53 protein-coding genes, 1 pseudogene and 3 riboswitches (2 of these 57 cut by a window edge) are annotated in these 57671 nt (G+C 35.5%); of the genes and pseudogenes, 43 read left to right on the top strand and 11 right to left on the bottom strand.

What is annotated here, in order from left to right; translation table 11 throughout:
• Window positions 1–413, top strand: partial view of an ABC transporter ATP-binding protein gene (locus tag M2098_RS03575; RefSeq protein ID WP_067422202.1) — the 3' portion only. It extends 316 nt beyond the left edge of the window; only the last 413 of its 729 coding nucleotides appear in the window; its start codon lies beyond the left edge, outside the window; the stop codon is at window positions 411–413.
• Window positions 414–454: 41 nt separating this feature from the next.
• Here M2098_RS03575 and M2098_RS03570 read toward each other — a convergent pair whose 3' ends face one another.
• Window positions 455–1666: a chloride channel protein gene (locus tag M2098_RS03570; protein ID WP_280681788.1), complete on the bottom strand. Its 1212-nt coding sequence runs from the start codon at window positions 1664–1666 to the stop codon at window positions 455–457.
• Window positions 1667–1781: 115 nt separating this feature from the next.
• Window positions 1782–2954, bottom strand: coding sequence for a cation:proton antiporter (locus tag M2098_RS03565; protein WP_280681786.1), 1173 nt, complete (start codon window positions 2952–2954; stop codon window positions 1782–1784).
• Between the two features lie 35 nt (window positions 2955–2989).
• A riboswitch (Fluoride riboswitch) is annotated at window positions 2990–3061 on the bottom strand.
• 123 nt (window positions 3062–3184) lie between these two features.
• On the opposite strand from M2098_RS03565, the gene M2098_RS03560 reads away from it, so the two are divergent.
• The 7 genes and pseudogenes from M2098_RS03560 (at window position 3185) to M2098_RS03530 (ending at window position 10391) form a co-directional block, all read left to right on the top strand.
• A complete protein-coding gene (locus M2098_RS03560) occupies window positions 3185–4855 on the top strand; it encodes a formate--tetrahydrofolate ligase (protein WP_280681784.1) in 1671 nt (556 codons plus the stop codon).
• Between the two features lie 294 nt (window positions 4856–5149).
• The gene (gene ald, locus M2098_RS03555; RefSeq protein ID WP_280681782.1) at window positions 5150–6256 is read left to right on the top strand and encodes an alanine dehydrogenase; all 1107 of its coding nucleotides are present in this window, start codon (window positions 5150–5152) and stop codon (window positions 6254–6256) included.
• Between the two features lie 129 nt (window positions 6257–6385).
• Entirely contained in the window at window positions 6386–7252 is an 867-nt protein-coding gene (fba, locus tag M2098_RS03550; protein ID WP_280681780.1) for a class II fructose-1,6-bisphosphate aldolase, read from the top strand.
• A gap of 129 nt (window positions 7253–7381) precedes the next feature.
• Window positions 7382–8050 (top strand): annotated as a pseudogene (locus tag M2098_RS03545) (DapH/DapD/GlmU-related protein); the annotation flags it as partial.
• A 16-nt stretch (window positions 8051–8066) separates the two neighbouring features.
• A complete protein-coding gene (locus tag M2098_RS03540; protein WP_280681772.1) occupies window positions 8067–9041 on the top strand; it encodes a ribose-phosphate pyrophosphokinase in 975 nt (324 codons plus the stop codon).
• A 105-nt stretch (window positions 9042–9146) separates the two neighbouring features.
• A complete protein-coding gene (locus M2098_RS03535; protein WP_280681770.1) occupies window positions 9147–9767 on the top strand; it encodes a flavodoxin family protein in 621 nt (206 codons plus the stop codon).
• Between the two features lie 9 nt (window positions 9768–9776).
• Window positions 9777–10391, top strand: a complete 615-nt coding sequence (locus M2098_RS03530; protein WP_280681768.1) for a cytidylate kinase-like family protein — start codon at window positions 9777–9779, stop codon at window positions 10389–10391.
• A 140-nt stretch (window positions 10392–10531) separates the two neighbouring features.
• Here the strand turns inward: M2098_RS03530 and M2098_RS03525 are convergent, their stop codons facing one another.
• Both M2098_RS03525 and M2098_RS03520 read right to left on the bottom strand, forming a co-directional pair.
• Window positions 10532–12466: a PTS sugar transporter subunit IIA gene (locus M2098_RS03525; RefSeq protein WP_280681766.1), complete on the bottom strand. Its 1935-nt coding sequence runs from the start codon at window positions 12464–12466 to the stop codon at window positions 10532–10534.
• A 47-nt stretch (window positions 12467–12513) separates the two neighbouring features.
• Window positions 12514–13917, bottom strand: coding sequence for a glycoside hydrolase family 1 protein (locus tag M2098_RS03520; protein WP_280681764.1), 1404 nt, complete (start codon window positions 13915–13917; stop codon window positions 12514–12516).
• A 169-nt stretch (window positions 13918–14086) separates the two neighbouring features.
• Here M2098_RS03520 and M2098_RS03515 point away from each other — a divergent pair, with 169 nt between their 5' ends.
• The 3 genes from M2098_RS03515 to M2098_RS03505 are packed head-to-tail and all read left to right on the top strand — an operon-like array spanning window position 14087 to window position 16009.
• Window positions 14087–14413 carry a PTS sugar transporter subunit IIB gene (locus M2098_RS03515; RefSeq protein WP_280681762.1) on the top strand — a complete coding sequence of 109 codons (327 nt, stop codon included), beginning with the start codon at window positions 14087–14089 and terminating at the stop codon, window positions 14411–14413.
• 6 nt (window positions 14414–14419) lie between these two features.
• A complete protein-coding gene (locus M2098_RS03510; RefSeq protein ID WP_280681760.1) occupies window positions 14420–15649 on the top strand; it encodes a PTS transporter subunit EIIC in 1230 nt (409 codons plus the stop codon).
• Between the two features lie 30 nt (window positions 15650–15679).
• Window positions 15680–16009: a PTS lactose/cellobiose transporter subunit IIA gene (locus tag M2098_RS03505; RefSeq protein ID WP_280681758.1), complete on the top strand. Its 330-nt coding sequence runs from the start codon at window positions 15680–15682 to the stop codon at window positions 16007–16009.
• A gap of 37 nt (window positions 16010–16046) precedes the next feature.
• On the opposite strand, the gene M2098_RS03500 is transcribed toward M2098_RS03505, so the two are convergent.
• Together M2098_RS03500 and M2098_RS03495 are read right to left on the bottom strand one after the other, a co-directional pair.
• Window positions 16047–16634 carry an ECF transporter S component gene (locus M2098_RS03500; protein ID WP_280681756.1) on the bottom strand — a complete coding sequence of 196 codons (588 nt, stop codon included), beginning with the start codon at window positions 16632–16634 and terminating at the stop codon, window positions 16047–16049.
• Between the two features lie 64 nt (window positions 16635–16698).
• A riboswitch (FMN riboswitch) is annotated at window positions 16699–16826 on the bottom strand.
• Window positions 16827–16879: 53 nt separating this feature from the next.
• Window positions 16880–17101, bottom strand: a complete 222-nt coding sequence (locus M2098_RS03495) for a hypothetical protein (RefSeq protein ID WP_280681754.1) — start codon at window positions 17099–17101, stop codon at window positions 16880–16882.
• A gap of 133 nt (window positions 17102–17234) precedes the next feature.
• Between M2098_RS03495 and M2098_RS03490 the strand changes: the two genes are divergently transcribed.
• The 9 genes from M2098_RS03490 (at window position 17235) to purH (ending at window position 29136) form a co-directional block, all read left to right on the top strand.
• Entirely contained in the window at window positions 17235–18539 is a 1305-nt protein-coding gene (locus tag M2098_RS03490) for a DUF308 domain-containing protein (protein ID WP_280681752.1), read from the top strand.
• Window positions 18529–19353: an HAD family hydrolase gene (locus M2098_RS03485; RefSeq protein WP_280681750.1), complete on the top strand. Its 825-nt coding sequence runs from the start codon at window positions 18529–18531 to the stop codon at window positions 19351–19353. The genes M2098_RS03490 and M2098_RS03485 overlap by 11 nt, the downstream gene beginning before the upstream one ends.
• A gap of 63 nt (window positions 19354–19416) precedes the next feature.
• Window positions 19417–19517: riboswitch (purine riboswitch) on the top strand.
• Between the two features lie 144 nt (window positions 19518–19661).
• On the top strand, window positions 19662–20174 hold the full coding sequence (gene purE / locus M2098_RS03480) for a 5-(carboxyamino)imidazole ribonucleotide mutase (RefSeq protein WP_348521558.1): 513 nt from the start codon (window positions 19662–19664) through the stop codon (window positions 20172–20174).
• A complete protein-coding gene (locus tag M2098_RS03475) occupies window positions 20175–23867 on the top strand; it encodes a phosphoribosylformylglycinamidine synthase (RefSeq protein ID WP_280681746.1) in 3693 nt (1230 codons plus the stop codon).
• 14 nt (window positions 23868–23881) lie between these two features.
• Complete coding sequence (gene purC / locus M2098_RS03470; protein ID WP_280681744.1) at window positions 23882–24598, top strand: phosphoribosylaminoimidazolesuccinocarboxamide synthase; 717 nt, start codon at window positions 23882–23884, stop codon at window positions 24596–24598.
• 1 nt (window position 24599) lies between these two features.
• Window positions 24600–26030: an amidophosphoribosyltransferase gene (gene purF / locus M2098_RS03465; protein ID WP_280681743.1), complete on the top strand. Its 1431-nt coding sequence runs from the start codon at window positions 24600–24602 to the stop codon at window positions 26028–26030.
• The gene (gene purM, locus M2098_RS03460) at window positions 26023–27051 is read left to right on the top strand and encodes a phosphoribosylformylglycinamidine cyclo-ligase (protein ID WP_280681742.1); all 1029 of its coding nucleotides are present in this window, start codon (window positions 26023–26025) and stop codon (window positions 27049–27051) included. The genes purF and purM overlap by 8 nt, the downstream gene beginning before the upstream one ends.
• A complete protein-coding gene (gene purN / locus M2098_RS03455) occupies window positions 27045–27626 on the top strand; it encodes a phosphoribosylglycinamide formyltransferase (protein WP_280681741.1) in 582 nt (193 codons plus the stop codon). The genes purM and purN overlap by 7 nt, the downstream gene beginning before the upstream one ends.
• Entirely contained in the window at window positions 27607–29136 is a 1530-nt protein-coding gene (gene purH / locus M2098_RS03450) for a bifunctional phosphoribosylaminoimidazolecarboxamide formyltransferase/IMP cyclohydrolase (RefSeq protein WP_280681740.1), read from the top strand. Before purN ends, purH begins: the two co-directional genes overlap by 20 nt.
• Before the next feature lie 44 nt (window positions 29137–29180).
• Here the strand turns inward: purH and M2098_RS03445 are convergent, their stop codons facing one another.
• Genes M2098_RS03445 through M2098_RS03435 form a run of 3 tightly spaced genes read right to left on the bottom strand, consistent with a single transcriptional unit; the run spans window position 29181 to window position 33215 of the window.
• Complete coding sequence (locus M2098_RS03445) at window positions 29181–30764, bottom strand: response regulator (protein ID WP_280681738.1); 1584 nt, start codon at window positions 30762–30764, stop codon at window positions 29181–29183.
• Entirely contained in the window at window positions 30757–32217 is a 1461-nt protein-coding gene (locus tag M2098_RS03440; protein WP_280681736.1) for a sensor histidine kinase, read from the bottom strand. The genes M2098_RS03445 and M2098_RS03440 overlap by 8 nt, the downstream gene beginning before the upstream one ends.
• Before the next feature lie 2 nt (window positions 32218–32219).
• Window positions 32220–33215 (bottom strand): ABC transporter substrate-binding protein, encoded by a 996-nt coding sequence (locus M2098_RS03435; protein ID WP_280681734.1) that lies wholly within the window; start codon window positions 33213–33215, stop codon window positions 32220–32222.
• 231 nt (window positions 33216–33446) lie between these two features.
• Here M2098_RS03435 and chvE (M2098_RS03430) point away from each other — a divergent pair, with 231 nt between their 5' ends.
• The 23 genes from chvE (M2098_RS03430) (at window position 33447) to M2098_RS03320 (ending at window position 55816) form a co-directional block, all read left to right on the top strand.
• On the top strand, window positions 33447–34541 hold the full coding sequence (gene chvE, locus M2098_RS03430) for a multiple monosaccharide ABC transporter substrate-binding protein (protein WP_134169061.1): 1095 nt from the start codon (window positions 33447–33449) through the stop codon (window positions 34539–34541).
• Window positions 34542–34581: 40 nt separating this feature from the next.
• Complete coding sequence (gene mmsA / locus M2098_RS03425) at window positions 34582–36108, top strand: multiple monosaccharide ABC transporter ATP-binding protein (protein ID WP_280681730.1); 1527 nt, start codon at window positions 34582–34584, stop codon at window positions 36106–36108.
• 1 nt (window position 36109) lies between these two features.
• On the top strand, window positions 36110–37282 hold the full coding sequence (gene mmsB / locus M2098_RS03420; RefSeq protein ID WP_280681728.1) for a multiple monosaccharide ABC transporter permease: 1173 nt from the start codon (window positions 36110–36112) through the stop codon (window positions 37280–37282).
• A gap of 11 nt (window positions 37283–37293) precedes the next feature.
• Window positions 37294–37629, top strand: a complete 336-nt coding sequence (locus tag M2098_RS03415) for a hypothetical protein (protein ID WP_280681726.1) — start codon at window positions 37294–37296, stop codon at window positions 37627–37629.
• Between the two features lie 15 nt (window positions 37630–37644).
• The gene (gene chvE, locus M2098_RS03410; protein ID WP_280681725.1) at window positions 37645–38739 is read left to right on the top strand and encodes a multiple monosaccharide ABC transporter substrate-binding protein; all 1095 of its coding nucleotides are present in this window, start codon (window positions 37645–37647) and stop codon (window positions 38737–38739) included.
• Window positions 38740–38911: 172 nt separating this feature from the next.
• A complete protein-coding gene (locus tag M2098_RS03405; RefSeq protein ID WP_280681723.1) occupies window positions 38912–40366 on the top strand; it encodes a hypothetical protein in 1455 nt (484 codons plus the stop codon).
• Between the two features lie 144 nt (window positions 40367–40510).
• Window positions 40511–41218 (top strand): LytTR family DNA-binding domain-containing protein, encoded by a 708-nt coding sequence (locus M2098_RS03400; protein ID WP_280681721.1) that lies wholly within the window; start codon window positions 40511–40513, stop codon window positions 41216–41218.
• The gene (locus M2098_RS03395) at window positions 41218–42495 is read left to right on the top strand and encodes a GHKL domain-containing protein (RefSeq protein WP_280681719.1); all 1278 of its coding nucleotides are present in this window, start codon (window positions 41218–41220) and stop codon (window positions 42493–42495) included. Before M2098_RS03400 ends, M2098_RS03395 begins: the two co-directional genes overlap by 1 nt.
• Before the next feature lie 774 nt (window positions 42496–43269).
• On the top strand, window positions 43270–44490 hold the full coding sequence (locus M2098_RS03390) for a cation:proton antiporter (protein ID WP_280681717.1): 1221 nt from the start codon (window positions 43270–43272) through the stop codon (window positions 44488–44490).
• A gap of 91 nt (window positions 44491–44581) precedes the next feature.
• Window positions 44582–45202 (top strand): uracil phosphoribosyltransferase, encoded by a 621-nt coding sequence (gene upp, locus M2098_RS03385; RefSeq protein WP_280681715.1) that lies wholly within the window; start codon window positions 44582–44584, stop codon window positions 45200–45202.
• A complete protein-coding gene (locus M2098_RS03380) occupies window positions 45202–45393 on the top strand; it encodes an AtpZ/AtpI family protein (RefSeq protein WP_280681714.1) in 192 nt (63 codons plus the stop codon). The genes upp and M2098_RS03380 overlap by 1 nt, the downstream gene beginning before the upstream one ends.
• Window positions 45383–45748, top strand: a complete 366-nt coding sequence (locus M2098_RS03375) for an ATP synthase subunit I (protein ID WP_280681712.1) — start codon at window positions 45383–45385, stop codon at window positions 45746–45748. The genes M2098_RS03380 and M2098_RS03375 overlap by 11 nt, the downstream gene beginning before the upstream one ends.
• Before the next feature lie 2 nt (window positions 45749–45750).
• The gene (gene atpB / locus M2098_RS03370) at window positions 45751–46452 is read left to right on the top strand and encodes a F0F1 ATP synthase subunit A (protein WP_280681710.1); all 702 of its coding nucleotides are present in this window, start codon (window positions 45751–45753) and stop codon (window positions 46450–46452) included.
• A gap of 31 nt (window positions 46453–46483) precedes the next feature.
• Window positions 46484–46726, top strand: coding sequence for an ATP synthase F0 subunit C (gene atpE / locus M2098_RS03365; protein WP_134169084.1), 243 nt, complete (start codon window positions 46484–46486; stop codon window positions 46724–46726).
• Between the two features lie 28 nt (window positions 46727–46754).
• Window positions 46755–47276 carry a F0F1 ATP synthase subunit B gene (gene atpF / locus M2098_RS03360; protein WP_134169086.1) on the top strand — a complete coding sequence of 174 codons (522 nt, stop codon included), beginning with the start codon at window positions 46755–46757 and terminating at the stop codon, window positions 47274–47276.
• Window positions 47264–47797, top strand: coding sequence for an ATP synthase F1 subunit delta (atpH, locus tag M2098_RS03355; protein WP_134169088.1), 534 nt, complete (start codon window positions 47264–47266; stop codon window positions 47795–47797). The genes atpF and atpH overlap by 13 nt, the downstream gene beginning before the upstream one ends.
• A gap of 18 nt (window positions 47798–47815) precedes the next feature.
• Complete coding sequence (gene atpA / locus M2098_RS03350) at window positions 47816–49342, top strand: F0F1 ATP synthase subunit alpha (protein ID WP_280681704.1); 1527 nt, start codon at window positions 47816–47818, stop codon at window positions 49340–49342.
• Window positions 49332–50174, top strand: a complete 843-nt coding sequence (gene atpG, locus M2098_RS03345) for an ATP synthase F1 subunit gamma (RefSeq protein ID WP_280681702.1) — start codon at window positions 49332–49334, stop codon at window positions 50172–50174. Before atpA ends, atpG begins: the two co-directional genes overlap by 11 nt.
• A 9-nt stretch (window positions 50175–50183) precedes the next feature.
• Window positions 50184–51587 carry a F0F1 ATP synthase subunit beta gene (gene atpD / locus M2098_RS03340; protein ID WP_280681701.1) on the top strand — a complete coding sequence of 468 codons (1404 nt, stop codon included), beginning with the start codon at window positions 50184–50186 and terminating at the stop codon, window positions 51585–51587.
• Window positions 51588–51589: 2 nt separating this feature from the next.
• On the top strand, window positions 51590–51982 hold the full coding sequence (locus M2098_RS03335; RefSeq protein ID WP_280681700.1) for a F0F1 ATP synthase subunit epsilon: 393 nt from the start codon (window positions 51590–51592) through the stop codon (window positions 51980–51982).
• Window positions 51983–52694: 712 nt separating this feature from the next.
• Window positions 52695–53495: a phosphate ABC transporter substrate-binding protein gene (locus M2098_RS03330; RefSeq protein ID WP_280681699.1), complete on the top strand. Its 801-nt coding sequence runs from the start codon at window positions 52695–52697 to the stop codon at window positions 53493–53495.
• 172 nt (window positions 53496–53667) lie between these two features.
• Window positions 53668–54858, top strand: a complete 1191-nt coding sequence (locus M2098_RS03325; RefSeq protein ID WP_280681698.1) for an FAD-dependent oxidoreductase — start codon at window positions 53668–53670, stop codon at window positions 54856–54858.
• A gap of 64 nt (window positions 54859–54922) precedes the next feature.
• Window positions 54923–55816 carry a fumarylacetoacetate hydrolase family protein gene (locus M2098_RS03320; RefSeq protein WP_280681697.1) on the top strand — a complete coding sequence of 298 codons (894 nt, stop codon included), beginning with the start codon at window positions 54923–54925 and terminating at the stop codon, window positions 55814–55816.
• Window positions 55817–55838: 22 nt separating this feature from the next.
• Here M2098_RS03320 and M2098_RS03315 read toward each other — a convergent pair whose 3' ends face one another.
• Together M2098_RS03315 and M2098_RS03310 are read right to left on the bottom strand one after the other, a co-directional pair.
• Window positions 55839–56780: a Gfo/Idh/MocA family oxidoreductase gene (locus tag M2098_RS03315; protein WP_280681695.1), complete on the bottom strand. Its 942-nt coding sequence runs from the start codon at window positions 56778–56780 to the stop codon at window positions 55839–55841.
• A gap of 32 nt (window positions 56781–56812) precedes the next feature.
• Window positions 56813–57671: the 3' portion of a hypothetical protein gene (locus M2098_RS03310; protein ID WP_280681693.1), read on the bottom strand. Its footprint extends 98 nt past the window's final position; only the last 859 of its 957 coding nucleotides appear in the window; its start codon lies beyond the right edge, outside the window; it ends in the stop codon at window positions 56813–56815.

The following is a 57671-nucleotide window of genomic DNA, read 5'->3' as shown; positions in this document are numbered from 1 at the left end:
TAAATAAGAAAGATAAGCAACGTACAAGAAAGGCCGTTGAGAAATGGATTCAAGTAGTTGGATTAGAAAGAGATTTACTAGATCGCTATCCTGATGAGTTATCTGGTGGACAGCAACAACGTGTAGGAATTGCTCGTGCACTAGCTGCCAGTCCAGAAATTTTACTGATGGATGAACCTTTTGGAGCAGTAGATGATATTACCCGTCATATGTTGCAAGATGAAATCAAAAGAATTCATGAACAAACAGGTGTGACAATTGTTTTTGTTACGCATGACATTCGTGAAGCATTGAAATTAGGAACTAAGGTCATTGTTTTGGAACATGGAGAAATCGCGCAATATGATACACCAGAAGCCATTCAACAAGCACCAGCAAATGATTATGTAAAACAACTCATATCAGACAAATAAAAAACAAGCATGTCCATAAAAATGGATATGCGTGTTTTTTATTATGAAGCATGATACTTTTGTGCGCTATAGATCGTATACTTTTGATTCACTAGATAGGCAACAGCACATACAAGTAAGAAATAGGGTAGATAACTAAATCCAAAGACTTCTGCACCAATAAAGGATGGAGCAAGAAATGTACGCGTTGCACTCCCAAAGACACTTGCATAACCTAAAGCTGCTACAAATGTAAACGGCAATTGGAAAATAGAAGATAGCACAATACCAAAACTTGCGCCAATAGCAAATAAAGGAGTCACTTCACCACCAAGAAAACCAACCCCAATGGTAATAACGGTAAGTCCGATTTTGATTATCCAATCATAGTCATAAATCGCATGTCCCTGAAAACTATCGTTAATAAGGTTTGTCCCTAACCCTGAATAACGTCCACTATATAAAAGGATAGAGGCAATAGAGATAAAGATTCCGCCAATGATGATACGGATGATTGGGTTAGGAAAATATTTGGCAAAAAAGGTTTTTGATAGTTGCAGCAGTTTTGCAAAGACTATTCCAACTAGACCAAATAAGATACCAATTGCAATGAGTTTCACAATAAGCATAGGTGAGAATGGAACTTGATCTTGTAGTGCAAAACTAAACTTCTCTAAACCTAGATATGATGACATTGCGCTTGCACTAAAAGCTGCAACCAAGGCAAAGGGAATTGCTTTGTAGTATAACTTACCGACAATAAGAACTTCTGTGGCGAAAAAGGTAGCAGCAATTGGAGTTTCAAATAATCCGGCAAACCCAGCAGCAATCCCAATAACGATAAATGTTTTACGATCATTATCTAAGTGGAAAATGTTTCCTAGACGATTGGACAAGGTTGCACCAAGTTGAACGGCAACACCTTCACGTCCAGCACTCCCACCAAATAAGTGAGTAAGCCAAGTACCTAAAATTGAAAAGGGAATCATACGTAAAGGAATGTATGTTTCATTTGTCTTTTCATCAGCGGTCTCAAAGACAAGCGTCATTCCTTTTGTTGCAGATGAACCATATCGTTGATAGATGTAAGTAAAGATTGCCCCAACAAATGCTAAAAAAGGCATTAAATAGATAAAGTGTTCCACTCGAAAGTCACTAATACGTAATAATACCCTACCAAAAATGGTATCGATTATGCTGACACTAATACCAATGATCATGCTAAGTAGAAGCAACAGTAGTGTGTGTTTTATACGGGTGTGTGATGAATTCATAGCTAGTCTCCTTTAAAAAACACCTACACACAAGCAGTGGTAGATGTTTGGTGTGATATGTTTGACTACTTGTAGTATGTAGCATCAATGACATGCTGTCAATTGAAGTGAAAGCTTAATGCTGTAGAAGTTTTTTATATAGTGAATCAATCGCAAATGCACCAAGTGGTGCAGTAAGTAAAATGGCAAGAATGGAAACAGCAAGTACTAGATTTCCGCAAGCAAGTCCCATACTTAATGGGATGGGACCTAGGGCAGCTTGCACGGTTGCTTTGGGTGTATAAGCAATCATCGTAAAGATGCGCTCTTTGCGATTGAGGTTGCTTTTTACTAAACAGATAAGAACACCCACCATCCGGAAAAGTAATCCAAATAGCAAAAGCAGAATTGCGAATACACCGATCGTTTGAATATACGAGATGTTGATGGAAGCACCAACTAAAATGAATAAAACAAATTCAGCGACTACCCATAAATGGTCATAGCGAAATTGCAATCGACTTGCTAGTGTACTATAAAATTGTTTAGTTGCAATTGCCATACTCATAATTGCCAACAAAGCAGAAAATGGAATATTAGGAAATTGATCTTGTATTTGAAGTAATAAAAATGCAGTACTCATCAAGATTACAATCTTGATAGTGTCGCGTAGATGTAGTATTTGAAATAGTTTAGTAAGCAGATATCCTACAAGAAAACCAACTGCAATACCTAAAAGAATGGAGATTGGCACATTGATAAAACTTGTAGCATCAACATGGTTTCCAGTTGCTAAAGTTGTACATGCAGTAAAGATTACAATGACAAATACATCATCAACAGAAGCCCCAGCTAACACCATCTGTGGAATTCCTTGTTTTGTTCCATATCCATTATTCATGATTTGAATCATTCGTGGAACAATAACAGCAGGAGATACTGCAGCTAATACACTTCCAAGAATTGCAGCATCAAGTAAAGATATTTGAAGTAGTGGAGGTGCAATTAACATTACTCCAATGATCTCAAAACAGGCGGGGACAAAACACATCAAAATTGCTGATCGCCCAACCGACTTCAACTCTTGTAAGTTTAGTGATAATCCGGCACGCGTTAAAATGATAATTAACGCAATTTGACGTAAGTCATCCGACATTTCTAAAATTTGTCCATCAATACAGTTGAGTACATATGGACCCAATAACATTCCTGTTGCCATCATTCCAATTAAACTTGGTAAATGTAATTTCTTACAAATCGCACTAAATATAATTCCTAATAAAAACATATATGCAAAACTTGTTAACATGTTATACCTCCAAAAAAAAGCTAATGAACTGCATAAAAAATGCAGAAATCATTAGCTTGCGCGGTTTCGATAATGTAATCGTGGGAGATTTCATTCCCTGCGCATAGTATACAAAAGATTTACGTGCTTGTCTATGATTACTGTGCATAATCCATCATCTTTTCGGATATAGAATTGTGTCATGTCACAAAATGTAATACAATAAAATGGATACAAAGGAGTGGCGAGAAATGTACAAAACAGATTTAGAGATTGCACAGGAAGCAAAACTGCAACCAATTAGTGAGATTGCAAAAAAAGCAGGAATTCCTGAAAGTGAATTGGAACTATATGGGAATGTAAAAGCAAAAGTTTCGCTTGATGTATTAAAAAATGCAGAAGCAAAGGAAGATGGAAAACTAATTTTAGTAACAGCGATTAACCCAACAAGAGCTGGTGAAGGAAAAAGCACAACAACAGTTGGTTTAGTTGATGCATTTAACCAAATTGGTAAAAAAGCGATGGTTGCTTTACGTGAACCAAGTCTAGGACCAGTCTTTGGAATTAAAGGTGGAGCTGCTGGTGGAGGATATGCACAAGTTGTCCCAATGGAAGATATCAATCTTCACTTTACTGGAGATATGCATGCCATCACAACATGTAATAACTTAATTAGTGCATGTTTAGATAATCACTTACACCAAGGAAATGAATTACAAATCGATAAAGATCGTGTCGTCTTTAAACGTGTTTTAGATATGAATGATCGTGTACTTCGTCAAGTAGAAGTAGGTTTAGGGCCAAAAGCTAATGGAGTAGAACGTCATGATGGATTTACAATCACAGTAGCAAGTGAAATTATGGCAGTACTTTGTTTAGCAAATTCATTAATGGATTTAAAGGAACGTATTGGGAAAATCTTAGTTGCTTATAATGTAGAAGGACAACCTGTGTATGTTGCAGATTTAGGAATTGCTGGAGCATGTGCAATGGTTATGAAAGATGCAATTAAACCAAACCTTGTTCAAACACTTGAAAACAATCCAGTATTAATTCATGGTGGACCATTTGCAAATATCGCACATGGATGTAATAGTGTACTAGCAACAAGAACCTGCTTAAAACTTGCTGATTATGTTATTACAGAAGCAGGATTTGGAGCGGACTTAGGAGCTGAAAAATTCTTAGATATCAAATGTCGTGAAGCAAACTTAAAACCAAATGCAGTTGTGATCGTTGCGACAATTCGCGCTTTAAAACAACATGGAAATGTTGCTTATGAAGATTTACAAATAGAAAATGTAGAAGCGATGCTTGAAGGATGCTGTAACCTTGCGAAACACATTGAAACCATTCAAGCTTTCGGTTTACCATATGTAGTAGCAATCAATGAATTTGCAACAGATACACAAGCAGAAGTAGAGGCACTACAAGCATGGTGTAAACAAAACAATCACCCAATGTCATTATCACAAGTATGGGCAAAAGGTGGAGAAGGTGCAGTAGATCTAGCAAATCAATTAGTTGAACTTGTTGAACAAGAAAACAACTACAAACCACTCTATGATTTAGATGCATCAATTGAAGATAAAATCTTAACTATTGCCAAAACATGTTATGGGGCAAAAGATGTACATTATACAGATGAAGCAAAAGCACAAATTGCGATGTTTACACAACATGGTTGGGATAAACTTGCGATTTGTATGGCGAAAGTTCCATCAAGTTTAACAGATGATGCAAAAATCTGTGGAGCACCAAAAGACTTTACAATTACGATTCGTGAACTTCGTCCATCATTAGGTGCAGGTTTTATTGTGGCATTAACGGGTAGTGTTATGACAATGCCTGGTTTACCAAAAATACCAGCAGCAAACCGTATGGATATTGATGAGGATGGAAACATCACAGGATTATTCTAAGAATGGCCAAGGGAAACCTTGGTTTTTTTCTATCGTGCATCTAAGTAGAAAATAAAGTTGTATTCTCTTATGATATACAAGAACACAATTTTGATGTGTTCAAAAATAATAAATTACCTCTTGGTAGTTTGTGTGAAAATGATGCAACAGGCGAATTCAAATCGATGCATCAAACAGCGAAAAGAACAATATGCAAAACAAACTAGCTTTGCGAAAATTGTTCTTTTTTTTGCATCTACATTTACCTAGAGCTCAAATTATCATATAATTTACAGTAGAAACAGAGGTGAATGTATGAAAATAGGATGTGTAAAAGAAATAAAGAAACATGAATATCGGGTTGGTTTAACCCCAGCAAGTGTGCAAGCATATGTCCAAGCAGGACACGAAGTGTACTTTGAAAAAGGTGCGGGTGTAGGTAGTGGATTTATGGACGATGCCTACCAAGAAGCAGGAGCAATCGTAGTTGATCAAGCAAGCACTGTTTGGGAAACCGTAGATATGATGATAAAAGTAAAAGAACCTTTAGCTAGTGAATATACATACTTCCGCGAAGGTTTAATCTTATATACATATTTGCACTTAGCAGCAAATGAAGAACTAACAGATGAATTAACGAAAAAGAAAGTTACAGGATTTGCTTATGAAACGTTAATGGATGCAGGAGAACTTCCATTATTAAAACCAATGAGTGAAGTTGCTGGACGTTTAGCTTTACAAGAAGGTGCCAAAAGTTTAGAAGTACATAGCGGTGGACGTGGTGTATTGCTTAGTGGTGTACCAGGCGTACAAAAAGGTAAAGTTGTCATTATCGGTGGTGGTGTCGTTGGAACACACGCTGCAAAAGTTGCAGTTGGACTAGGAGCAGATGTAATTATCTTAGATAAAAGCATTCGTCGTTTAGCACAACTTGATGATATCTTTGGAAACAGTATTCAAACACTGTATTCAACCGATCATGAAATTGAAGAACAATGTAAACAAGCAGACCTTGTTATTGGGGCAGTTTTAATCCCTGGGGCAGCCGCACCTAAATTAATCAAGAAATCCTATTTAGCAAACATGCAACCAGGAAGTGTAATTGTCGATGTAGCAGTTGACCAAGGTGGATGTGCAGAGAGCACAAAAGCAACATACCATGATGATCCAACGTATGTGGTTGATGGTGTTGTTCACTACTGTGTAGGAAATATGCCGGGAGCTGTACCAAGAACCTCAACGATTGCTTTAACCAATGCAACACTTGCATATGGATTAAAAATTGCAAGTGCATCAATGGAAGAGTTGATTCATGATCCAGTGATGGTTAGTGCAATTAATACATACAAAGGTCACATTACCTTTGAAGGTGTTGCTACAGCATTTGATAAACCATACAAAGATATTAAAGGCTTAATCTAAACAAAATACAAAACATCAGAAAAAGCCTTTAAAATACGAGTTCAATTGTGAAAACTTTCTCAATAACATGCTTCACTTTTAAATGAAAATGGAGTATTATAGAGGTACTGAAACAGGAGGAATTATAAAATGGCATTAGTATCAGCAAAAGAAATGCTTGAAAAAGCACATGCAGGACATTACGCAGTTGGTCAATTTAACATTAACAACTTAGAATGGACTAAAATGATTTTATTAGCTTGTGAAGAAGCAAAATCACCAGTAATCCTTGGAGTATCTGAAGGTGCTGGAAAATACATGACTGGTTACAAAACAGTAGTTGCAATGGTTGAAGCAATGGTTGAATCATTAGGAATTACAGTTCCAGTTGCATTACACTTAGACCACGGTTCATACGAAGGGGCAAAAGCTGCATTAGAAGCTGGATTCTCATCAATTATGTTTGATGGATCTCACTACCCATTCGAAGAAAACTTAGAAAAATCAAAAGAAATTATCGAACTTTGCCACAGCAAAGGTGTATCTGTTGAATGTGAAGTTGGAGCAATCGGTGGAGAAGAAGATGGTGTTGTAGGTTCAGGAGAAGTTGCAGACCCTCAAGAATGTAAAGTTATCGCTGACTTAGGTGTTGACATGTTAGCTGCTGGAATCGGAAACATCCACGGAAAATACCCTGAAAACTGGGCTGGATTAAACTTCGATGTACTTGGACAAATCCAAGACGTAACAAGCGGAAAACCATTAGTATTACACGGTGGTTCAGGAATTCCAACTGACCAAATTAAAAAAGCAATCTCTTTAGGAGTATCAAAAATCAACGTAAATACAGAATTACAATTAGTATTTGCTGCTGCTACTCGTAAATATGTTGAAGCTGGTAAAGACTTAGAAGGTAAAGGATACGACCCTCGTAAATTATTAGCTCCAGGTTGTGATGCAATCAAAGCTGAAGTTCTTAACAAAGTTAAAGAATTCGGTTCTGAAGGACAAGCTTAATCATAAAAAACGAAAGTACATTTAAAAAAATGTACTTTTTTAATAGGAAAGGATGAACTCTTGACTTTTTTTTGATATGATAGGATGCGTAAGCAAGAAGGAGTATTTATGGATTATACAGATCAAATGTTAGCACGTAAAGAATCTTGGGTTTTAAAAAATGAAAAATTATTAAAACAAGGTGTGTATGTAATGGACATCAACAACACGTATATCGATGAAGATTGCACGATTGGTGAAGGTAGTACGATTTATCCAAATGTTTGGATTGAAAAAGGAACTGTTATTGGTAAAAACGCAACGATTTTACCAAATTCATTTCTATCAAATGCAACCATTGAAGATAACGTAACAATCGATTCAAGTAAGATTGTGGATAGTATTGTTGGTGTAGATAGCGTGGTTGGACCAATGTCTCACTTACGAGGACATACGCATATAAAAGGAAATGCCCGCATTGGAAACTTTGTGGAAATGAAGAATACAAACTTCGGTTTAGGTAGTAAATGTGCACATTTAACGTACCTAGGAGATAGTGATGTCGGAGAAAAAGTAAACTTTGGTTGTGGTGTTGTCACTGTAAACTACGATGGAAAAAACAAATTCCGTACAGTAGTTGGTGATGGAGCATTCGTTGGAAGTAACGTAAACTTAATTGCGCCAGTAACCATTGGTAAAAATGCATTATTAGCTGCAGGAAGTACCATCAATAAAGATGTGGAAGATGGAGCTATGGGAATTGCAAGACCATTCCAAGAAAACAAACCTGAAAAAGGTAACCAATACAAAAATAAATAAAATGAAGGAGAAAATCATGGATAAGGAAAAAGCTGTAGTTTTTGCCCTAACTACAAGTGTAAACTTGGCAAAAGAAATGTGTGAAGTTATTGGATTGGAACTAGGAAAATGTGAAGTGAAGCACTTTGCAGATGGGGAAATCCTAGTACAACTTGGAGACACGGTACGTGGGAAGGACGTATTTATCGTTCAATCGACGTGTAATCCAGTATCAAGTTCAATTATGGAAGTGCTTATTTGCATTGATGCATGTAAACGTGCAAGTGCAAAAAGTATTAGTGTGATTACGCCGTATTACGGATATGCTAGACAAGACCGTAAAGCGCAACCACGTCAACCGATTACAGCGAAACTTATCGCCGATTTATTACAAGCTGCAGGAGCAACTCGTGTTATCACAACAGAGTTACACGCTGCACAAATCCAAGGGTTCTTCAACATCCCGGTAGATGATTTAAGTGTTATGTGCATTATCTCAAACTACTTTGTTGAAAAATTCGGACCAAATGCAGACGATGTTGTTGTTGTATCACCAGATCATGGAGGAACAACAAGAGCACGTAAAGTTGCAAATGCATTAAACTGTCCTCTTGCAATTATTGACAAACGTCGTCCAAAACCAAACGTTGCAGAAGCAATGAACTTAATTGGAGATGTAAAAGGTAAAAAAGCAATTGTTGTTGATGACATCGTAGATACTGCAGGTACATTGATGGCGGGTATTGATATGTTATACAACAATGGAGCAACTGAAGTATACACAGCATGTGCACATGCTGTACTTAGTGATCCAGCAATTGAACGCATCAATAATTCTAAAATTGTTGAATTTGTTTGTACAAACACAATTGATCAAACAGAAAATGCAAAACTGATGCCAAAAATGCGTGTGATCAGTTTAGCTGAACTTCTTGCCCTAACCATTCGTCAAATCGAAGAAGGTCGTCCAGTAAGCGAAATGTTACAACGCTTTAACTACGACAACAAATAGAAAATCTAAGACACTTCGGTGTCTTTTTTTCAAGCTTGTATCATTCCCATAGCCTTTGTTTGAATTTTTGGCGTATAATACGTATATAAGGGTTTAGGTGATAAGATGAAAGTATTATTGATGAATGGAAGTCCACGCCCAGCAGGATGTACGCATCGAGCATTATTAGAAGTGGAAAAACAACTACAAAGTGAAGGAATTGAAACAGAGATTGTCCATATTGGAACAACACCAATTATGGGGTGTACATCTTGTGGGATATGTGCAGAAAAAGGTGAGTGTTTTCAAGATGATCTTGTAAATACATTTGCCAAAATGGCAAAAGATGCAGATGGATTTGTCTTTGGAAGTCCAACATATTATGCAGATGCATCAGGACCACTTACTGCATTTATGAATCGCTTGTTTTATTCAGCAGGAAATGTATTTGCACAAAAACCAGGTGCAGCCGTTGCATCATGTAGACGTGCAGGTGCAATGAATACACTAGATCATATTCAAAAGTATTTCTTGATCAATCATATGCCAGTAGTTCCATCACAATATTGGAATGTGGTACATGGTTCTACTGCTGAAGATGTTGAAAAAGATTTAGAAGGTCTCCAAACAATGCGCTCATTGGCAAAAAATATGGCGTTTATGCTTAAGTGTATTGAAGCAGCAATGGAAAAAGGTTTACCATTTCCAGAATATGAAAGAAAGGTACGGACGAACTTTATCCGATAGGTGGACAAAATGGCAAAAAAAGTACTAATTACAATTTCACGTGAATATGGTAGTGGAGGAATACTACTAGCAAATGAACTAGGTAAGAAATTAGGAATTCCTGTGTATGATAAAGAACTCTTATTTCAAATGAGTAATGAGAGTGAAAAAAATAAAAGTATTCATGATCAAGTAGAAAAGAATGTCGAAAATGCAGATTACTATTTTCATCTAGGAGGGGCAAAGTTTTTAGGTGCAAGTGGAGTACTAACTGAAATTGCCTTACATGAAAGAGTCTACACCAATCAACGAGATGTGATCCTTGAAGCAGCAAAACAAAGTTGTATTATCTTAGGTCGTTGTTCAGGATATATTTTAAAACAAGATCCCGATGTTGTTAGCGTATTTGTGCGCGCAGATGTAGCTGATAAGAAAAAGCGTGCAATTGAAGTATATAAAGACGATGCAGAAAATATTGAGAAAGTATTACATGATATGGATATGCGCAGAGCGAACTACTTTAACTACTTTACGAATGAAGTATGGGGTAAAATTAGTAACTACGATTTAGTTGTGAATACAAGTAAAGTCGGTGTAGAAGGGGCAGCAGATGTAATTATTGCCTATGCCAATAGTCGTATTTAAAAAGTCACTTGCGTGACTTTCAGCTTATTGCATTTTCGAGGCAATGTAATTTTCCTATAAAATAGGAACTATAAAAATCTTGTTGTTCCTTTTGTAACATCAAAAATTAAAAGGGTAGCGCGAGCTACCCTTTTAATCATTTATGATACGACAAGCTTTTGATGTATAAATTCAATTAATTTATCTATGAATTCATCATATAATGTAAGTGCTACAAGCTGTTCTACATATTCGCTTTCCGCTATTACGTCCACTAAATAATCGAAAATATCTGCAAATTGTTTTCTTGAATCATTGCTGATGCCAAGCATGACAATTATATGCACATCATTCTCATTCCATCGAAGGGGTGGGTTGCAAATTGCAAAAGAAATAAAACCCTTTTTCGCCTTTGAAGAAAGAGCGTGGGGGACAGCAACGTTACCAAATACTGTACTACTTGTTTTTTCACGTTGTAATACATCATCGATAAAACCCTCTTCAACATAACCCAAACGATAGAGGTCAGCGCCCATGTCTTTTATCGCTTGCGTAGCAGAAGAGAAATTTGCATGAGCATAAAAAAGTTCCTCATCAACGAAGCTTTCCAAGTAACTTATTAGTGCCTTTTTCCTTTTGTTTTGAAGTTCTCGGTCAATTGCGATACGAAGTTTACTTAGCTCTTTTTCTGTAATAAACGGAGATATAATAACACTACTATAAGGAAAATCTAAATCAACAGTAGAAATAATAAGGTCTACTTCTTCCTCTAAAGGTTTGTAGCGACTGAGAGGTAATGCATATTGAATATGGATTTTATCCTCAAATATTTGCTGAACACGTTCCATTGTAATTTGGTGTGTATTGTGATATTCCATATATACAAACATACAACATAATCGTTTCTCGCTTTTTGCATTGTTTTCAAAATAGCTACCAATATGAAAAGCAAGATAGGCAATTTCATCTTCGTTAATATCTGTATTAAATGTGTGTTCAAGTTCTTGTGCAAAATAAACAGCAATGTCATATATCAAGGGGTATGTAGATTTTACTTGCTTTGTTAGGGGGTTCTTTGCAAATTTATCATTCGAGATTCTTCTATAAAGAGCCCATAGATGTAAAGCCATTTTCACTCGGAAACTTTGGTCGAAAGGATTTAAATAATAGGTCTTAGCTATATTTTCTAAAATTGTTTCAGTTATTGTCAAAAAGCGTTTATCAATATACTCTTCGAGATTCTCTTGATTAATTTTTCCTGCATCGACAGTGATGGAATTGTTGGCAACAATAAGAAATAGCTGATAGAATTCAGCATCATTAACTGCAATCTCGTATTCATTTTCGATGAAAGTAACAATATTTCTTGTAGCAAGATATATATCACTCGTTTCTAACTCTTTAATATCGATTGGTGTATCCAACATGCAATCGCTACGAATACGATCAATCATAATAATAAGATGTAAAGCAATGTCGTTTAGTGAATAATCATTAGTAAATACTTTGTTATCCGTTAGAATTTGATGGATATTATTGCGGAATTCCCATAGATGATAATGATAAGAAAGCAATTGGACTTTATCTTGTAAAACAAACGAATTGTATTCTTTCGAAGAGAGCAAATGACTCATCATAGATCGTTTGTCTTTTTCCTCACCTTCAAGTAGTAAAATGTCTCCATTTCTCAGTAATGTGAGATTATGAGAAATCAAAAAAGAACGAATAGATTTCAAATCACGTTCAATTGTTGGGACGCTAACATAGAGTTCCTCACTAATTGTGAAAATATCGTATCCTTTTGGTGAAGCAATTAACTTCTGTATAATATAGTCTTGCCTTTGTTGTGGGGAAAAGTTTTTTTGAGTAGTTAAAGCTTTACAATAATCATCATAATGTTGATCAGCTATCTTATAACCTTCTTTTCCGGAAAGTATTAAATTAAAATCATCGCTTGTATTATTAATAGTAGTTATATACTTTCGTACCTGTCTTGTCGAAACGCCTAAATGCCCAGCAATTTGTTTTGCTGGGATCCAGGTATTGTTACTTAAAATTAAGTATTCAATTAGTTTAGTTGTTCTATTTTCTCGCATAGTACCTCTTTATAGATGTATTATATCATGTAGTGAACTCGCTCATACTATTTAATGTTTGAATGATCAATTGTAGAAGCATTAGCTTTAATCATTTCTTTATACCAATAATAAGAAGCTTTTGGATATCGTTTGAGTGTGTTGAAATCAACACCAACCAAGCCATATCTTTTTTCGTGTCCATTTTTCCAAGAATAGATATCGAATGTTGACCATGCAAAATAACCGCGAACATCAGCACCTGCTTTTTGTGCTTGTATTAAAGCGGCAATGTGATCATTCATGAATTCAATTCTATAAGTATCTTCAATTTTGTTTTCATTTAGTTCTTCGTAACAACCGACTCCGTTCTCTGTAACATAAATTGGAACGTTATACTTCTTTGATTGATGAATAAGTCCAGATTTCATGCTTTGAGGAATGATTTCAAAATCCCAATCGGTGAATACACCTTTTGGATCCATGTATTGTGTAAACCATCCTTTGATTTGTACGCTTGTTGAGTTCTTTTTAGATTTCCCAGCGTTATTAACAGAAAGCATGGTCTCTCCTTCAACATAAGGTTTAACAAGTGCACGATAATAGTAATTCAGTCCAATCCAGTCCACAGTATTGTTTTTTATGATACGTAATTTTTCTGGAGTCATAAACGATATATCATATTCTTTTGATAGTGTTGTTACAAGGTCGATTGGAAACTCTCCAAACACCGCTGTATCAAGTACCCAATTGTTGTAAAAATTATCAGCATGACGCATTGCGATTTGAGTTTCAATAGAATCGTCAATACCCTCGACAGGGTTCCAACTATGAACCATTCCTATTTTTCCTTGATATCCTTTTGCACGATAGTCTCTCGTTGCCAAAGCACTAGCGTACATCACGTGAAAGGAAGATAACATAGTTTCAGGTACACTATGATGCTCAGGAGGGTAGTTCCCAATCAAGTATGGATGAATAGATATATACTTCGGTTCGTTAAAAGTCGCCCAAAAGGTTACTCTATCTCCAAAGGCTTCGAAGCAAGTGTTTGCATAATGTAAATATGCTTCACAAATATCTGGATTTAACCATCCACCAACTTCCTCCCAATACTGAGGTAAATCATAATGATAAATTGTCACAAAAGGCTCAACATCATATTTAATGCAAGTATCGATTACTTTGTTGTAATGGTCAATCCCTTTAGTGTTGATTTCTCCATTACGATTCTTAATAATGCGTGGCCAAGAAAGTGAAAATCGGTATGCGTTTTGATTTGATTCTGCTAGTAAACGAATATCTTCTTCGTAATGATGGTAGTGATCACTAGCGACATCTCCGTTCTCATAATTGTTTTCGTGTAGATATGTATCCCACATACCTTCTGCTTTTCCATCTTCATTCCAAGCACCTTCACATTGATAGGATGCAGTTGAAGATCCCCAAAAAAATTTCTCTGTGTTTTTCATATAAACTCCTTTTCTATGTTTTCATTATAAATAGCCAACACAAAGTCAAACAAATAAAAGAAGTTCCACCATCGCGGAACTCGTTTTATTTGTTAATAGAGTTAACTTCTTTTATTGTATAAGTAGGTCATGACAAAATTTTATCATTAATGGAAATGGAGGAGAGAGTATGAAAAATATATTACTAGTATGTGGAAGTGGTGCATCCAGTGGGTTTTTGGCACGTAATATCCGCGTTGCTGCAAAAAATAGGGGAATTGAAGTTAAAGTAACAGCTCGAAGCGACGCTGCAGTTGAAGATTACTTAGACACTTTGGATTTATTGCTAGTAGCACCACACCTAGATTATTTAGTTTCAGAATTAGAAAAAACAGCTTCAGCTAGGAATGTTCCTGTTCATGTAATACCAAAAGCAGCATATGGTAGTTTAAATGGTGAAGCTGTATTAGATTTTATTCTTGATGAAACAAGCGTGTTTAAAAATGAGGAGGAATAATTTATTATGAAAAAATTCGTTGATTGGATTAGCAATAAGGTAGCTCCAAAATTAAATCAGATTGCTAGAAATCCATGGTTGAGTGCAGTACAACAAGCCATTATGACTTGTATGCCTATAATATTTATTGGATCAATTGTTACGTTGGTCGATATCTTGAGAGGGTTTTGGGATTTTGTTCCGGATCTATCACAAATCTCTAATTTTTCAATGGGGTTAATGTCTTTGTTCTTGGCATTTTTAATTCCGTATAATTTAATGGAACTTAAAAAACACAATAAAGCAAAAAAAGAAGCAGGAATTGCAGGAATTGCGTTATTTTTAATGTTCTGTGGCCCTACATTTGATGGAGATTTCATTTCACTCACATTCGGTGCTTTAGGAGCAGGGGGAATGTTTGGTGCGATTGTAGCAGGTTTATTTGCCGCTTTCGTGATGAATATCTTTGCGAACTTCTCTTTTTTCAAGGAAGATTCGCAAATTCCAGACTTTATTACTATATGGTTTGATACATTAATTCCAATGTTTGTAATATTACTAGTTGGATATATCCTTGTATTTGCTCTTCAAATTGATATGATGAGTATAATTGATTGGGTTTTTAGCCCGGTTTTGCAAGTTGGGGATTCATTATTAGGGTTTATTGTCTTATATTGGGTTGGTTATTCGTTTCTTTATTCATTTGGTATTTCAACATGGGTTACATGGCCAATTGAGTCAGCGATCGTATATTCAGCACTTGCAAAGAATCAAGCTGCATTAGCAGCGGGAGCAACACCTACTCTTCTAAATGCCTATGGGGTAAACTCATATATGGCGATTGGTGGTTCAGGATGTACGTTAGCATTAGCGTTAATGATGTTCCTTTTTGCTCGTTCAAGAAAAAATAAGATTATGGGGAAAGCAGCTATCGTTCCTAGTATGTTAAATATTAATGAACCAATTATTTTCGGAGCACCAATTGCATTTAATCCAATGTTAATGATTCCAATGTGGATTTCTGGATTAGTCGTTGTATTTACAACTTATTTCTCATTATACTTAGGGTTGGTACCTGCAATCACAAAACTATGGTCTTTCTGGTATGTTCCTAAACCTATCGGTGCGTTTGTTATTGGTGGACTTCCTGGACTAATCTTATGTTTGGTTAACTTTGCGTTGTCATTTATGATATTTTATCCTTTCTTCAAGGTATACGATCGTCAATGTTTAGAGGAAGAAACACAGGAAGCGTAAGTTAAGAATGTACAATGAAGGAGTAGAAGTATGTCTGATACACGTGTAGAAAAAGCAATGGAGATAATTTTAGCAGCAGGTGATGCTAGAAGCAAATGTATGGAAGCGCTTGAAGCAATTGCAAATGAAGATATTACAAAGGCAGAGTCATTATTAAAAGAAGCTCAGTATGAAATCACAAAAGCACATCAAGTGCAAACTGAGACAATTCAAGAGGAAATGCGTGATGAGCAGAGTACAGAGTATTCATTACTGTTTGCACATGCACAGGATACGTTAATGACAATTTACAGTGAAATAAACATCACGAAACAGTTAATCAAAATCTTTAACAAAGTATATGAAAAAATGAATGCATAATAAAAACCTCCGTGAGGAGGTTTTTACATTTGTTGTGCTATTTATTATTTTTTAAAATCGGTGTAACTCTCTTGTAAAGTAGGAACACCACTAAACATGATAAGAATCCTTTGATTAAGTTGAATGGTAGTACAGCAACAAGCATAAAGGTAAATAGACTTGATACCGGAATACTTGCTTGACTTAAGAATGCTTCAATTGGCATCTTAAAGAAATATGCATATGCTGGTAATAAAACAAAGTAGTTAAGGATCATAGCAACAACGCATAAACTAATAATACCAACAAGCATTCCAAGAAGTGCTTGTTTTTTAGTTTTGTTTTTGTGATACATATACGAAGCAGGCAAGACAAGTGCACATCCCATTAGAAAGTTTGCGACTTCACCAATTCCCATCGTTGTGGTTCCATCAAGTAAAAAGTTGATAAAGTTTTTTAGTGCCTCAATCATAATGGCAGGACCAGGTCCTAAGGCAAATCCCCCAAGTAAGACAATAACTTCACTAAGATCCACTTTGTAGAAAGGCGGAACCAGTGGGACAAGTGATACTTCAAATAGCATCACGACTGCAGCAATTGCTGCAAGTACACTAACTTTAATTAGTGTCTCCAGTTTTTTGTTCATTTCATAATCTCCTTTTCAATAAAAAAACCCGTGAGTAACACAGGGCAATATTTCATATGAAAAGAATGTTCTTCTTTCATCCAGACTATACTGTCGCCACTGGAATTGCACCAGTTCAGCCTTTCGGCTCGCGGGGTTTACCGCCGGTCAGGAATTGTTAGTTAACTAACGCACCTTGCCCTGAAGATTACAAAATCATTATAGCATAAATCTGTAATATGCAAATAAAAAAGCAGGAGAAACTCCTACTTCTGGTTTGTTTGCTGTTGTTCTAGCTTATTTGTTATCCATGTGTGATACAAACATAGCATGTCCAAAGTAAACAACATCGACCCATGATTTAGTTGGATCGCAATCTCATTAATATCCATTGTTGGGGTAAGTCGTTCAGCGCTATGACGACTCATTAAACTTTCTAAAGTTCCTTCTTCCATTTCTGCAAGAAACTCGTTAATTTCTGGTAACATAAGTTTTTCACATCCTTCAATTTCCATTATAGTATAAACCTTAAAAAAATCTAGATGTACGCATATTTTCACACACTTGTTTAGATACAGTTCACATACTTGTTTCTGTTGAAAACTCATGTATAATACAACTATGAAAACCAAACCAGTAAATTCCATTCAACAAATGATTACCGGGTTAGCCATATTTCTACTAGGAATCTTTATTCTAAATGCTGCGATGTTAACACTGAGCACCTTTTTTTATGTGTTTGGAATTGTGTTTGTGGTGATGGGACTAAGTAAGTTATTTACCTTTATTACACATAAGATTCGTGGTTTAGAAAAAGTAGATTCTTTTTTGCGCATTTGTATCGACTTTGCAATTGGAATATTAATCATCGTATTTCCAGATATGCCAATATCGATCTTTGGAATTGTCTGTGCTTTTTATGCATTACTGAATGCTGCAATCCATTTTGTGAATGCATATATAAAAAGTAAAAATCATGTACGTGATCAATATAAAGAACTTGCCGTAGGAATTGTGTATTTTATCTTTGGGGTCTTCTTATTATTTTCACCTGCCATGTATGTAAGTGTTGTGGTGAATGTAATTGCAGTATTCTTTATTTTATACGGTTTTGGAATGTTGCAATCAGGTGTGCGTCTAGCCTTATCCATTCAACGTAAGAACGATTTAAAGCGTAAAATACGAATTACTTTGCCAACATTTGTAGAGTTTATGATTCCAAGTTACGTGCTTGGACAAATTAATAAATTCTTGCAACCAATACAAGTGGATCAACCATCCAAACTGAGTTTTGAAGAACGCAAAAGTGATGAAGATGTGGATGTAGAAGTACTTGTACATATGAGTGAAAAAGGCTTTGGACGTGTTGGACATGTAGATATTGCCTATAAAAATATGGTATTATCATATGGCAACTATGATCCAAGTAGTTGGCGTATGTTTGAACTTATCGGTGATGGTGTACTCTTTAGGGCAAATAAGAAAGAATACATTCCTTTTGTTATTGAAGATAGTGCCAAAACACTTGTTGGCTTTGGTTTGAAGTTAAGTGAAATGCAACTACAAGCGATGAGTGAACTGGTTGATTGTGTCATGGAAAATACAATCAAATGGATTCCACCGTTTTATGTTGGGGTAAATGATTTTTATGCATCACGCTTAAGTTTTCATGTTCCTACCAACTTCTTCAAAGTTCGTAATGGTCGCTTTCGCACCTTCTTTGTTGTTGGTGATAACTGTGTGCGCTTTGTAGATCGCTTACTAGGTGCAGCAGGAATTGACTTAATTAAGTTGTATGGAATTATCACACCAGGAAGTTATTATGATTATTTAAATGCAGAGTTTGCAAATCCAGATGGGATTGTTGTCAGCAAACGTATATATAGTAGTATTTTAGAAAAAGATGGAGATAGAAATGAAAAGTAAAGTAGTGTTTATTGATGTAGATGGAACCTTATGTTTAGATGATGGACATACCGTACCAGAAAGTGCGCAAGCAGCTTGTAAACAAGCAAGAAAAAATGGACATAAATTATTCTTATGTACCGGTCGCTCAAAACCGGAAATCTTTGATAACATCTTAGAAGTTGGTTTTGATGGTATTATTGGAGCAGGTGGAGGATTTGCGGATGTAGATCAAAAAAACCTATTCCACAAACAAATGCAAGAAGCAGATGTAAAAGCAGTACAAGCGTATTTTGAAGAACGTGGAATCTTATATTACATTGAAAGTAATGAAGGATTGTTTGGCTCAAGAGAATTACAACTACATCTAGCTAAATTAATGAGTCCAGATGATATTGAAAAAGGATTGGAAGCACCATTTGTGAAAGCGTTGCAACCATTTAGTGATGATATTGATTATGCATCAATTAATAAAATCTGTTTTCTAGATAATGCAAATCATCCATTACAAGATGTAGAAGAAAGATTTAAAGATGTCTTTGAAGTGCTTGCCTGTACAGTTCCTGCATTTGGAAAAAACAGTGGAGAACTAATTATTAAAGGTGTAAGTAAATCTGTAGCAATTGATCAAGTGCTAGCGCATATTGGTGTAAGTAAAAATGAAACCATTGCAATTGGTGATGGAAAGAACGATATTGACATGTTTGAATACTGTAATGTCGGTGTTGCCGTTGGAAATGCAGACCCAAAATTAAAAGAAGTTAGTGATTTTGTGGTAAGACGTCATGATGATGGTGGACTAGCAGATGCATTTAGTCAATTGCAACTTATCTAAGTTATAAATTACATCAAAAAATAAAGCGGTATCTTATTTACAAGATATCGCTTTTTGTGTATTATAGGAATGTAAGAAAGTACTTGTATAATAGTTGAGATATGGTCAACAAGTTTCTACCTCGCACCGGTATTTGCGAGACTACAAGGAATGAAGTTTGTATTAGTACTTTTTTTGTTGGTTTGCGCTCTAACTTGTGGGGAGGTAACAGCATGCAAATGATGGTTATGAATACAAATTTCACAAGAAAACGTAAATTTTTTTCATAACGTGGTAGATAGTTTTATTAACCACGGTTTTTTTATTTTCTGGAGGTAAGAAAGATGATTCAAGTAAGTATTGTTATGGGAAGTAAAAGTGATTTAGAAGTCATGCAAAATTGTATGAATCAATTGAAAGAATTCGGGATTGGATATGAAGTGCGAATTTTAAGTGCACATCGTACACCAAGTGAAGCACATGGATATGCCAAAGCATTACGTGAACGTGGTATTAAAGTCATAATTGCTGCCGCTGGTGGTGCTGCCCATCTTGCAGGAGTCATCGCTGGAGTTACAACACTACCAGTTATTGGAGTGCCAATGCAAACAAGTGCACTTGGAGGAATGGATTCACTTCTTTCAACTGTCCAAATGCCAAAAGGAATTCCAGTAGCAACTGTTGCCATTGGAAAAGCAGGAGCTGCAAATGCTGCAATACTTGCAGCGCAAATGATTGGTATTGAAGATGAAGCAATGGCAATCAAACTTGATGATTTTAAAGTACAAATGGCAAAAACAGTATTAGCCGATAGTGAAATAGAAACATATGAGGGAAACTAGATGAAACAACGTTTATTTGTAAGAAAAAAAGAAAAGTTTAATGTAGAAGCAAATTCAATTTGTAGCGATATTAACCATAACCTACAAATTACAAGTGTGATAGGCGTTGAACTATATAACATATACGATATTTTTGAAGCAGATAGTCAAGATATCGAATTACTACGCACTAAAGTATTAAGTGAAATCGTAACGGATGAAGTATACGATGACGTAGATTTGTCTGGGAAAACATACTTTGCATATGAAAGTTTACCTGGTCAATTTGACCAACGTGCAGATAGTGCCCAAGCTTGTTTAATGCTACTCAACAATAAAAGTGATGTAGTTGTAAAAAGTGGACGTTTGATCATTCTAGAAGGAATGCCAACAGATGAAGATATCCAAGCGATTAAACACCACTTTATCAATCCTGTAGAAATGCGTGAAAAGGATTTAACAATTCTAGAAAATGATGAAGATGTAAGTGTGGATCCAGTACTTAACGTCGAAGGATTTATCCAGTGGAATGAAGATGAAGTAAAAGCATATCGTGAAAACGAAAGTCTTGCGATGAGTGATGCAGATTTACTATTCATTCAAGAATACTTTAAAAAAGAAGACCGTAACCCAACAGTTACAGAAATTAAAGTATTAGATACGTACTGGTCAGATCACTGTCGTCACACGACATTTGAAACGGTATTAAAAAACATCGTATTTGAAGAAGGTACATTTAGTAGTCGTCTACAAGAAGCATACGAACAATTTTTAGATTTACATCAAAAAGCAAATAAGAAAGAAAAACCAATTACATTGATGAACATGGCAACTGTAGCTGGTAAATATATACGTCAAAATGGTTTACTTGAAGATCTTGAAGTCAGTGATGAAATCAATGCATGTTCCATTGAAATCACAGTTGATGTGGATGGAAAAGAAGAACCATACTTATTGATGTTTAAAAACGAAACACATAACCACCCAACAGAAATTGAACCGTTTGGGGGAGCAAGTACATGTATTGGTGGGGCAATTCGTGACCCGCTATCTGGAAGAAGTTATGTTTACCAAGCAATGCGTATTACTGGTGCTGGTGATATTACAAAACCGATTGCTGATACATTACCAAACAAATTGCCACAACGTGTAATTTCAAAAGGTGCAGCAAATGGATACTCAAGTTATGGTAACCAAATTGGTTTAGCAACAACCTATGTAAAAGAAATCTTTGATGAAGGCTATGTAGCAAAACGTATGGAAGTTGGAGCAGTTGTAGGAGCTGCACCAAAAGCAAATGTGATGCGTTTACAACCAGAAGCCGGAGATATTGTTGTCTTGATTGGTGGAGAAACCGGTCGTGATGGAATTGGTGGAGCAACTGGTTCAAGTAAAGAACATACAGAAACTTCATTAACGAAAAGTAGTAGTGAAGTACAAAAAGGAAATGCACCTGTTGAGCGTAAATTACAACGTTTATTTAGAAATCCAGACTGTACACGATTAATTAAAAAAGCAAATGACTTTGGAGCAGGTGGGGTAAGTGTTGCCATTGGAGAATTAGCTGATGGAATTCACATCAACCTTGATAAAGTACCAACAAAATATGCAGGATTAAATGGAACTGAACTTGCAATCAGTGAATCACAAGAACGTATGGCTTGTGTGATTTCACCAGATGCATACGAAGCATTCAAAGAATATGCATACCAAGAAAACTTACAAACATACATTGTTGCTGAAATCAGTGATGATAATCGTTTGATGATGAACTTTAAAGGGGAAACGATTGTTGATATCGATCGTAATTTCTTAGATACAAATGGTGTGCGTCAAGAACAAGATGTCATCATTGAAGACTACACAGCAAATCATGCAACTCCATTTGTGGCAAAACATGAATCTGTGGCAACTGTCTTACAAGATGAAAATGTTGCGAGTCAACGCGGACTTGTCGAAATGTTTGATGCAACAATTGGAGCAACAACAGTCTTAATGCCGTTTGGTGGAAAATACCAAATGACAGAAAGCCAAGCAAGTGTGCAAAAAGTATCTGTATTTGGTCAAACAAATACAGCAAGTGTATTAACGTATGGATACCAACCAAGTATTGCGAAATACTCTCCATACTTAGGAGCTTCATATAGTGTTGTAGAAGCACTAGCAAAACAAGTAGCGGTTGGTTCAAGTTATAAAAAAGCAAGATTATCAAACCAAGAATACTTCGAGCGTTTAGGAAATGATCCAAAAAAATGGGGAAAACCGACGCAAGCATTACTTGGATTGATTGAAGCGCAAATGGCATTTGAAACACCATCTATTGGTGGAAAAGATTCGATGAGTGGAACATATAAAGATTTAACAGTGCCACCAACATTAATCACTTTTGCAGTAACAACAGAGAAAGTTGATGCCATTGTATCAAATGATTTAAAAGCTGAAAATCACTACTTGTATTATGTAAAACATAAAGCAAATCGTGATGATTCACCAAACTACAATCAACTAAAGAAAATCTTTAGTGCAGTGAAAGATAACATCGATGCAAAACATATCGTTGCTGCTAATGCAGTTGGATATGGGGGAGTTGTCGAAGCATTATGTAAGATGAGTTTTGGAAATAAAATTGGAGTTGATATAACAAGTGATGAAAACTTGTTTGCGGCAAACATCGGAAGTTTCGTTGTCGAAAGTACATGCGAAATTGAAGATGAAAACTTTATCTACTTAGGAAAGACAATCGAAGATCTAAAAATTAAGGTTAACGATGAAAGCATGAGTATTGATGAAGCAATTGCTTTATGGGAAGCTCGCTACAAAGAAATCTATCCAACGATTGTACATGAAGGTGCTGAGTACTTGAAGAAAGTCGACTACGATGATCAAAGTATTGTAAAAGCAAAAACACCAATCGATAAACCAAAAGTTATCATCCCAGTTTTCCCTGGAAATAACTGCGAATACGATTGTAAAAAAGCATTTGAAAAAGCAGGAGCTGATGCTGAAATTTATGTATTCAACAATATTGATGTAGAAGCAACAAAACGCAGTATTGATACTCTAGCAACAAAAATTGCAAATGCACAAATCTTAATGATTCCTGGTGGATTCTCAAGTGGAGATGAACCAGATGGAAGTGGTAAATTTATTGCCAATGTATTAATGAATGAGAAAGTCAACGATGCTATACAAACCTTACTGGCAAACGATGGACTGATCTTAGGAATCTGTAATGGATTCCAAGCCTTGATTAAATCAGGGTTACTACCTTATGGAGATATCGAAAAGCTTGATGAAAATTCACCAACTTTATTTAGAAACGATATCAACCGACATGTATCTCATATCGCGACAACAAGAGTTAGTTCAACGATGTCACCATGGTTGAAAGGATTCAAGGTTGATGACACACACAAAATTGCCATGTCACATGGGGAGGGTAAATTTGTGGTGAGTGAAAAAGAAGCACAAAAATTATTTGAAAATGGGCAAGTGGCTACGCAATATGCAGATTTACGTGGACGACCAACGATGTCTGGTGTGTATAACATCAATGGTTCAACATACGCAATTGAAGGTATCACAAGTCGGGATGGAAGAATCTTCGGAAAAATGGGACATAGCGAACGCTATGAAGATGGACTCTTTAAAAACATTTATGGAGACAAACTTCAAGACATCTTTAAAAACGGTGTCGATTACTTCAAAAAATAGAAAAGGTGGGCAAAATGGAAAAATTAGAAATGATCTACGAAGGAAAAGCAAAACAAATTTATCGCACGGATGATGAGAATCTCGTCATCATTCACTATAAAGATGATGCAACAGCAGGAAATGGTGAAAAAAGAGGGACGATTGAAAATAAAGGGGTTCTTAATAATAAGATTTCAAATATGATTTATCGTTACTTGATGAAACATGGAATTCAAACACACTTAGTTGAAGAACTAAATGATCGTGATTCTTTATGTACAAAAGTGGATATTGTTCCACTGGAAGTAATTGTGCGTAACTTAGTTGCTGGAAGTGCAGCTGCACGCTACAAAATGGAAGAAGGTACAAAAGTTTCAACACCAATTATGGAAATTTGCTGGAAAGATGATAATTTAGGAGATCCATTGATCAATGATTATCATGCCATTGCATTTGGTTTGGCTACACGTGAAGAACTTGATGAGATATATGCACAAACATCAAAGATTAATGAATTGATGCTAAAGATGTGGGATGAAATGGGAATTCAATTAGTGGATTTCAAAATCGAGTTTGGACGTACTAAAGAAGGTCAGATTCTATTAGCTGATGAAATCAGTCCAGATACTTGCCGCCTATGGGATAAACACACAGGTGAAAAATTAGATAAAGATCGTTTCCGTAGAGATATGGGAAATGTAGAAGAAGCTTATAAAGAAATCTTCTCAAGATTGGAGAAAAAAGAGGATTAATATGTTAGACGAAAAGCAGTATTTTTTAAATGGAAAAATCAATGAAGAGTGCGGAGTCTTTGGCGTTTTTAATGTAAAAGATGCTGCAGCATTAACCTATTTCGGATTGCATGCATTGCAACACCGTGGCCAGGAAGCAAGTGGGATTGCCACAAGCAATAAAAAAGAGATTAAATGTATTAAAGGAAAAGGTTTATTGACAGATACCTTTAATTCACAAACCTTAAAGCAACTTAAAGGGGTACATGCTGTAGGACACGTACGTTATTCAACAGCTGGTGGCAATGAAATTGAAAATGTGCAACCAATTATGGTTCGTAGCCATAAAGGACACTTTGCGATTAGTCATAATGGGAATATTGTAAATGCCAAAGAATTAAAAGAAGAAATGGAAAACAACGGAAGTATTTTCCAAGGAACTAGTGATACGGAAGTTATCGGTCACTTAATTCAAAGAGAACGCGAAGGAACCTTTGAAGAAAAAATTATTAAAGCTGTACAACACTTAGAAGGTGCATTTGCCTTCTGTGTTATGCGTGAAAACTGTATGTATGCAGTTCGTGATAAAAATGGACTTCGTCCAATGAGTGTCGCAAAAGTTGATGATGGATGGGTTGTAAGTAGTGAATCTTGTGCTTTTGATATCGTAAATGGAAAAGATGAATTTGATATCGAACCTGGGCAAATTATTAAATTTGATTACGACGGGATTAAGAAGATTCAATATACAGACAAAACACAAAAGAAAATGTGTGCGATGGAATATATTTACTTCTCACGTCCAGATTCTTCAATTGAAGGAATCAATGTGCATACAGCACGTCGTCTTTCAGGAAGAATGTTAGCGAAAATCGATAAGGAACAAGGTGGTATTGAAGCAGATATCGTTGTTGGTGTACCAGATTCATCTTTATCTGCAGCTATTGGATATGCAGAAGAAAGTGGATTACCTTATGAACTTGGTTTAATTAAAAACCGTTATGTAGGTAGAACCTTTATCCAACCAACGCAAAAACAAAGAGAACGTGGGGTACGTATGAAATTAAGTGCTGTACGTGATATTGTCAAAGGAAAACGCATTATGTTGATTGATGATAGTATCGTAAGAGGAACAACTTCACGTCGTATCATTCAATTATTAAAAGAAGCAGGAGCAAGTGAAGTTCATGTACGTATTGGTTCACCAGCGATTACACATCCATGTTTCTATGGAGTGGATACATCAAGTCGCAAGGAACTAATTAGTGCCAAAATGGATGCAAATGAAGTTAATGAATTTATTCAAGCAGATTCATTAAAATTCTTAGAAATTCCAGAAATGATGGAAGCGTTTGGGACAGAAGATTTATGTGTTGCATGTTTCAACGGGAAATATCCAACCGATTTATATGATTTAGGTGAACAATTAGAGGAGGAACTAGCAAATGAGTGATAAGTATAGAGAAGCAGGTGTTGATTTAGAAGCCGGATATGAATCGGTTCGTCGCATCAAAAACCATGTAGAACGTACAAAAATTAAAGGTGCTTACACCGCTTTAGGGTCATTTGGTGGTATGTTTGATCTAAGTGTTTACGGATTAAAAGAACCAGTTCTTGTTTCTGGGACAGATGGTGTAGGAACCAAATTAATGGTTGCCTTTGAATATGATAAACACGATACAGTAGGAATTGATGCAGTTGCTATGTGTGTGAATGACGTGCTTGTTCAAGGGGCTATGCCAATATACTTCCTAGATTATTTAGCAGTAGGAAAAAACCATCCAGCGCAAATCGAACAACTTGTAAAAGGGGTTAGTGATGGATGTGTAGAAAGTGAATGTGCCCTTATTGGTGGTGAAACTGCAGAAATGCCTGACATGTACCAAGATGGACATTACGATATTGCAGGATTCTGTGTTGGAGTTGTTGAAAAAAGTAAACTACTCGATGGAAGCACAATCGATGCAGGACAAGTATTAATTGGATTACCATCAAGTGGATGTCACTCAAATGGATTCTCATTAATTCGTAAAATTTTATTAAAAGATGCAAAATTGGATTTACACACAACATATGAAGGGTTTGACCAACCATTAGGTGATGTCTTATTAACCCCAACAAAACTATATGTAAAAACAATTAAACACTTACTTGAAAAAGTAGATATTAAAGGAATGTCACATATTACGGGTGGTGGTTTCTATGAAAATGTACCACGTATGTTGAAAGATGGACTTGGAGTTCGCATTGATACAACGGCATTCCCAAGACCTAAAATCTTTGATTTGTTACAAGAAAAAGGACAAATCGAAAATAAAGAAATGTACAATGTATTCAACATGGGAATCGGGTTTGTCTTAGCAGTTGATGCAAATGATGTAGACACTGTACTAGCAAGCTTAAAAGAAATCAATGAACCAGGATACGTTATTGGTGAAGTAACTAGTACTGGTGAAGTGGAGTTAACGTGGTAAACGTAGCAATCTTTGCATCTGGCAGTGGTTCAAACTTCGAAAATCTTGTAAAAGCAGTTTATAAACATGCGAAAATCAAACTACTTATTGTGGATAAAGAAGATGCATATGCAATTACAAGAGCAAATAAGCTAGGAATTCCTTATGTGTATGTCAATCCGAAAGCGTTTGCTGGTAAAGTTGCTTATGAAAGTCAAATTCTTTCATACCTACAAGCATATAAGATTGATCTAATTGCACTTGCTGGATATATGCGTTTTATTGGTAAAGTATTATTAGAAAACTATCCAAATCGTATTATTAATTTACACCCAGCATATTTACCAGAATTTCCAGGTGCACATAGCATTCAAGATGCCTATGATGCAAAAGTAAAAGCAACAGGGGTAACGATTCACTTTGTGGATGATGGAGTCGACACGGGTCCAATTATTCATCAAGAACGAATCGATATTGATCCAGTTTGGAGTTTAGAAAACTTAGAAGAAGAAGTTCATAAAATGGAATACGATATGTTTCCAAGAATTTTAGATAGCGTATGCAAGGAGGTAGAAAATGAAACGAGCTCTAATTAGTGTATCAGATAAAACTGGGGTTCTTGAATTTGCAAAAGAACTTGTCAGTTTAGGATATGAAATTATTTCCACTGGAGGAACAAAGAAATCATTAGATGAAGCAGGCATTCCTACAATTTCAATTAGTGAAGTGACAAACTTCCCTGAAATTATGGATGGTCGTGTAAAAACATTACACCCTAATGTACATGGTGCATTGCTTTGTGTACGTGATAATCCAGAACATGTTAAAGCATTAGAAGAAAACCATATTGCATACATCGATTTAGTATGTGTAAACTTGTACCCATTTAAGCAAACATTGCAAAAAGAAGGGGTAAGTCACGAAGAAATTATTGAGAACATCGATATCGGTGGACCAAGTATGCTGCGTAGTGGGGCAAAAAACTACAAATACATTCCAGTCATTGTTGATCCAAGTGACTATGACAATGTACTTAAAGAACTAAAAGAAAATGGTGAGACTTGTCCAATTACAAGAGAATACCTTGCCGCAAAAGTATTCCGCCACACAGCAAGTTATGACACAATCATCGCTGATTATCTAACAAAGAAAACAGGAGAAAAATATCCTGAAACATTTACGATGACATATGAAAAAGTGCAAGATTTACGTTATGGAGAAAACCCACACCAAGAAGCTGCCTTCTATAAAGGTGTCAATCCACAATACTCAATTGCACGTGCAAAACAACTACATGGAAAAGAACTTTCTTACAACAACATTCAAGATGCAAATGCATGTATTGAAGTGTTAAAAGAATTTAGTGAACCATGTGCAGTGGGAATGAAACACATGAATCCTTGTGGCGTAGGAATTGGTGCAACTATTGAAGAAGCATGGGATAAAGCATATGAAGCAGATCCAACTTCAATCTTTGGGGGGATTGTTTCATTTAACCGTGAAGTAAGTGTTGCTGTAGCCAAGAAACTAAGCCAAATTTTCTTAGAGATTATCATTGCTCCTTCATATGAAAAAGAAGCATTTGAAATCTTAAGTGCGAAAAAGAATATTCGTTTGATGGTGTTAGATACAAATTTAGATGTAGCACAAACAACGAAAGTAACAAATGTAAATGATGGATTACTTGTCCAAGACATGGATTTAATGCATGTAGAAGACATGGAATTAACCATCCCAACAAAACGCAAACCAACGGATGAAGAAATGAAGCAATTACTATTTGCATGGAAAGTAGTAAAACATGTAAAAAGTAATGCCATCGTTCTTGCCAAAGAGGATATGACAATTGGTGTCGGTGCTGGTCAAATGAACCGCGTCGGTGCTGCGAAGATTGCCATTGAACAAGCAGGTGAAAAAGCAAAAGGTAGTGTGCTAGCAAGTGATGCATTCTTCCCAATGCCAGATACTGTGGAAAATGCAATTGCTGCTGGAGTAAGTGCAATCATACAACCTGGTGGATCCATCAAGGATCAATTAAGCATTGATGCTTGTGATGAAGCAGGTATTGCAATGGTATTTACTGGAGTAAGACATTTTAAACACTAAAAGAAAAGGACAGAATACACAAATTCGTGTAATTCTGCCCTTTTTTAGTTGTTAGCGCACTGTTTTCGATATTCTGTTGGTGACATGTTCTCTTTTCGTTTAAATAAGAAACTGAAGTAGTTTGGATCACTATACCCAATTTCAAATGCGATATTTCCAAGTTTCTCGTTTGTTTCACGTAATAACTTTTTTGCGAGTGTAATACGCTTGTTTGTAATATACTCAATAAATGTCATATTCATCGCTTGTGAGAATATCGTACTAAAGTGTGATGGACTTAGTGCAATTTCTTCAGCGACATAATTTAATGAAATATCGGGACTACTGTAATTTTCATCAATTACTTTTAGAGCTTGTGTGATGACACTTCGATAGCGAGCCATCGAAGGATCAATTTTCGTGTTTAAGATAATTTCCAATAAATTGTTTAGCAAGGCTTGGTATTGTGTAACATTATTTGAAATTGCAGAGATACTTTCTGGTTCATTTAGAAATTGAAAATCAAATCCTTCAACCTGAAGTTCTTTCTTGCGAACAATCGTTAGTAATTCAAGCAATACGAAGTAACGATATACGCGATTACGTGCTTCTGAAGGATGTGCATCTTCAGGGAAATAACTTAGTAATTCGAGGAGTTGTGGAATATCTTCTTTACTACTTTCATTCAGTTTGACGATAAAATCTTTATTGAAAGGATTGGTTGGTGATAATTCACCATCGCGAAGATCATCTTCACAACTTAAAATGTTATCTGGACGTAATACCCCATAGCTTTTCATCATTAAATTTGTTGAATCAAAACATTGTTTGATTTCACTAATTCGATTCACAATTGGACCAATTGCAACACCGAGTTCAAATTGACCATCACGATCGAGCTCATGAAGTATGAAGTGCGCAAGTTGATAACTTTTTTCTAAGAGGGCTTCGCGATTTGCATCAAATAGTAAGAGCTTGATGTATTTTGTGGACATCGTACTAAAGATGCAACTGACATCATCAGTAAGTACACTTGCAAGCCTATCATAATAACGATGGTAATCCGATATTTCTTTTTCTGGTTTTGCGGAAACCAAAAGCACTGTATATTTCTTACCAACTAAATCTACACCCAATTCTTTTGCGCGTTCAATAGCTTTATCAACTTTGAGCTGTCCTTGAAATAGTGCTTCAAGAAAATTATTGCGGCTCATCACAGACATAATTGCATCTGTATTTCCCGGGTAATGATTTTCATTTTGATTCTGTTCGTTGAAGGCATCAATGGATTTACGTAGTGCAGTATATAATTCAGCTGATTTAATTGGTTTGAGTAAGTAATCATCGACACCCAGTTGAAGTGCTTGTTTGGCATAATCAAATTCATCAAATCCACTAATGATAATAATTCGAATCCAAGGGAAAATTTCTTTTGCTTCTTTTGCTAGCTGTAAACCATCCATAAATGGCATACGAATATCGGTGATAAGGATATCTGGTTTTAAATCCATCATCATCGATAAGCCAAGTTCACCATCTCCTGCTTCACCACAAAACTTTAAATCAAGTGCTTCACTATTTTCGATGATTTCATTGCGAATGGAATCGCGAATCAAATGTTCATCTTCTACGATGAATACTTTATACATACATAACACCTTCCTTTATTAATGGGTTCTTTGTTTTTGGTAATACGATTTTCATAGTGGTCCCTTTGCGATGTGCACTGGTAATATCAATGCGTGCTTTTAGTCCATAGTTTAATTTCAAGCGACGATTAACATTATACAAACCATAGCCACTTTCAAATTCATAATCCAATGGCATATCCAAATTGTTGCGAACCTCGTGTAGTTTTTCTTCAGACATTCCTACTCCATTATCTTTTACTTCAAAGACAATAGACTCTTCAGTTTCATAACCAATAATTTCAATAATTCCTTTACGACGTGAACCTTTCGTACCATGGTAGATAGCATTTTCAACGATTGGTTGTAAGATCATTTTTAGTACAGTCATATGCATGATTTCCTGTGGAATATCAATCGTATATTCCAGAGCAGCTCCATAACGTGTTTTCAAAATGGTTAGATAATCTTCAATGTGACGTTTCTCTTTTTCGATTGGAATCCAATCTTCTCCTTTGCTCAATGAGATGCGCAAGAAATCCGACAATGCAAAGGTCATCCGTTTTACATCTTCTAAACTTTCCTGGTTTGCTAGTGAGATAATTGCATCTAGCGTATTGTAGATAAAGTGAGGTGTAATTTGTGCTTGTAAGACTCGCAATTCACTTTGTGCTAAATGATACTGTTTATCTGCATTATCTTTTAATAAAACTTGTAAGTCATTTGCCATAATATTCAGTGATGAAGTAAGCTCTTCTAATTCTTCCATATTGGCAGGCGGACTTTGATATGTAAGGTTGCCTCGTGCAAGTTCTTTTGATAACAGGACAAGGTCATTAATCGGTTGTTCGATTTTATTTGTCATATTTCGTTGATTGCGACGAATAAAAATGATTGAACCAATAAAAATAAGAATTTGGAATATCGTTAAGACAATAAGGGTTTGCGTTAATGTATTACTCATTTGTGCAGCCATGTTGATTTCCAGTCGAACATAATCTTGTAAGACCGAATAGAGTAAATCATTCACTGAAACAATTTGTTTCATAATATCTTCGTTTTCTTTAACGGGAACTTCGTTTTGTAGGTTATAGATAATATCTTCTAAATATCCTTCAATCGTTTCAATTGTGCGAAGCGATACATCGATTAGTGTAGTTTCTTGTGTGGTTGATGCATGCTTGCGAATATCGAGCAACTGTTCACGAACATCATTTAGGGTATTAGATGAACTCATATTGGATACACTAGTTTGTCCGGTAACTAAATCCCAAACATTGGCAATCACTTCGTTTTTTACGATGGAACTTGTATCATCCGCTTTACTTACGTTGTCCACTAATTGTTGGTAAGTTAGAATTTGTCTTGTATAAATAACGGTATTAAATACCAATGGAATAATAATCAATAAAGAGATGATGACATTGGAGCGTTTGAGCATCTCTTTGATACTTGTTTGTCTTGAATGAAACATGATTAATAATTCCTTGGGGGAATCGCATCAAGATCCCCTTTATCTGAAAATACGGTTTCTGTCATATAGATCTCTCGTGGAATCTCTTTGTTGGAACCGTCTTCTTGGTATTTAAAATAACGTTCAATTGCACTTATTAAATAAGGACCGGCATCTGGGTTACACTCCACAACACAGTTTACGCGTCCTTTTTTTAGTTCCTTAATGACATCGTTTTGTCCATCAATTGTGATAATTTTAATATCTTTACCTGGTTTGATATCAACAGCATCCAATGCATCTAAAATACCCAAAGTCATTTCATCGTTATGTGAATAAATAATATCAATCTCTTTAATATTCTTTTCCTTAATATAGTTACGCATCAGTTCTTCACCCATCGTACGCGTGTAGTTTCCATATAAAGTCTCTTTAATTGTAAGTGTAATATTGGAACGATTGCGTATGGTTTCATCAAAACCAGAATGGCGAAGTATCGAACCATAAGAATCTGCATTTCCACTAACTTCTAAAATATTCACTTCACTTTTTTCATCACTAGTAAAACAGCTGCTTGCATATATTCCAGCACGATTTCCTTCTGCTTTGAAGTTAGGACCAATATGTGATGTAAATAATGAAGTATCATCAATGGTAATATCACGGTCGACCAGAATTACTGGAATATTGGCTTGTTTTGCTTCTTTTAGCACAGCATCCCATCCCGTATGTGAGATGGGTGTAAACACAATCATATCAACTTTATATGCAATAAATGCACGAATATCTTGGATTTGTTGGCTTTGTTGCATCATCCCGTTTCGATACATGACTTGATAGCCATCCGACTTCAATGCTGAAAGAATGGATTCGGTATGACGTTTACGCCATGAACTCTCAATACCGGATTGAGAAAAACCGATAATTATGTCTTTTTCAGGCTCACTTTCTTGCGGAGTACAACTCACATTTGCAAAGAGCAAACACAATCCGATAAGTATGACTTGTAGTTTTTTCATCATGACAAACTCCCTTATACACTTTCTATATTTTTATTATACCTTAATTCTTTGTTGGTGCTTTTAAAAAGAAAAAAACCAAGAAATCACAAAAAATATTCAAGATAGAATAGAAAAATTCAAAGAATTGAAGAATTATTTCAAGATGATTCAAATGGAACTTAATGTAATCGCTTTCATATTTCCATAAGATAGAAGTAGATACAGAGCACAAATAAAAGAGGAGGAATTATGAAAAAGCTTATTTTGAAAGTATTAACGGTAGTAATGCTTATGGGATCTACACTTGTGATGACAGGTTGTGGTTCAGATTCAGATTCTGGTGGATCATCAGATAAAGGATTTGTAGGTATCTCAATGCCTACAAAGTCAGCAGAACGTTGGATTGCTGATGGAAATAACATGGTCACTGAACTAGAAGCACTTGGGTATAAAACAGACTTGCAATATGGTGAAGATAAAGTAGAAAACCAAGTAGCACAAATTGAAAACATGATTACAAAAGGTGTAGATATCTTAGTCATCGCATCAATTGATGGTAGTGCCTTAACTGATGTTCTTCAAAAAGCACATGATGAAGATATCGTAGTTATCGCTTATGACCGCTTATTGATGAATTCGGAATATGTAGATTACTATTCAACATTTGATAACTTTGGTGTAGGAGTTTTACAAGCAACATACATTGAAGAAAAATTAGGCTTAAAAGATGGAGCTGGGCCATTCAATATTGAATTATTTGGTGGAAGTCCAGATGACAACAACGCATTAATTAACTTCAATGGAGTAATGAGTGTACTAGAAACATACATCGATAATGGACAATTAGTTGTACCTTCAGGACAAACAAACTTCAACCAAATCGCTACATTACGTTGGGATGGATCAACTGCACAAGCAAGAATGGATAACCTATTAAGTGCAAACTATACAGATAAAACATTAGATGCAGTCTTATCACCATATGACCCAATTAGTTTGGGAATCATCTCATCATTAAAAGGAGTAGGATATGGAGATGCAGATAAACCATTACCAGTAATCACAGGACAAGATGCAACAATCGCAGGAGTGAAATCAATTATCGCCGGAGAACAAACACAAACAATCTTCAAAGATACGAGAACACTAGCAAAAAACACAATCAAAATGATTGAAGCGATAACAGCAGGAAAAGAAGTAGAAGTAAATGATACAGAAACATATGACAACGGAGTAAAAGTTGTACCAACATATTTAGCAAACCCAGTATCAGTAGATAAAGAAAACTACAAGAAAGAGCTTATCGATACAGAATACTACACAGAAAAAGACTTAGCAGAGTAATCGATAACGATCTTTAAAACATAATTGTAGGAGGAGAACAATGGCAGATTATATCTTAGAAATGAATGACATTACCAAAGAATTTACCGGTGTCCGTGCTTTAGATAATGTAAATATTAAAGTAGAACGCGGTGAAATTCATGCACTATGTGGGGAAAACGGTGCAGGTAAGAGTACATTAATGAAGGTTCTAAGTGGGGTACACCCTGCGGGAACCTATAAAGGAAGCATCACTTACAATGGAAAGGAATGTGAATTCAAGAATATTCGTGATTCAGAAAAAGAAGGAATCGTTATTATTCACCAAGAACTTGCATTGATTCCATACTTATCGATAAAGGAAAATATCTTTTTAGGAAATGAACAAGCATCACGTGGTGTGATTGATTGGGATATGACCGAAAAGAAAACGGATAATTTATTGAAAGCAGTACGCTTAAATTTAGATCCAAACACATTGATTACACAAATCGGGGTAGGCCACCAACAATTGGTAGAAATCGCTAAAGCCTTCTCAAAGCAAGTGAAACTATTAATCCTTGATGAGCCTACTGCCGCTTTGAATGAAGAGGAAAGTGAAAACTTACTTGAGTTGATTCGTGAGTTTAAAAATCAAGGAATTACTTCCATTATCATTTCTCACAAATTAAATGAGATTGTAAGTATTGCAGATCGCATCACAATTATTCGTGATGGAAAAACAATTGAGACACTAACAAAAGATGATATTAGTGAAGATCGAATCATTCGTGGAATGGTTGGACGTGAATTAACCAATCGATATCCAAAGCGTGAACCAAATATTGGTGAGATTGCATTTGAGGTGAAAGATTGGAATGTTCATCATCCAGTTGATGAAGATCGTATTGTGAATCGTAATATCAACATGAATATTCGAAAAGGAGAAATCGTTGGGATTGCTGGTTTGATGGGTGCAGGTAGAACGGAATTTGCGATGAGCTTATTTGGACGTTCCTATGGGCAAAAAATCAGCGGACATATCTTTAAGGATGGTAAAGAAATCAAAATTAAAGATGTACCTTCGGCGATTCAACATGGACTTGCCTATGTTTCTGAAGACCGGAAAACATTGGGTTTAAATTTACTGATGGATATTCGTGAAAACATCTCGATGGCAAATTTAAAGAAGATTAGTCATCGTGGTGTACTTGATAAAGATGAAGAATTAAAAGAAGCAGATCATTATAAAGATGTGATGCGTATTAAGACAAGTTCTGTTCAACAAAATGTTGCAAGTCTTAGTGGTGGGAACCAACAAAAGGTTGTACTTGCAAAATGGTTGATGAGTAATCCAGATGTACTTTTCTTAGATGAACCAACGCGAGGAATTGATGTTGGGGCGAAATATGAAATTTACACAATTATTGAAGAAATTGCGAAACAAGGAAAATGTGTTTGCATAATCTCTTCGGAACTTCCTGAGATTTTGGGAATGTGTGATCGCATCTATACGATGAGTGAAGGACAATTTACTGGTGAAGTCTCAAGAAGTGATGCAAATCAAGAAGTCTTGATGAACTTGATGACGAAAGAGGGAGAAGCTTAAGATGGAAAAACTAACTACGTTAAAAGAAAAAGCATTAAATTTATTTAGCAAATATAGTATGATTATCATTCTAGTTGTCTTATTGATTGGGTTCCAAATCACAACTGATGGAATTCTGATGAGACCACTAAATATTACAAACCTAGTACTACAAAACAGTCATATCTTTGTATTATCAGCAGGGATGTTACTTGTTGTATTACTTGGACATGTCGATTTATCCGTTGGTTCGGTTATGGCCTTTGTTGGGGCGATTGCAGGATTCTTAATGATCAACTACAAAGTGGATCCAATCATTGCCATTCCCGTATGTTTATTAGTTGGAGCAATCATTGGTGCATGGCAAGGATTCTGGGTCGCATATGTTGAAATTCCAGCATTCATTGTGACGTTATCAGGATTGTTGATGTTTAGAGGACTTACACAAGTAGTTCTTGGTGGACAATCATTAGCACCATTCCCAACAAGTTTTAACTTCTTTGCCAATGGATATCTGCCAGATGTCGCTGGTGGAGATCACATGCACTATGTATCGATGATTATTGGAATTGTATTATCATTAGCACTTGTATTTACACAATTCCGAACACGTGAAAAAAGAAAAAAGAATGGGTTTATTGTTGAATCACAAACTGCATTCTTAGTGAAATCATTATTTATGGTTATTGTATTTGTTGGAGGAACATATATCTTTGCGACATACAAAGGATATCCAATTATTTTAATCATCTTAGCAGTTATGGTTGCAGGGTATGGTTTTCTAACAAACAAAACCGTTGCAGGACGTCAAATTTATGCAACAGGTGGAAATAAAAAAGCTGCAGAATTATCAGGAATTAAAACAAAGAAAATTACATTCTGGGTATTTGTGAATATGGGTGTGATGGCGGCTTTAGCTGGACTGATTATGGCAGCACGTTTAAATGCGGCAACACCACAAGCAGGAACATCAATGGAACTAGATGCAATGGCAGCAGTATACTTTGGTGGAGCAAGTACTTCAGGTGGTATTGGTACTATCATGGGAGCGATCATCGGTGGTCTTGTGATGGGGGTACTAAACAACGGTATGTCAATCATGGGTGTAGGTGTTGACTGGCAACAAGCAATCAAAGGGTTAATTTTACTCCTTGCAGTTGTCTTAGATATCTATAATAAAAAGAAAAGAAAGTAGTGTGTGTATATATGAATAACCAAAAAGAATATACGATCTTACTTATCTGTAGTGCAGGAGTATCGACAGGAATTATTGTCAAACAAATGCAACATATTGCAGACCAAAGAGGCTTGCATGCACATATCTATTCGGCTCCAGCACTATTAGCCGAACAAATTATTCAAACACAGAAATTAGATGCCTTGCTGATTGGGCCACAATCAGAGTATGAAATTAATAGGTTAAAAGATTACTTACAAGTAAAAGCAATCCCTTATACATTGATTAAAAAGGAAGACTATGAGACGATAAATGGGAATGCAATACTTGATGAGGCAATCGAACTAATAAGCAACAGTAATTAACTTAGAGGAGGAACTATGAAAAAGCTTATTTTAAAAGTATTAACGGTAGTAATGCTTATGGGATCAACACTTGTGATGACAGGTTGTGGTTCAGATTCAGATTCTGGTGGATCATCAGATAAAGGATTTGTAGGTATCTCAATGCCTACGAAGTCAGCAGAACGTTGGATTGCTGATGGAAATAACATGGTCACTGAACTAGAAGCACTTGGCTATAAAACAGACTTACAATATGGTGAAGATAAAGTAGAAAACCAAGTAGCACAAATTGAAAACATGATCACAAAAGGTGTAGATATCTTAGTTATCGCATCAATTGATGGTAGTGCCTTAACTGATGTTCTTCAAAAAGCACATGATGAAGATATCGTAGTTATCGCATATGACCGCTTATTAATGAATTCGGAATATGTAGATTACTATTCAACATTTGATAACTTTGGTGTAGGAGTTTTACAAGCAACATACATTGAAGAAAAATTAGGCTTAAAAGATGGAGCAGGACCATTCAATATTGAATTATTCGGTGGAAGTCCAGATGACAACAACGCATTAATTAACTTCAATGGAGTAATGAGTGTACTAGAAACATATATCGATAATGAACAACTGGTTGTGCCTTCAGGACAAACAAACTTTAACCAAATCGCAACATTACGTTGGGATGGATCTACTGCACAAGCAAGAATGGATAACCTATTAAGTGCAAACTATACAGATAAAACATTAGATGCAGTCTTATCACCATATGACCCAATTAGTTTGGGAATCATCTCATCATTAAAAGGAGTGGGATATGGAGATGCAGATAAACCATTACCAGTAATCACAGGACAAGATGCAACAATCGCAGGAGTGAAATCAATTATCGCAGGAGAACAAACACAAACAATCTTCAAAGATACAAGAACACTAGCAAAAAACACAATCAAAATGATTGAAGCGATAACTGCAGGAAAAGAAGTAGAAGTAAATGATACAGAAACATATGACAACGGAGTAAAAGTTGTACCAACATATTTAGCAAACCCAGTATCAGTAGATAAAGAAAACTACAAGAAAGAACTTATCGATACAGAATACTACACAGAAAAAGACTTAGCAGAGTAAACATTGAATCATATACTTACAAAAACCGTCGTATTATCATGACGGTTTTTATGTGCAAATATGGATGATTTTAGTACTGATAAGTATAGATTCATAAAATGCTTAACATATTTTTAAAAATATATTATAATTTCATAAGTGTGTTTGAAGCAATAAGAAAAAAGGGAGACTTATGAAAAACTTATTAGAAACGTATTTTTCGAAGAAGAATCTTCGATTGATTTCCATGGCTATGGGAGTCGCAGCTTTAATTTTTTACTTTGTTGTAAAAAGCATTACCTCATCAATTGCTAGTGGTGGTTCACTAGGCTTGTTCACATTTGTGTTTATTGTATTCTATGTATTTATTGCATTGACATCAGTAATAGCGATTTACTATGCATACCGCATTTACTTTAAGAATCAAGATAAAGACATTTCAGTGGCAATTACTTTTGGGGTTTGTTGCTGGACAATTTTAATTTTATTATTAAATATTCAAACGCTTGTATTCTTTATTAAAGTTGCTAATGCTTCATCGATTTGGGATTTGGCAGGACTAGCAAGTAGTGCAGCTAATGTAGAGACGTTTGCACAGTTACTTGATTTAACACTTTGGGTACTTGTAATATTAGCAGGGTATAATGGATACATGTTTAATAAAACAAAAGGTATGGTAGAAGAAACGGTACAACCAACGGCTACATCTACAGAAGCAAATACAACAGCAGGGGCGAGTGCATCGACTACAAGCACAACGCCTGATTTAGATAAAAAACCAAATGAAACAGTAGAAAAGATAAAAGGATTTGTTTCAACGAAAAAAGGTAAGGGAATCATTGCAGGAGTGTTGGTAGCATGTTTAGTAATTGTTGTAGCACTTAATGTACTTGGAAACCGCAAAACTGAAATTGACTTAACGAAAGCAGTAGAAGTGACATTTGAAGGTGTATCTGGTGATGGATATGCGTATATCTCTAATGATGAAATAGAATATGATGGAAATGATGATGATGTTGAAGAATTCATCGACACTGTATACTTCACATTGAGTAAAACAAGTGGTTTGAAAAATGGAGATGAAATTACTTTAAAGGCAAAATACAGTAGTTCAGCTGCAGAGGAATACAAAATTAATCCAACTAACGATAAAATTACGGTTACAGTTGAAGGTTTAGAGATTGAATTTGAAAGCTATGATGATTTAAGCAAAGACGAAAAGAAAAAAGTAGAAACCGCTTGGACAGAATATTTTGAAGAAGGATCAAACTTCGACGAAGAAGTAAGAGATGAATTGGAATATGACTTCAAACGTGATTCAACAATTGCTTTATCAGATAAACAAGTTATTGGAAGATACTATGGAGACAGTGATTATTCTGGAGATGACGTAATCGTATACGTTGTAAAAGTTACGGCTTCAGGTACAGAACGCTATGATGATAAAGAAAAGAAAATGACAAAATACTATCATATTGCACTACCAGAAGTAACACCAAAGACAATTGAAAAAGTGAAGAAGAGTAAATTTGAATTAACATATAGTAGTGAAATTACTGATGTTGAAAATGATGAAGAAGCACTTGAAGAAACTGTAGATTACTATGAAGGTAGATACAACGATTACACAATGACAAAACTTAAATAATTACATAAGACAGACTTCGGTTTGTCTTTTTATTTATAAAACACAGAACAATAGTAAAATAATTCATAAAAGCCTTGGCAAGACAAAGAATTAATGTTATATAATAAAGATGGAATATAAATAAGGGTTGGTGATAACGTGGAAATGAAAATATGTATCGTTGATGACGAACAAGAACAAATCGATCGACTACAAGAATATATCAATCAACATGAAACGTTTTTAGAGTTTAAAACCATAACATTTCATGATTCGACAGATGTAAATATTCTTGTCGAAGAATTTGATTTGTATTTCTTAGATATCGATATGCCTAAGCGAACAGGTTTTGAGTTAGCGAAGATGATTCAAAAGAAATATCCAGATGCAATCTTTATATTTGTAAGTGCTCATAGTGAATTTGTTTATGACTCGTTTAAGTTTAATGCGTTTTATTTTGTAAGAAAGTTCACTTTTGAAGCTGATATGATTGATGCCCTTCATCTAGCAGAAAATAAATTGAAGAAATATGCAAAAAAATATGAAATTAATAGTGTAGATGGAGAAAAACAAATTGTGAATTTTGGAAATATTTTATATTTTGAGAAAATGATCAATCAATTGTTGGTGACACTAACAAATGGAAAGACGTATACCGAACGTAAAAGTATGAAACAACTACTGCAAGAAGTAAATTTAGATCTTGTAGGTTTTGTGTTAATCAATGCGGGTACGTGTGTCAATTTAAAAGGTGTAAATAAGCTTGTAGACAGCGAAATGGTGATGAGTAATGGAGAACATTTAGCCATCAGTCGCCGTCGTTTTAGTGATGTGCGAAATGCGTATCATCGTTTTTTGATGGAGAGTGAATAATGCGAACAATTGAAGTAGATTTTTTATACAATGTCGTTCAAAGTCTTTTGATCGTATCTTTTTTTGTGCGCTATTTTAAGATGAAAAGTAATTTCACTCCAGCGCACTTTATATTGTGGGTACTAATTTGTACGGTTGGTTCGATGTTCAGTGGATTGGAAAGTACAGCAGCAAGACAAGTTAATATCTTAATTACTTCGGTATTTTATATCCCATGGCTTTACTATTATGCATATGGACCAAATATCGAGAAAATATTTATTACGTTTTTTGCTTTACAACTAAGTGCGATGTGTTCTTCTTTGGTGACAATTATTCTGTCATTCTTTTTATATCAAAACATAAATCTGTATTTAGTTGTGGATCAGTATTATGATTTAATTGTTTGGTTAACGTATATATTGTTTGCGATAGCTACATATTTGATATCCAATCAAAGAAAACACATTCGCTCACATATGGATAATGTCATGTTGCAATGGTTTATCCTATTTCTTATCGTAGTAACCATTATGTATTTATCACTCGAACATGTCATTTTTAAAGATGTACTTGTGATCACCGATATGATGCTAGCTCTAATTGGATTGTTTGTTGTTGTTATTTCAGTATTTATTCTTTTTTTTCATATGCAAGCTAGTAAGGAAAAAGAAATTGAAAGTGGACTAAAGATGCGTTCACTTGAATTTGAAAGTCATTTATACGATATGGCACTTAACGCCAATCAAGAAACGCGAAAGATCAATCATGATCTAAAACACTTTGTGACTCATATGAAGTATTTATTAGAAAAAGGGCAATATGAATTGCTTGATCATGAACTTGATGATTTCATAGGGAAAGTTGATAAAAATAGTTTGGTACTCACAAACAATACGATCATCGATTATATTTTAAATTTAAAGCATACAATTGCATTAGAAAAAGGTGTATCGATGCGTTATGTGATTAATGTAAGTGAAGATGCACATATCAACAATGTAGATATGTCGATTTTACTTGGGAATTTAATTGATAATGCAATTGAAAATGCCAATGATGGTGTAGTTGAAGTGCGTGCAGAAAATAAAAATGAATATGTTCATATTACAGTAAGTAATGCGATAAAAGAAAGTGTGCTTGAACATAATCCAGATTTCAAATCTTCAAAAAAAGGACGAAATCATGGACATGGACTAGTCAGTGTACGCGAAATTATTGAGCGAAATGAAGGGTCTATGGAAATCAAAGAAAGCCAAGGAAGGTTTATTGTATCTGCACTTTTCAAAGAGAGTTAATGTGGAAAACAACCCCTTATTTCTTATTAAAATTGTGAAATATAACCATTTTTCACGAATTAAATACCAATAATCACGATTTTATTACAAACCAAAAAATTTAGTGTATGATGTGTCCGTGAAGAGGAATACATCGGAATTAAGGGCAATGGTTCAGTTGTTTCACTCTTTATAGAAAAATCAGATTTTGGAATAAGTCATGGCGATATCTTATAATGTACTCATAATAACAAGCGCTATAATATTATTTCTCCAATCGTTCAATCAAAAAAAAGAGGGATAACACTTGCAAACAACATAATCGTGTATAAGGGTGTAAAGGAATAGGAAGTTTTTGGTTGAAACTTATCGACATAGACTTGAGGGGCAAATTCAAATTCTGAAGAAGACATTGGGAAACTGATGTCTTTTTTTCTATATATTCATAATGATATGAATTGATAAGAAAATCTAATGAAAAATAATAATTGATAAAAAATAGTTATGAGAATGGCGAAATCATCGTATTATTCGTATATAGTGATTGAAAAAGTTGATGTAGTCATATGAAATCGTATATTGGTATAAGTGATTTGTAGCTAATTTCGCATTGAAATGCATATAAATTTAAATAATTGTGTCTTTAAAATAAGGATATTAGCTTAACTTAGTCCATGATTTGTGAATAATTCACAAGTGATAACGCTTACACGTAATGATTGATGCATTATATCCAAATACATATTATTCTTTGCGATTTTTAGGAGTACAATATAGGACATTGGGAGGTTTGTTATGTCGTATCATTATTTGTTGGATTTAGCCGCAATATTAATATCTACTAAGATTTTGGGGTTGTTTACAAAAAAAGTAGCAATGCCGCAAGTTGTTGGAGCTTTACTCTCTGGACTTATTCTTGGTCCAATGGGGTTAAACTTTTTACAAGAGACGGATTTTATTATTCAAGTAAGTGAAGTAGGGGTTATTATTTTAATGTTCTCTGCTGGACTTGAAAGTGATGTAAAAGAATTAAAGAAAAGTGGAAAGGCTAGTTTTCTGGTTGCTTGTTTAGGGGTTATTGTTCCTTTAGCTGGAGGATTTGCTTTGGCGCACTTCTATCCAATTGGAACAACAGATCTATTAAAGAACATCTTTATTGGAGTTATCTTAACTGCGACATCTGTAAGTATTACAGTTGAAACATTAAAAGAGTTAGGAAAATTAACATCACGTAGTGGGAATATTATTTTGGGAGCTGCATTAATCGATGACATTTTAGGGATCATTGCATTAACTGTAATTATTGGACTCTCAAAAGGGAATGTGGATATTCTAACAGTATTATTAAAAATCGTAGGATTCTTTGCGATTAGTATGGTTCTAGGATACTTTATCCACAAATACTTTGATAAGTGGATGCGTTCAGCATCATTTGACTTACGACGTTTCCCCTTAATTGCCTTTGCATTTTGTTTGTTTTGGTCATATGTAGCTGAAGAAGTATTCGGTGTAGCGGATATTACTGGAGCCTTTGTGGCAGGACTGATGATTGCCAAAACTTATCGTTGTAGTTATGTAACACACCGTGTAGAAACACTAGGATATTTATTTTTTGCCCCATGTTTCTTTGCAAGTATTGGATTGAAAGTAATCTTACCAGAAATGGGAGCGAATATTATCATCTTTAGTATTCTCCTTTGTATTATTGCTGTACTTACAAAAATCGTCGGTTGTGCACTTGGTGCGAAACTATGTAACTTACCAAACCGCACATGTTTACGTGTTGGTGTAGGAATGATTTGTCGTGGTGAGGTTGCCTTAATTGTGGCAAGTAAAGGTCTAGCAGCAGGTTTAATTAGTGAAACAATGTTTGCCCCTGTGATCATTATGGTTATTGTTACTACTATCGTAACGCCAATCTTATTGAAGGTTGTTTACAAGGATGGAGATAACAAAACTGTAGAAGCAGATGACCCATTAATTAACCGTATGGAGAAATGCGATATCCAAGCATAACAATTAGGGATTTTCGTTGAAAGTGTCAGTTTCAAGTAGTATAATTAGTCTTGAAGAAAAAAAATCAAATAAAGGAAATAAAGGAGATTTTATGCTAAAAGTTTTAGAACACCCACTGATTACTCACAAGTTAACGCAAATGCGTAAAAAAGAGACAAAAACGAAAGATTTTCGTGAAAATTTAGATGAGATTGGTGGATTAATGGCTTATGAAATTACACGTAATTTACCAGTGCGTGAAGTGGAAATTGAAACGCCAGTAACAGCAATGAAAACGTATGAATTAGAAAAGGATATCATCTTAGTACCAATCTTAAGAGCTGGACTGGGAATGGTTGGTGGAATTAGTAATTTGATTCCAACGGTAAAAGTTGCACACGTTGGACTGTACCGTGATGAAACAACATTACAACCACATGTATATTTTGAAAAATATCCAGTTGGAATTGAAAATGCAGTCGTGATGATTGTTGACCCAATGTTGGCAACTGGTGGTAGTGCCAATGCAGCTATCGACATGGTGAAAAAACAAGGAGCTAAAGATATTCGTCTGGTTTGTCTTGTTGGTGCACCTGAAGGTGTAAAAGCTGTTGAAAAAGCACATCCAGATGTAGATATTTATTTAGCAGCATTAGATGAAAAATTAAACGATCAAGGATACATTGTTCCTGGATTGGGTGATGCTGGAGACCGTATTTTCGGTACGAAGTAATGAAACAAATGGAAGCGACACGTTTTGTTGGACGTGTTGTGCTTGGAAGTATACTTGCAGTCTTTGGTGGCTTGTGGCTAGATGATACATTTGGCACGAAACCTTGGATTATGCTTGGACTTCTACTTTATGTCTTAGTTGGAAGTCTTATAACTCTTGTAAAGGATGTGGGAGGTAGTGATGAGAAATAAGCAATTTAGTCAAATCGAACGACTTGCTATAGGAATTGCCCTTATCAGTGCTGCCATCATCTATCTAATTACAAGAAATACACAAGACATCTTTAGTGTTCTATATGGAGCACTCATTGCGATTGCTGGATTTCACAGTATCGTTATTTCAAGTCAAAGTTTAATTGATAATCCAAATAAAGCAAAAAATTTAGCGATTATGCAGTATGCATTTCGCTATATCATCTATTTAGTTCTACTTGTCGTTGGTTATATCTTCCTACATTTAGAATTGGTAGGTATGTTAGTTGGTTTTGTCAGTTTAAGTTTTGCGATTAAAATTCATGCAATTTTGACGCATGGAAAGGAGGTTTGATCATGGGAGACGGAATACTAATTAAAATCGGAGATTTTGATTTATTTGTTCACCAAACCATCGTCATTTGGATCGGTGTTGGAATTCTGGTTTGTGCCCTTCTTATTTGGGGTGGAAACAAACTCAAGCATGCAGACCCAACAAAGCCACCAAAAGGAGCAGTACTTGTATTTGAAACAATTGTTAACTTATGTGCGATGGTGGTCAAAGGAAATTTAAATAAGAAAACATGGAAGTTCTTACCATATTTTGGAACAATCATGATTATGATGGTTATCTCAAATCTTTTAGGATTGTTCGGTTTACAACCACCAACATCGAATTTATCACTAGCGATGGTACTTGCTATTGGTATCTTCTTGTTGATTCACTTTAGTGATATTAAAAACCATGGTATTAAAGGAAAGTGGAAAGCATTAACAGATCCAGTTCCGTTATTATTACCATTAAATGTGATTGGTGATATCGCCTTTCCAGTATCGTTAACCCTACGTTTGTTTGGAAACATGCTTGGTGGAAGTATCATCATGGCACTTGTATATGTACTAGTAAAAGCAGCAATGCCTTTTACGGGTATATTATTAGCGGTTACGCCGTTTTTACACATGTACTTTGATATGTTTACGGCATTTATGCAAACCTACATTTTCTTCACGTTAGCCACATTCTTCTTATCAGATGCTGTGGATGCCGCGGAAGAGTAAAAATAGAAAATTCATATAGGAGGAAAATATTATGGAATTCAATGAAGCATTTGTTACAGGATTAGCTTGTTTAGGAGCTGGTATTGCCATGATTGGTGGTCTAGGAGCAGGAATTGGTCAAGGGATCGCTGCTGGTAAAGGAGCGGAAGCTGTTGGACGTAACCCTGAAGCTGCAGATAAAATTCGTTCAATCATGGTATTAGGGATTGCCCTTGCTGAGACAACAGGGATTTATGCCTTGGTAATTGCCTTATTATTAATTTTCTTAAAGTAGTAGTTAGATTAGAAAGAGGAGGCCACTTATGGATATTAACATAAGCAATTATTTACGTATCAACTTACAAGATATGGCACTCGTTTTAATTTCTACGGCTTTGATTATACTTATTGCGAAGAAATTCTTTTGGAAGTATGCACAAGCATATTTGGATGGACGTAGTGCATTTGTCGCTGGAGAACTAGAAGCAGCGCAAGACAATCGCCAACAAAGTGAACAAATGAAAAGCGAGTATGAAGAAAAACTTGCAAATGCGCACGATGAAGCGGTTGGCATTATTGAAAGTGCAAAACATAAAGCAGGGGTGGAAGCTAACCAAATTTTGGAACAAGCGCACAACGATGCACGTATGTACAAAGAAAAAGCACAAGTTGAAATAGAAAAAGAAAAAACGAGTATTCGTAAAAATATTAAAGATGAAATTAGTGACATCGCATTCTTAGCTGCTAAAAAAGTAGTAGAAAAAGAAATGGATGACGAAACACATAAAAAATATGTGCAAGATTTCATCGAACAAGCGCAAGAGGATGAGTCATGGCAAGCGTAATTGCTAGTCGTTATGCACAAGCTCTTTTTGAACTTGCAAAACAAGAAGACCTACTTGATGCATGTAAAGAAGATTTACATGTAATTGTTGAAGGTATGGTCCAATATCCGGAATTGTTTGCACTATTAAAACATCCAAGAATTGATAAAAAAGAGCGTAAAGATATCGTAATGAAATCTTTTTCTGGCGGACAAACGTATGTGATGAACTTTGTGAAGTTATTAATCGATCGTAATCGTTTTGCAAGCATTAAAGAAATTGAAAAACGTTATCAAGAACTTTATAACGAAGAAAAAGGTATTGAAATCGCCTATATTCAAAGTGCTTTACCATTATCTGATACAGAGGAAAAGCAAATTGTGGATATGTTAAAAGCAAAATTAAAAAAGGACATTATTGCCAAAGTGAGTATCAAGCCAGAATTGATTGCTGGTTTACGCATTCAAGTTGCAGGTGATGTACTTGATAATTCTGCAAGCAATCGTTTACAACGATTGAAAGAACAAGCCAAAAACTCATAGAAAAGCGAGGAGGAAGTTATGGATTTACGACCAGAAGAAATTAGTGACATTATCAAAGAGCAGATTAAGCGTTATGATGATGCATTAGAAATATCTGAAACAGGAACAGTCATCAGTGTTGGTGATGGAATCGCGCTAATCTATGGATTGGAAAAAGCGATGGCAGGAGAATTGCTTCTTTTCCCTAATGATCTTTATGGAATGGTATTGAACCTTGAAGAAGAGCACGTTGGTGCAGTTTTGATGGGTGATGACAGTAAAGTTCGTGAAGGTGATGAAGTAAAACGTACCGGACGTATTATTGAGGTACCTGTTGGTGACATGATGCTAGGACGTGTAGTAAACGCACTAGGTCAAGCCATTGATGGAGGGGACCCAATTGTCAGTGACAAATATCGTCCAATTGAGCGTGTAGCTCCTGGAGTTATGACACGTAAAAGTGTACATCAACCATTACAAACCGGTCTAAAAAGTATTGACTCAATGATTCCAATTGGAAAAGGACAACGTGAGTTAATTATCGGAGACCGTCAAACTGGGAAAACCGCAATTGCGATTGATACGATTTTGAACCAAAAGGGACAAAACGTAAAATGTATCTATGTTGCAATTGGACAAAAAGCAAGTACTGTAGCACAAATCGTTGAAAAACTACGTCACTACGGAGCACTTGAATACACAACTATCGTAACAAGTACTGCTAGTGATGCAGCACCATTACAATATATTGCACCATACGCAGGATGTGCGATTGGTGAAGAATGGATGGATAACGGACAAGATGTACTAATTGTTTATGATGATTTAAGTAAACATGCGGTTGCTTACCGTACCATGTCCTTACTATTAAAACGTCCACCAGGACGTGAAGCATATCCAGGGGATGTATTCTATTTACACTCAAGACTACTTGAACGTAGTGCGAAGTTAAATGAAGAACACGGACTTGGATCATTAACCGCATTACCAATTATCGAAACACAAGCAGGTGATATTGCTGCTTATATTCCAACAAACGTAATTTCGATTACGGATGGACAAATTTTCTTACAAACCGAATTGTTTAACGGTGGGATTCGCCCAGCAGTAGATAGTGGATTATCAGTAAGTCGTGTTGGTAGTGCAGCACAAGTAAAAGCGATGAAACAAGTATCTGGTTCATTGAAACTTGAACTTGCACAATTCCGTGAAATGCAAGCCTTTGCACAATTCGGAAGTGATTTAGATGCATCAACAAAAGCAACACTTGATCATGGAGAACGTTTGGTAGAATTATTAAAACAACACCAATATTCACCATTATCAGTAAGTGAGCAAGTCATCTCATTATTTGCGGCAAAACACCGTTACTTAAAAGAGATTGCAGTTGAAGATGTACTTGAATATGAATCTGGTTTACACCAATTCATTAAAGATTACCACAACGATATTATGGAAACATTAGATCGTGAAAAAGAAATCGATGATGCATTGGAAGAAAATATGAAAGCTGCTATTAAGGAATACACAGATAAATTCGTTAGTTTAAGTAAGAATGGCAAATAAGTTAGAAATTAAAAACCGAATTCGTTCGGTTGATTCAACCAAGAAGATTACCAAAGCCATGCAACTTGTAGCAGCAAGTAAACTTAGAAAACAAAAAGACTTGATGGATACAAACCGCACTTATGCAATGTATCTTCAAGAAGTTGTAGAACACATCTTATCTACAATAAAAACCAGTGATCATCCGTTTCTAAAACGCTCACAAACAGAAAAACGATTGATCATTGTATATACAAGCGATATGGGATTATGTGGTGGATACAATGCCAACACGTACAAATTGCTTGAAGCTTCTATCAATGAGGGGGATGAAGTCATCATTGTTGGTTCACGCGGAACAACCTATTTAAAACGTCGTGATTTAAACATCATACAAACCAAAATCGGAGTAAGTGAAGAAGGATATGAAGATATTCTAGATATTGCAGAACTTGCTTTAAAACAATACACAAGTGGTGTTGTTGGAAGTATTGAAGTACTATATACCAAATTCGTAAACTCAATGGATTTTGAACCACAACTCGAACGTTTATTACCAGCGACTCGTAATGAAGAACTGGAAAAAGATGTGGTTAAACAAGATGTGATTTTTGAACCAGCAGGAGATACGATTTTAGATGAACTGATTCCGTTGTATTTAAAATCATTACTTTACTCTCGTTGGATTGAAACTAAAACAAGTGAGCAAGCATCGCGTCAAAATGCGATGGAAAATGCAACAGATAACGCACAAGAGTTGCGTGATGAACTCGAACTGAAATTTAACCAAGCGCGCCAAGCATCAATTACGCAAGAAATTACGGAAATTGTTGGTGGTGCTAATGCACAATAGGAGGAATATATGAGTCAAAATATAGGAAAAATTGTTCAGGTCATTGGACCGGTTGTCGATATCGTTTATGATGGCGATAACTTACCACAATTGTTAAATGCGATTGAAATTCCTCGCGAAGGTGATGAAAGCCTTGTAGTTGAAGTCAGTCAACATATTGGTGATGAACGTGTTCGCTGTATTGCGATGGGGTCAACAGATGGACTTGTCCGTGGAATGGATGCCATTGATACAGGAGCACCAATCTCAGTACCAGTAGGAGAAGAAGTACTTGGACGTATGTTTAACGTACTTGGACGTGAAATTGATGAAATGCCACCACTAGGTGATAATGTAAAACGTATGCCAATTCACCGTGAAGCACCAAGCTTTGATGAACAACAAACATCAGCTGAAGTACTAGAAACGGGAATTAAAGTTATTGACTTACTATGTCCTTATGCAAAAGGTGGTAAGATTGGACTTTTTGGAGGAGCTGGGGTTGGTAAAACCGTGCTTATCCAAGAGTTAATTCACAATATTGCTAAAGAACATGGTGGACGAAGTGTTGTTACCGGTGTAGGAGAACGTACACGTGAAGGAAATGACATGTACCATGAAATGAAAGATTCAGGTGTACTTGATAAAACCGTGCTTGTTTATGGACAAATGAATGAAAGTCCAGGAGCAAGAATGCGTGTTGCCTTAACTGGATTAACAATGGCTGAATACTACCGTGATGTAGATCATCAAGATGTATTACTATTCGTTGATAACATCTTCCGTTTTACACAAGCGGGAAGTGAAGTTAGTGCCTTACTAGGACGTATGCCTAGTGCTGTAGGTTACCAACCAACACTAGCTACCGAAATGGGGCAACTACAAGAACGTATTACGTCAACTCGTAATGGATCTATTACATCTGTACAAGCCGTTTATGTGCCTGCGGATGACCTTACCGATCCTGCACCAGCAACTGCCTTTACACACCTTGATGCCAAAACGGTACTTGACCGTGGTATTGCATCATTAGGTATTTATCCAGCAGTTGACCCACTGGAATCAAGTTCTCGTATGCTTGATCCATTAATTGTTGGGGATGAACACTACACAGTTGCACGTGATGTGCAAAGCTTATTACAACGCTATAAAGAACTTCAAGATATTATCGCTATCTTGGGTATGGATGAATTAAGTGAAGAAGATAAGACAACGGTAAACCGTGCACGTCGTGTACGTAACTTCTTATCACAACCATTTAACGTTGCTGAACCATTCAACGGAATGGCAGGAAAATATGTACCAATGAGTGAAACGATTCGTTCACTAAAAGAAGTACTAGAAGGTAAATACGATCACCTTCCAGAACAAGCATTCTTATACGTAGGTACTATTGAGGAAGTTGTCGAAAAAGCAAAAACGCTTGAGGTGTAAATATGATTGATGTACGAATCATTACCCCAGGTGGTATGTACTTACATACAGAAGTTGATCAACTCAACGCGCGTTCTGTAGATGGAAACTTTGGACTTTTACCAGATCACATGCCAATGGTTGCAATGCTTGATATTTCAAGCATGACCTTGATTCGTGATGGTGTGGAAAAAGACTATGCGGTATCTGGTGGATTACTTGAATACTCTAAAAATATTGTGACAGTATTAACTGATGCAATTGAAGGAGAAGAAGACATCGATATTGAACGTGCGAAAGCAGCAAAAGAGCGTGCTGAAAAACGTTTACAAGCCAAAGAACACAGCTTGAATATGCGTCGTGCAGAAGTTGCTTTACGTAAAGCGATTAACCGTATCAACGTAAAAGGAAAATAATGAGATATAGTTTCGGCTATATCTTTTTTTTGAGTATCAAAGCACCTAGTTTTAACAAATTCAATATAAAAATCGATATACCTACAAAAACACTAGGAAAATAAATGACATATTCCGCGTTTTTCAAATCAAAAAAGTACATATTATTCGATAAATAAAAGAGTATTTGAATATTACATCGATTTTACTGAATTGGAAATTGTATATATCAAATTTTTAAAAAAGTTTACCCACTATATCGAAACTCATATAAAATTCAAGACAATATATAATTTAATAATCATATTGTAAGTATCGGTTTAATATACTACAATATTAGTAGGATATATAATCTAACTGATTTACTATATGAACAAGTTCGAAGTGATTTCCCAATTACATATCTAGCTTCGAAACAACCCAATTGCTAATTACTTTTATAACCCTGTATAAAACTAATTCTTGTTCAAAATAACCACATAGAGTAGTTTCCTTTACACACACTAATTAACTCAAAACTATGAAGGCGTATCATCCATACGCAGGTGAATCAATTTGACATATTATCCGGCAGAAAAAAAGGAGTGCTTTCCCTGCATTCCTTTTTTTTACGTTTCGATAGTGATATCGTATTGCTACACTTTCTTAACATAAATTAACGAAGTCTTTTTGAAATCTATAAGTTCTCTTTATATTTCTTTTGTAATGTGTAGTTATGCAAAAGGAGGAATTTATGCGTAAACTATGGATATTTGGAGTGTGTTGTTTATTACTTGTTGGTTGTTCTACTAACCAAAAAACAACAAAGAAAACAGAATTGCTTGTTGGAGGATCCACAAGTATACAACCATTGATGGAGAAACTTGCAGAAGACTACATGAAGCAAAATGAGATGAAAGTATCTGTGCAAGGTGGTGGCTCGAGTATGGGAGTTAAAGGTGCAAATGAAGGTGTGCTAGATATTGGCATGGTTTCAAGAGAACTGAAGGACGATGAGAAAGAAGAATTAGATGAACAAGTGATTGCGCTTGATGGAATTGTCGTGATTGTAAATCAAGCAAATACAATTCAAAATATAACACTTGAGCAGTTACATGAAATCTATACAGGTAAGATAACCAATTGGAAACAACTTGGTGGAAAAGATGCAATAATCTCAGTTGTAAGTCGTGAAGAAGGAAGTGGAACGCGAGATGGATTTGAATCAATTGTAGGATTTGAATCAAGTGAACTTATTCAAAATGCGGATATTCAAAATGCAACAGGTGGTGTGATATCTACAGTAAGTACAAATAACAATGCGATTGGGTTTATCTCAATGGGTTCGGTTTCTGATCAAGTCGATGTACTTAGAGTAAACGATATAACGCCAAGTGTAGAAACAATTACAAATGGAAGTTATGTTTTACAACGTCCGTTAATACTTGTCACAAAGAAAGAAAATCATGATGCACAAGAGTTCTATGATTTTATCTTTTCTAAGACAGGAAAAGAAGTCATTGAGAAACTGCATTATATTCCAGTGAATCAATAAAATACGGTGATATTTCCTAGGAAATATCCCTTTTTCATTTGTGAAAAAAAGTGCAAGCAACTTGTGAAAAAACATGCAAAGTATTTGATTGTCATTACGTGTGAAAGTGATAGAATAGGCTTCGTAAGCATGATGTGAATTGACGATTCATGCTAGAAAATGGAGGTCAGGTATGATTAATGTTTTTACTGAAACAAAGCGCTGTTTACAGTGTAAAGTACCGATGTGTCAAAAGGGATGTCCAATTTCAACGAATGTACCTGCAGTAATTCGTGCACTTGAACAAAGTAGCTTGGAAGATGCAGGACAAATACTATTCGACAACAATCCGTTATCACTTGTATGTTCACTTGTTTGTGATCACGAAAAACAGTGTGAGGGACACTGTGTATTGAATCATAAAGGAGCACCTATTTTGTTTGGTGATATTGAAAACTACATTTCAGATGCTTACTTTGATAAGATGCCAATTGTAAAGAATGCAAAAAATCACAAAAAGGTTGCGATTATTGGGTCTGGACCAGCTGGAATAACAATTAGTGCGACGCTGGCAAAGATGGGATATGATGTCACAATCTTTGAAGCAAAAAGTGACTTAGGTGGTGTGCTTCGCTATGGAATACCAGAGTTTCGTCTACCAAAGAAAATTCTAGATCGTTATCATAAAAAACTGATTGAAGCAGGTGTGAAAATTCGCTTCAATACAACAATCGGTGGAGCATTAAAAATCGATGATCTTTTTCGTGATGGGTATAAAAGTATCTTTGTGGGTACTGGAACATGGAGACCTAAATCATTAGGTATCAAAGGAGAAAGTTTAGGAAATGTGAATTTCGCAATTGATTATCTAGCAAGTCCAGATACCTTTACGCTTGGTGATACTTTACTTATTATCGGTGTAGGAAATGCGGCGATGGATGTTGCAAGAACAGCTTTGCGTCATGGTGTAAAACATGTAATGATGACTTCATTATCTGATGAAATTGCAGCTAGTGAAAAAGAAGCGGATGGTGCAAAACTTGAAGGTGCCCAGTTTCTATATTTCAAGCGTCCAGTAGAAATTGATGATGAGGGCGTAGTATTTATTGATGAATTGACAAATACAACAGAACACATTGATGCTGATTCAATCATTATCTCTATATCTCAGGATCCAAAAGATAAGCTGGTAAGTACAACCGTTGGCCTTAAGGCAAATGCAAAAGGTTTATTAGAAACAGATGCACAAGGTCATACCACACTTCCAGGAATTTTTGCGGCTGGAGATGTTGTGATGGGTGCTAAGACAGTTGTCGAAGCAGTGAATCAAGCAAAGGTTGTTGCTGCTAACATGGATGCATATATGCAAGAATTGGATATGTAGTATAAACAACGCTTTTGTATTGTCATAGATATGTGTATAATTTTATCAATGAGGGAGAGATACTATGAAATTTATTCGCTATACAGTTCATAATGAAATACACTTAGGTGTACTAAGTAAAGATGAAACACATGTCATAAGCCTACAAGAGATATTAGGAAAGAATTATGCAAATACAATGCAAATGTTTATTGAACAAGCTCAAGATGGTGATATGAAAAAGATTCAAGACTATCTTGAAGTGTATTCTTCTGGTATGAACATAGAAGATGTACAGCTGCTAGCACCTATGGAACGCTCAAAACATGATGTTATTGCTGTTGGTTTAAACTACCAAGAACATATCGATGAAGCAGATCGTGGCTTTACTCGCCATGTGGAGAAAAAAGATCCACCCATTTACTTTGGAAAACGCACAACACACATTACTGGACCAAATGAAATGGTGTATGCTTGTTTTGACTTGGATGAAAAGGTTGACTATGAAGTTGAACTTGCTGTTATCATCAAAAAGCAGGGAAAAGATATACCTGTAGATAAAGCGATGGACTATGTATTTGGTTATAGTATTCTTAATGATCTATCTTCACGTGGACTACAAAGAGGACGAAATCAATGGAATAAAGGAAAGTCACTTGATGGCTATACAATTATGGGTCCTTGTATTGTAAGTGCAGATGCTTTTGATCCAAATGTATCACATGCAGTACAATGTTATATCAATCAAGAACTTCGACAAAATGGAAATACAACGCAAATGATTCATAAAGTTGCAGAACTCATTAGCGATTATTCGCAAGGTATTACGTTGGAAGCAGGCGATATTATTTCAACAGGAACACCTTCTGGTGTAGGTATGGGATTTGAAGTGCCTAAATGGCTAACAGATCATGATGAAATGAAATGTGTCATTGAAGGAATTGGTGTATTAGAAAACAAAATTCATAAACGTAAATAAAAGGGGAAGCGAATGCTTCCCTTTAGTCTACAACTTCTAAAATGGCTTTACTTTGTGTATATCCCATAATAGGACTTTCATATATTTGATGTTCAATGCAAGTTATTGCATGTTCGATTTCACCACTGAAATCACTTTGCATGTCTACTTCGATACGTTCTTCTTTGCCATCGACATATAGATAGGCAACTTTTTCTTTCCAATATGCTGGAATTTTTATGTATCCTTTTTCACCAATAAGATAGGCACATCCTTTGTTTTCAGGTGTATATAGCCAGTTACTCATAATATCTGCTTGGATACCATTTTCATAGGTGATCATTGCATGCAATCCAAAATCACAGGCATATGCATCAATATACGTTTTCTTTTTCGTAATTTCTTTTACTTTGCTGTTTGCATAGTAATGTGCAAAACAGGTTGGATATACACCAATATCAAAAGCACATCCACCTGTAACTGGATCTAGAACCCAATGTGTATCTGGTAGTGGATCATCAAGTAATCGAGCGCTATACTCAGCTTTGATGAATTGTAGTTTACCGATAACACCATCTGCGATTATTTGATACAGTTTCTGATTAAGTGGTGTAAATATCGTTTTATTTGCTTCCATTAGAAAACACTGTTTTTCTTTGGCAAGATCAAATAACTGTTTTAATTCTTTTTGTGTTGTGACCATAATCTTCTCACAAATGACATGCTTGTTGGCTTCTAGACACTTACGAACTAAATCAAAGTGCAATGCATTTGGTACACAAATATAAACAAGTTCTACTTGTGGATCAGCTAATACTTCATAATAAGAACCATATGCATGTAATGCATCGTACTGTTCTTGAAATGCTTGTGCGCGTGTTATATCACGAGCAGCAACAGCATACAAAGATGCATTCTTTGCATATGTAACACCTAAGGCAACGCGTTTAGCGATACCTCCTAAACCTAAAATTGCGACATTCATAATACATACCTCTTACATGTATTATACACGAATTAACTAGCAATTAAGTTTCGATATACATATTGATGTGTAAGTGGTGCATTACTTGCAAGTGTTTGCGGGTCATTGTAATAATACACAACAGCATTTGCTAACCATTCGTAGGCATTATCATTCATATTACCACTGTATCTTACAGGAAGACTTCCTTTTTCCTGGCTAAATATTTGCTGGAACTCAGCTGTTTGAGAAAGGTTGGTTCCAAAATCATAAATATGAGTTGCTTCATGTAATACGGTGGTCGGATAATGATTTTGTCCATTTAACCAAATGCGACCATCACTATATCCCATACCTAGATATGGATATGCAATACTTAAATCAATGGTAATGGTATGTAATGAACTATTGTTGTATTGGTTTGGCAGTTGCATAATTTCATTTACATATTTACGCACGGTATCATCAGAGACATTCATATCTGGTGCTTCAATTTTCCAACCACGTACATATAAATTGGTACGATCTAGTGGTGGTTGAACAGGAGTAATCGTTTCTTGTGCGAACTCTACAGGTATTTCTTTTTGCTGAACGGGTTCAGGCTTTGCATGGTCGTATTTCTCTTCAACTTCTTTTGCCTTAACAATTACATCAATCGTTTTTCTAGAAATTTTACCAGATTTATTTTTTGCTTCTAAAACAACTTTGTAATTGCCTGGTATTTTTGAGTTTACATCATTTTCAATGACATCTAAAAGTAGTGGTTGTTTTTTTGAATCATACGCACGTAGTTTTAAATTGCGTAAACTGAATTCTTCATCGACTACAAGTTCATATGCATTTGGTCCAATAATCGTTGGTGGGTTTTCATTCTGAACCTGTGCGGTTGTTTCCTTTTGCTCACCAGTATCA

This window comes from Breznakia sp. PFB1-19, from assembly GCF_029893935.1.
GTDB classification, from domain to species: Bacteria; Bacillota_I; Bacilli_A; order Erysipelotrichales; family Erysipelotrichaceae; genus Breznakia; species Breznakia blatticola.
This window is presented reverse-complemented; position numbering and strand designations above follow the sequence as displayed.

What these genes read in the sequence shown, in the direction of transcription:
- M2098_RS03570 (WP_280681788.1), bottom strand. Translation starts at nt 1,666, where the DNA reads ATGAATTCATCACACACCCGTATAAAACACACACTACTGTTGCTTCTA.
- M2098_RS03565 (WP_280681786.1), bottom strand. Translation starts at nt 2,954, where the DNA reads ATGTTAACAAGTTTTGCATATATGTTTTTATTAGGAATTATATTTAGT.
- M2098_RS03560 (WP_280681784.1), top strand. Translation starts at nt 3,185, where the DNA reads ATGTACAAAACAGATTTAGAGATTGCACAGGAAGCAAAACTGCAACCA.
- ald (WP_280681782.1), top strand. Translation starts at nt 5,150, where the DNA reads ATGAAAATAGGATGTGTAAAAGAAATAAAGAAACATGAATATCGGGTT.
- fba (WP_280681780.1), top strand. Translation starts at nt 6,386, where the DNA reads ATGGCATTAGTATCAGCAAAAGAAATGCTTGAAAAAGCACATGCAGGA.
- M2098_RS03540 (WP_280681772.1), top strand. Translation starts at nt 8,067, where the DNA reads ATGGATAAGGAAAAAGCTGTAGTTTTTGCCCTAACTACAAGTGTAAAC.
- M2098_RS03535 (WP_280681770.1), top strand. Translation starts at nt 9,147, where the DNA reads ATGAAAGTATTATTGATGAATGGAAGTCCACGCCCAGCAGGATGTACG.
- M2098_RS03530 (WP_280681768.1), top strand. Translation starts at nt 9,777, where the DNA reads ATGGCAAAAAAAGTACTAATTACAATTTCACGTGAATATGGTAGTGGA.
- M2098_RS03525 (WP_280681766.1), bottom strand. Translation starts at nt 12,466, where the DNA reads ATGCGAGAAAATAGAACAACTAAACTAATTGAATACTTAATTTTAAGT.
- M2098_RS03520 (WP_280681764.1), bottom strand. Translation starts at nt 13,917, where the DNA reads ATGAAAAACACAGAGAAATTTTTTTGGGGATCTTCAACTGCATCCTAT.
- M2098_RS03515 (WP_280681762.1), top strand. Translation starts at nt 14,087, where the DNA reads ATGAAAAATATATTACTAGTATGTGGAAGTGGTGCATCCAGTGGGTTT.
- M2098_RS03510 (WP_280681760.1), top strand. Translation starts at nt 14,420, where the DNA reads ATGAAAAAATTCGTTGATTGGATTAGCAATAAGGTAGCTCCAAAATTA.
- M2098_RS03505 (WP_280681758.1), top strand. Translation starts at nt 15,680, where the DNA reads ATGTCTGATACACGTGTAGAAAAAGCAATGGAGATAATTTTAGCAGCA.
- M2098_RS03500 (WP_280681756.1), bottom strand. Translation starts at nt 16,634, where the DNA reads ATGAACAAAAAACTGGAGACACTAATTAAAGTTAGTGTACTTGCAGCA.
- M2098_RS03495 (WP_280681754.1), bottom strand. Translation starts at nt 17,101, where the DNA reads ATGTTACCAGAAATTAACGAGTTTCTTGCAGAAATGGAAGAAGGAACT.
- M2098_RS03490 (WP_280681752.1), top strand. Translation starts at nt 17,235, where the DNA reads ATGAAAACCAAACCAGTAAATTCCATTCAACAAATGATTACCGGGTTA.
- M2098_RS03485 (WP_280681750.1), top strand. Translation starts at nt 18,529, where the DNA reads ATGAAAAGTAAAGTAGTGTTTATTGATGTAGATGGAACCTTATGTTTA.
- M2098_RS03475 (WP_280681746.1), top strand. Translation starts at nt 20,175, where the DNA reads ATGAAACAACGTTTATTTGTAAGAAAAAAAGAAAAGTTTAATGTAGAA.
- purC (WP_280681744.1), top strand. Translation starts at nt 23,882, where the DNA reads ATGGAAAAATTAGAAATGATCTACGAAGGAAAAGCAAAACAAATTTAT.
- purF (WP_280681743.1), top strand. Translation starts at nt 24,600, where the DNA reads ATGTTAGACGAAAAGCAGTATTTTTTAAATGGAAAAATCAATGAAGAG.
- purM (WP_280681742.1), top strand. Translation starts at nt 26,023, where the DNA reads ATGAGTGATAAGTATAGAGAAGCAGGTGTTGATTTAGAAGCCGGATAT.
- purH (WP_280681740.1), top strand. Translation starts at nt 27,607, where the DNA reads ATGAAACGAGCTCTAATTAGTGTATCAGATAAAACTGGGGTTCTTGAA.
- M2098_RS03445 (WP_280681738.1), bottom strand. Translation starts at nt 30,764, where the DNA reads ATGTATAAAGTATTCATCGTAGAAGATGAACATTTGATTCGCGATTCC.
- M2098_RS03440 (WP_280681736.1), bottom strand. Translation starts at nt 32,217, where the DNA reads ATGTTTCATTCAAGACAAACAAGTATCAAAGAGATGCTCAAACGCTCC.
- M2098_RS03435 (WP_280681734.1), bottom strand. Translation starts at nt 33,215, where the DNA reads ATGAAAAAACTACAAGTCATACTTATCGGATTGTGTTTGCTCTTTGCA.
- chvE (WP_134169061.1), top strand. Translation starts at nt 33,447, where the DNA reads ATGAAAAAGCTTATTTTGAAAGTATTAACGGTAGTAATGCTTATGGGA.
- mmsA (WP_280681730.1), top strand. Translation starts at nt 34,582, where the DNA reads ATGGCAGATTATATCTTAGAAATGAATGACATTACCAAAGAATTTACC.
- mmsB (WP_280681728.1), top strand. Translation starts at nt 36,110, where the DNA reads ATGGAAAAACTAACTACGTTAAAAGAAAAAGCATTAAATTTATTTAGC.
- M2098_RS03415 (WP_280681726.1), top strand. Translation starts at nt 37,294, where the DNA reads ATGAATAACCAAAAAGAATATACGATCTTACTTATCTGTAGTGCAGGA.
- chvE (WP_280681725.1), top strand. Translation starts at nt 37,645, where the DNA reads ATGAAAAAGCTTATTTTAAAAGTATTAACGGTAGTAATGCTTATGGGA.
- M2098_RS03405 (WP_280681723.1), top strand. Translation starts at nt 38,912, where the DNA reads ATGAAAAACTTATTAGAAACGTATTTTTCGAAGAAGAATCTTCGATTG.
- M2098_RS03400 (WP_280681721.1), top strand. Translation starts at nt 40,511, where the DNA reads ATGAAAATATGTATCGTTGATGACGAACAAGAACAAATCGATCGACTA.
- M2098_RS03395 (WP_280681719.1), top strand. Translation starts at nt 41,218, where the DNA reads ATGCGAACAATTGAAGTAGATTTTTTATACAATGTCGTTCAAAGTCTT.
- M2098_RS03390 (WP_280681717.1), top strand. Translation starts at nt 43,270, where the DNA reads ATGTCGTATCATTATTTGTTGGATTTAGCCGCAATATTAATATCTACT.
- upp (WP_280681715.1), top strand. Translation starts at nt 44,582, where the DNA reads ATGCTAAAAGTTTTAGAACACCCACTGATTACTCACAAGTTAACGCAA.
- M2098_RS03380 (WP_280681714.1), top strand. Translation starts at nt 45,202, where the DNA reads ATGAAACAAATGGAAGCGACACGTTTTGTTGGACGTGTTGTGCTTGGA.
- M2098_RS03375 (WP_280681712.1), top strand. Translation starts at nt 45,383, where the DNA reads ATGAGAAATAAGCAATTTAGTCAAATCGAACGACTTGCTATAGGAATT.
- atpB (WP_280681710.1), top strand. Translation starts at nt 45,751, where the DNA reads ATGGGAGACGGAATACTAATTAAAATCGGAGATTTTGATTTATTTGTT.
- atpE (WP_134169084.1), top strand. Translation starts at nt 46,484, where the DNA reads ATGGAATTCAATGAAGCATTTGTTACAGGATTAGCTTGTTTAGGAGCT.
- atpF (WP_134169086.1), top strand. Translation starts at nt 46,755, where the DNA reads ATGGATATTAACATAAGCAATTATTTACGTATCAACTTACAAGATATG.
- atpH (WP_134169088.1), top strand. Translation starts at nt 47,264, where the DNA reads ATGGCAAGCGTAATTGCTAGTCGTTATGCACAAGCTCTTTTTGAACTT.
- atpA (WP_280681704.1), top strand. Translation starts at nt 47,816, where the DNA reads ATGGATTTACGACCAGAAGAAATTAGTGACATTATCAAAGAGCAGATT.
- atpG (WP_280681702.1), top strand. Translation starts at nt 49,332, where the DNA reads ATGGCAAATAAGTTAGAAATTAAAAACCGAATTCGTTCGGTTGATTCA.
- atpD (WP_280681701.1), top strand. Translation starts at nt 50,184, where the DNA reads ATGAGTCAAAATATAGGAAAAATTGTTCAGGTCATTGGACCGGTTGTC.
- M2098_RS03335 (WP_280681700.1), top strand. Translation starts at nt 51,590, where the DNA reads ATGATTGATGTACGAATCATTACCCCAGGTGGTATGTACTTACATACA.
- M2098_RS03330 (WP_280681699.1), top strand. Translation starts at nt 52,695, where the DNA reads ATGCGTAAACTATGGATATTTGGAGTGTGTTGTTTATTACTTGTTGGT.
- M2098_RS03325 (WP_280681698.1), top strand. Translation starts at nt 53,668, where the DNA reads ATGATTAATGTTTTTACTGAAACAAAGCGCTGTTTACAGTGTAAAGTA.
- M2098_RS03320 (WP_280681697.1), top strand. Translation starts at nt 54,923, where the DNA reads ATGAAATTTATTCGCTATACAGTTCATAATGAAATACACTTAGGTGTA.
- M2098_RS03315 (WP_280681695.1), bottom strand. Translation starts at nt 56,780, where the DNA reads ATGAATGTCGCAATTTTAGGTTTAGGAGGTATCGCTAAACGCGTTGCC.